Origin of the sequence: Brevundimonas sp. (assembly GCF_046295595.1) — a bacterium.
Classification (GTDB): domain Bacteria; phylum Pseudomonadota; class Alphaproteobacteria; order Caulobacterales; family Caulobacteraceae; genus Brevundimonas.
In genome coordinates this window covers 67,980-123,841 of sequence record NZ_JBKBMX010000004.1, presented here as the reverse complement: position 1 = coordinate 123,841, position 55,862 = coordinate 67,980, and the positions used below count along the sequence as shown (strand labels likewise).

The 55,862-nt window shown below is 69.9% G+C and carries 52 protein-coding genes and 2 tRNA genes (1 of these 54 only partly in view); 18 read left to right on the top strand and 36 right to left on the bottom strand.

Features of this window, described 5'->3' with window-relative positions; translation table 11 throughout:
• Positions 1-728, bottom strand: the 5' portion of a protein-coding gene (locus tag ACK4JY_RS04295; protein WP_409603148.1) for a phytase. 364 nt of this gene lie to the left of the window's left edge; the window shows 728 of its 1,092 coding nt (coding positions 1-728); its start codon is at positions 726-728; the stop codon falls past the left edge of the window.
• Between the two features lie 250 nt (positions 729-978).
• Here ACK4JY_RS04295 and ACK4JY_RS04290 point away from each other — a divergent pair, with 250 nt between their 5' ends.
• Entirely contained in the window at positions 979-3,225 is a 2,247-nt protein-coding gene (locus ACK4JY_RS04290; RefSeq protein ID WP_409603146.1) for a TonB-dependent receptor plug domain-containing protein, read from the top strand.
• A 34-nt stretch (positions 3,226-3,259) separates the two neighbouring features.
• Here the strand turns inward: ACK4JY_RS04290 and gspM are convergent, their stop codons facing one another.
• From gspM to ACK4JY_RS04225, 13 genes are all read right to left on the bottom strand, one after another.
• Complete coding sequence (gene gspM / locus ACK4JY_RS04285) at positions 3,260-3,736, bottom strand: type II secretion system protein GspM (RefSeq protein WP_409603144.1); 477 nt, start codon at positions 3,734-3,736, stop codon at positions 3,260-3,262.
• On the bottom strand, positions 3,733-4,839 hold the full coding sequence (gene gspL, locus ACK4JY_RS04280; RefSeq protein ID WP_409603143.1) for a type II secretion system protein GspL: 1,107 nt from the start codon (positions 4,837-4,839) through the stop codon (positions 3,733-3,735). The genes gspM and gspL overlap by 4 nt, the downstream gene beginning before the upstream one ends.
• Positions 4,836-5,810 carry a type II secretion system minor pseudopilin GspK gene (gene gspK / locus ACK4JY_RS04275; protein WP_409603141.1) on the bottom strand — a complete coding sequence of 325 codons (975 nt, stop codon included), beginning with the start codon at positions 5,808-5,810 and terminating at the stop codon, positions 4,836-4,838. The genes gspL and gspK overlap by 4 nt, the downstream gene beginning before the upstream one ends.
• Before the next feature lie 11 nt (positions 5,811-5,821).
• The gene (gene gspJ / locus ACK4JY_RS04270) at positions 5,822-6,421 is read right to left on the bottom strand and encodes a type II secretion system minor pseudopilin GspJ (RefSeq protein ID WP_409603139.1); all 600 of its coding nucleotides are present in this window, start codon (positions 6,419-6,421) and stop codon (positions 5,822-5,824) included.
• Between the two features lie 2 nt (positions 6,422-6,423).
• On the bottom strand, positions 6,424-6,786 hold the full coding sequence (gene gspI, locus ACK4JY_RS04265; protein ID WP_409603138.1) for a type II secretion system minor pseudopilin GspI: 363 nt from the start codon (positions 6,784-6,786) through the stop codon (positions 6,424-6,426).
• On the bottom strand, positions 6,779-7,249 hold the full coding sequence (locus tag ACK4JY_RS04260; RefSeq protein WP_409603136.1) for a GspH/FimT family pseudopilin: 471 nt from the start codon (positions 7,247-7,249) through the stop codon (positions 6,779-6,781). The genes gspI and ACK4JY_RS04260 overlap by 8 nt, the downstream gene beginning before the upstream one ends.
• Positions 7,218-7,685, bottom strand: coding sequence for a type II secretion system major pseudopilin GspG (gspG, locus tag ACK4JY_RS04255; RefSeq protein WP_409603296.1), 468 nt, complete (start codon positions 7,683-7,685; stop codon positions 7,218-7,220). Before gspG ends, ACK4JY_RS04260 begins: the two co-directional genes overlap by 32 nt.
• A gap of 62 nt (positions 7,686-7,747) precedes the next feature.
• Positions 7,748-8,965 carry a type II secretion system inner membrane protein GspF gene (gspF, locus tag ACK4JY_RS04250; protein ID WP_409603135.1) on the bottom strand — a complete coding sequence of 406 codons (1,218 nt, stop codon included), beginning with the start codon at positions 8,963-8,965 and terminating at the stop codon, positions 7,748-7,750.
• Complete coding sequence (gene gspE / locus ACK4JY_RS04245; protein WP_409603133.1) at positions 8,965-10,482, bottom strand: type II secretion system ATPase GspE; 1,518 nt, start codon at positions 10,480-10,482, stop codon at positions 8,965-8,967. Before gspE ends, gspF begins: the two co-directional genes overlap by 1 nt.
• A gap of 7 nt (positions 10,483-10,489) precedes the next feature.
• Positions 10,490-12,583, bottom strand: a complete 2,094-nt coding sequence (gene gspD / locus ACK4JY_RS04240) for a type II secretion system secretin GspD (RefSeq protein WP_409603131.1) — start codon at positions 12,581-12,583, stop codon at positions 10,490-10,492.
• The gene (locus ACK4JY_RS04235) at positions 12,580-13,422 is read right to left on the bottom strand and encodes a type II secretion system protein N (RefSeq protein WP_409603129.1); all 843 of its coding nucleotides are present in this window, start codon (positions 13,420-13,422) and stop codon (positions 12,580-12,582) included. Before ACK4JY_RS04235 ends, gspD begins: the two co-directional genes overlap by 4 nt.
• A 187-nt stretch (positions 13,423-13,609) precedes the next feature.
• Entirely contained in the window at positions 13,610-16,279 is a 2,670-nt protein-coding gene (locus tag ACK4JY_RS04230) for a TonB-dependent receptor domain-containing protein (RefSeq protein ID WP_409603127.1), read from the bottom strand.
• A 79-nt stretch (positions 16,280-16,358) separates the two neighbouring features.
• Positions 16,359-17,921 (bottom strand): hypothetical protein, encoded by a 1,563-nt coding sequence (locus tag ACK4JY_RS04225; protein ID WP_409603125.1) that lies wholly within the window; start codon positions 17,919-17,921, stop codon positions 16,359-16,361.
• Between the two features lie 297 nt (positions 17,922-18,218).
• Here ACK4JY_RS04225 and ACK4JY_RS04220 point away from each other — a divergent pair, with 297 nt between their 5' ends.
• Positions 18,219-18,989, top strand: a complete 771-nt coding sequence (locus ACK4JY_RS04220; protein WP_409603123.1) for a prepilin peptidase — start codon at positions 18,219-18,221, stop codon at positions 18,987-18,989.
• Positions 18,990-19,077: 88 nt separating this feature from the next.
• Positions 19,078-19,449: a helix-turn-helix domain-containing protein gene (locus tag ACK4JY_RS04215; protein WP_409603121.1), complete on the top strand. Its 372-nt coding sequence runs from the start codon at positions 19,078-19,080 to the stop codon at positions 19,447-19,449.
• Positions 19,450-19,576: 127 nt separating this feature from the next.
• Here the strand turns inward: ACK4JY_RS04215 and ACK4JY_RS04210 are convergent, their stop codons facing one another.
• The 9 genes from ACK4JY_RS04210 to ACK4JY_RS04170 form a co-directional block, all read right to left on the bottom strand.
• The gene (locus tag ACK4JY_RS04210) at positions 19,577-19,915 is read right to left on the bottom strand and encodes an iron chaperone (RefSeq protein ID WP_409603119.1); all 339 of its coding nucleotides are present in this window, start codon (positions 19,913-19,915) and stop codon (positions 19,577-19,579) included.
• A 26-nt stretch (positions 19,916-19,941) separates the two neighbouring features.
• Positions 19,942-20,256 carry a VOC family protein gene (locus ACK4JY_RS04205; protein ID WP_409603117.1) on the bottom strand — a complete coding sequence of 105 codons (315 nt, stop codon included), beginning with the start codon at positions 20,254-20,256 and terminating at the stop codon, positions 19,942-19,944.
• On the bottom strand, positions 20,244-20,366 hold the full coding sequence (locus tag ACK4JY_RS04200) for a VOC family protein (RefSeq protein WP_409603115.1): 123 nt from the start codon (positions 20,364-20,366) through the stop codon (positions 20,244-20,246). The genes ACK4JY_RS04205 and ACK4JY_RS04200 overlap by 13 nt, the downstream gene beginning before the upstream one ends.
• A gap of 3 nt (positions 20,367-20,369) precedes the next feature.
• Positions 20,370-20,795, bottom strand: a complete 426-nt coding sequence (locus tag ACK4JY_RS04195; RefSeq protein ID WP_409603113.1) for a DUF1579 family protein — start codon at positions 20,793-20,795, stop codon at positions 20,370-20,372.
• Positions 20,792-21,334, bottom strand: a complete 543-nt coding sequence (locus tag ACK4JY_RS04190; RefSeq protein WP_409603111.1) for an SRPBCC family protein — start codon at positions 21,332-21,334, stop codon at positions 20,792-20,794. The genes ACK4JY_RS04195 and ACK4JY_RS04190 overlap by 4 nt, the downstream gene beginning before the upstream one ends.
• Complete coding sequence (locus ACK4JY_RS04185) at positions 21,331-21,642, bottom strand: ArsR/SmtB family transcription factor (protein WP_409603109.1); 312 nt, start codon at positions 21,640-21,642, stop codon at positions 21,331-21,333. The genes ACK4JY_RS04190 and ACK4JY_RS04185 overlap by 4 nt, the downstream gene beginning before the upstream one ends.
• A 404-nt stretch (positions 21,643-22,046) precedes the next feature.
• Positions 22,047-22,121: transfer RNA gene (locus tag ACK4JY_RS04180), tRNA-Val, on the bottom strand.
• 64 nt (positions 22,122-22,185) lie between these two features.
• Positions 22,186-23,475: a dicarboxylate/amino acid:cation symporter gene (locus ACK4JY_RS04175; RefSeq protein ID WP_409603107.1), complete on the bottom strand. Its 1,290-nt coding sequence runs from the start codon at positions 23,473-23,475 to the stop codon at positions 22,186-22,188.
• 92 nt (positions 23,476-23,567) lie between these two features.
• Positions 23,568-24,302, bottom strand: a complete 735-nt coding sequence (locus ACK4JY_RS04170) for an SDR family oxidoreductase (RefSeq protein WP_409603105.1) — start codon at positions 24,300-24,302, stop codon at positions 23,568-23,570.
• Between the two features lie 105 nt (positions 24,303-24,407).
• On the opposite strand from ACK4JY_RS04170, the gene ACK4JY_RS04165 reads away from it, so the two are divergent.
• The 6 genes from ACK4JY_RS04165 to ACK4JY_RS04140 all read left to right on the top strand — a co-directional run bounded on the left by ACK4JY_RS04165 (position 24,408) and on the right by ACK4JY_RS04140 (position 31,991).
• Entirely contained in the window at positions 24,408-24,812 is a 405-nt protein-coding gene (locus tag ACK4JY_RS04165) for a winged helix-turn-helix transcriptional regulator (protein ID WP_409603104.1), read from the top strand.
• 75 nt (positions 24,813-24,887) lie between these two features.
• Positions 24,888-26,258, top strand: a complete 1,371-nt coding sequence (gene glmU / locus ACK4JY_RS04160) for a bifunctional UDP-N-acetylglucosamine diphosphorylase/glucosamine-1-phosphate N-acetyltransferase GlmU (RefSeq protein ID WP_409603102.1) — start codon at positions 24,888-24,890, stop codon at positions 26,256-26,258.
• Complete coding sequence (rpiA, locus tag ACK4JY_RS04155; RefSeq protein WP_409603100.1) at positions 26,255-26,941, top strand: ribose-5-phosphate isomerase RpiA; 687 nt, start codon at positions 26,255-26,257, stop codon at positions 26,939-26,941. The genes glmU and rpiA overlap by 4 nt, the downstream gene beginning before the upstream one ends.
• Positions 26,942-26,966: 25 nt before the next feature.
• Positions 26,967-28,367 carry a glutathione-disulfide reductase gene (gor, locus tag ACK4JY_RS04150; RefSeq protein ID WP_409603099.1) on the top strand — a complete coding sequence of 467 codons (1,401 nt, stop codon included), beginning with the start codon at positions 26,967-26,969 and terminating at the stop codon, positions 28,365-28,367.
• A gap of 749 nt (positions 28,368-29,116) precedes the next feature.
• Positions 29,117-30,928: an aminopeptidase P family protein gene (locus ACK4JY_RS04145; RefSeq protein WP_409603097.1), complete on the top strand. Its 1,812-nt coding sequence runs from the start codon at positions 29,117-29,119 to the stop codon at positions 30,926-30,928.
• Between the two features lie 73 nt (positions 30,929-31,001).
• The gene (locus tag ACK4JY_RS04140; RefSeq protein WP_409603095.1) at positions 31,002-31,991 is read left to right on the top strand and encodes an aldo/keto reductase; all 990 of its coding nucleotides are present in this window, start codon (positions 31,002-31,004) and stop codon (positions 31,989-31,991) included.
• Here ACK4JY_RS04140 and ligA read toward each other — a convergent pair.
• A complete protein-coding gene (ligA, locus tag ACK4JY_RS04135) occupies positions 31,988-34,327 on the bottom strand; it encodes an NAD-dependent DNA ligase LigA (protein WP_409603093.1) in 2,340 nt (779 codons plus the stop codon). The genes ACK4JY_RS04140 and ligA overlap by 4 nt on opposite strands.
• Before the next feature lie 150 nt (positions 34,328-34,477).
• On the opposite strand from ligA, the gene ACK4JY_RS04130 reads away from it, so the two are divergent.
• Complete coding sequence (locus ACK4JY_RS04130) at positions 34,478-35,437, top strand: M28 family peptidase (protein WP_409603091.1); 960 nt, start codon at positions 34,478-34,480, stop codon at positions 35,435-35,437.
• A 110-nt stretch (positions 35,438-35,547) separates the two neighbouring features.
• Positions 35,548-35,961 (top strand): hypothetical protein, encoded by a 414-nt coding sequence (locus ACK4JY_RS04125; protein ID WP_409603089.1) that lies wholly within the window; start codon positions 35,548-35,550, stop codon positions 35,959-35,961.
• A 3-nt stretch (positions 35,962-35,964) separates the two neighbouring features.
• On the opposite strand, the gene ACK4JY_RS04120 is transcribed toward ACK4JY_RS04125, so the two are convergent.
• From ACK4JY_RS04120 to ACK4JY_RS04105, 4 genes are all read right to left on the bottom strand, one after another.
• Positions 35,965-37,473, bottom strand: a complete 1,509-nt coding sequence (locus ACK4JY_RS04120; RefSeq protein ID WP_409603087.1) for a Ppx/GppA family phosphatase — start codon at positions 37,471-37,473, stop codon at positions 35,965-35,967.
• Positions 37,473-39,695, bottom strand: coding sequence for an RNA degradosome polyphosphate kinase (locus ACK4JY_RS04115; protein ID WP_409603085.1), 2,223 nt, complete (start codon positions 39,693-39,695; stop codon positions 37,473-37,475). The genes ACK4JY_RS04120 and ACK4JY_RS04115 overlap by 1 nt, the downstream gene beginning before the upstream one ends.
• Positions 39,696-39,798: 103 nt before the next feature.
• On the bottom strand, positions 39,799-40,701 hold the full coding sequence (locus ACK4JY_RS04110; protein WP_409603083.1) for an RcnB family protein: 903 nt from the start codon (positions 40,699-40,701) through the stop codon (positions 39,799-39,801).
• A 157-nt stretch (positions 40,702-40,858) separates the two neighbouring features.
• Positions 40,859-41,467, bottom strand: coding sequence for an RcnB family protein (locus ACK4JY_RS04105; protein WP_409603081.1), 609 nt, complete (start codon positions 41,465-41,467; stop codon positions 40,859-40,861).
• A 172-nt stretch (positions 41,468-41,639) separates the two neighbouring features.
• On the opposite strand from ACK4JY_RS04105, the gene ACK4JY_RS04100 reads away from it, so the two are divergent.
• Positions 41,640-42,359 carry a glutathione S-transferase family protein gene (locus ACK4JY_RS04100; RefSeq protein ID WP_409603079.1) on the top strand — a complete coding sequence of 240 codons (720 nt, stop codon included), beginning with the start codon at positions 41,640-41,642 and terminating at the stop codon, positions 42,357-42,359.
• A 212-nt stretch (positions 42,360-42,571) separates the two neighbouring features.
• Complete coding sequence (locus ACK4JY_RS04095; RefSeq protein ID WP_409603078.1) at positions 42,572-42,874, top strand: sel1 repeat family protein; 303 nt, start codon at positions 42,572-42,574, stop codon at positions 42,872-42,874.
• Between the two features lie 97 nt (positions 42,875-42,971).
• Here the strand turns inward: ACK4JY_RS04095 and ACK4JY_RS04090 are convergent, their stop codons facing one another.
• Together ACK4JY_RS04090 and ACK4JY_RS04085 are read right to left on the bottom strand one after the other, a co-directional pair.
• Positions 42,972-43,355: a four helix bundle protein gene (locus ACK4JY_RS04090; RefSeq protein WP_409603076.1), complete on the bottom strand. Its 384-nt coding sequence runs from the start codon at positions 43,353-43,355 to the stop codon at positions 42,972-42,974.
• A gap of 146 nt (positions 43,356-43,501) precedes the next feature.
• Positions 43,502-44,248: a polysaccharide biosynthesis/export family protein gene (locus tag ACK4JY_RS04085; protein WP_409603074.1), complete on the bottom strand. Its 747-nt coding sequence runs from the start codon at positions 44,246-44,248 to the stop codon at positions 43,502-43,504.
• 121 nt (positions 44,249-44,369) lie between these two features.
• On the opposite strand from ACK4JY_RS04085, the gene ACK4JY_RS04080 reads away from it, so the two are divergent.
• Entirely contained in the window at positions 44,370-45,812 is a 1,443-nt protein-coding gene (locus ACK4JY_RS04080) for a GumC family protein (protein ID WP_409603073.1), read from the top strand.
• A 55-nt stretch (positions 45,813-45,867) separates the two neighbouring features.
• Positions 45,868-46,569 (top strand): hfsB, encoded by a 702-nt coding sequence (locus ACK4JY_RS04075; protein WP_409603071.1) that lies wholly within the window; start codon positions 45,868-45,870, stop codon positions 46,567-46,569.
• 109 nt (positions 46,570-46,678) lie between these two features.
• On the opposite strand, the gene ACK4JY_RS04070 is transcribed toward ACK4JY_RS04075, so the two are convergent.
• The 5 genes from ACK4JY_RS04070 to ACK4JY_RS04050 form a co-directional block, all read right to left on the bottom strand.
• Entirely contained in the window at positions 46,679-47,353 is a 675-nt protein-coding gene (locus ACK4JY_RS04070; protein ID WP_409603069.1) for an imm11 family protein, read from the bottom strand.
• Between the two features lie 179 nt (positions 47,354-47,532).
• Positions 47,533-48,477, bottom strand: a complete 945-nt coding sequence (locus ACK4JY_RS04065; protein WP_409603067.1) for a glycosyltransferase family 2 protein — start codon at positions 48,475-48,477, stop codon at positions 47,533-47,535.
• Positions 48,477-49,418, bottom strand: a complete 942-nt coding sequence (locus tag ACK4JY_RS04060; protein ID WP_409603065.1) for a glycosyltransferase family 2 protein — start codon at positions 49,416-49,418, stop codon at positions 48,477-48,479. Before ACK4JY_RS04060 ends, ACK4JY_RS04065 begins: the two co-directional genes overlap by 1 nt.
• Positions 49,415-50,866: a polysaccharide biosynthesis C-terminal domain-containing protein gene (locus ACK4JY_RS04055; protein WP_409603063.1), complete on the bottom strand. Its 1,452-nt coding sequence runs from the start codon at positions 50,864-50,866 to the stop codon at positions 49,415-49,417. The genes ACK4JY_RS04060 and ACK4JY_RS04055 overlap by 4 nt, the downstream gene beginning before the upstream one ends.
• A gap of 4 nt (positions 50,867-50,870) precedes the next feature.
• Positions 50,871-52,451 carry an exopolysaccharide biosynthesis polyprenyl glycosylphosphotransferase gene (locus ACK4JY_RS04050; protein ID WP_409603062.1) on the bottom strand — a complete coding sequence of 527 codons (1,581 nt, stop codon included), beginning with the start codon at positions 52,449-52,451 and terminating at the stop codon, positions 50,871-50,873.
• Between the two features lie 121 nt (positions 52,452-52,572).
• On the opposite strand from ACK4JY_RS04050, the gene ACK4JY_RS04045 reads away from it, so the two are divergent.
• Positions 52,573-52,664 (top strand) — tRNA-Ser (locus ACK4JY_RS04045).
• Positions 52,665-52,676: 12 nt separating this feature from the next.
• On the opposite strand, the gene ACK4JY_RS04040 is transcribed toward ACK4JY_RS04045, so the two are convergent.
• Positions 52,677-53,903 carry a hypothetical protein gene (locus tag ACK4JY_RS04040; protein WP_409603060.1) on the bottom strand — a complete coding sequence of 409 codons (1,227 nt, stop codon included), beginning with the start codon at positions 53,901-53,903 and terminating at the stop codon, positions 52,677-52,679.
• 191 nt (positions 53,904-54,094) lie between these two features.
• Here ACK4JY_RS04040 and ACK4JY_RS04035 point away from each other — a divergent pair, with 191 nt between their 5' ends.
• Together ACK4JY_RS04035 and ACK4JY_RS04030 are read left to right on the top strand one after the other, a co-directional pair.
• Positions 54,095-54,865 carry a hypothetical protein gene (locus ACK4JY_RS04035; RefSeq protein ID WP_409603058.1) on the top strand — a complete coding sequence of 257 codons (771 nt, stop codon included), beginning with the start codon at positions 54,095-54,097 and terminating at the stop codon, positions 54,863-54,865.
• A 630-nt stretch (positions 54,866-55,495) separates the two neighbouring features.
• Positions 55,496-55,801, top strand: a complete 306-nt coding sequence (locus ACK4JY_RS04030; RefSeq protein ID WP_409603056.1) for an SCP2 sterol-binding domain-containing protein — start codon at positions 55,496-55,498, stop codon at positions 55,799-55,801.
• Positions 55,802-55,862: the final 61 nt, after the last annotated feature.

Sequence of the window (55,862 nt, the reverse complement as noted above, 5' to 3'; positions counted from 1 at the left end):
GCGGGGTCGAGGTCGTAGCGCCAGACGCCGACGTTCTCCTCGGCGATGTAGAGGGCGTTGGTCGCCTCGTCGGCGGTGCAGCCTTCCGAGATCGTGCCGATGTCGAAGCGGCGCGCCTCGCGCGTCACCGGCCGGCCGGCGGCATCGACGGTGAGGATGAACTGGCGGAATTCGCCCTCGTGGCCGACCAGAATGGCGTGCAGCTCCGAACCGCGTCGGGCGAAGCAGAAGCCGTAGGGCTCGACCACATCGGTGGTGATCGCGCCCCAGTGACGGACGCCGGCGTCGCTGGTCGGATCGAACAGATACAGCGCCACGCCGGTCTTGCCCGGGGTGCGGTCGCTGGCGCCCAACACCACCTGTGACCGGCCGTTGACCGTCAGGCCCTCGGCGATGTCGACATTGTTCAGCAGACCCTCAGGCAGGAACTGCAGCACCGCCCCGTCCAGCCCGTAGATGTAGAGTCCCGCCTTCTTGTCGGTGCCGGCGACAAAGCCGGGCGTCGATACGCCGCCGATCCGCACCGGCGTCGCCGAACTCCAGATGGCGGGGTCGTCGGCGGCGTCCTGGCCGGCGGTGCCGACCGACGGGGTTTCCAGCCGCGCGGAAACCGGGGACCCGGCGCCGATGAAACCCTCGCCTTCGCCCTGGTAGTCGACCTCGCCGGTGGCGCAGCCGCACAGAATGGCCGTCGAAGCGGCGATCAGGGTCAGGGTCCGGAAGGTCATTTGGGCGGCCTGTGAAGGTTGGCGATCGCCGTGCGGAGACCACGGGGCCGCGCCGAGGTCAAGCAAGGCCCGGTGACGGTGCGGTGGCGATTGCGTGAATCTCGCTCCGTACCGGGAGCAAGCGTCACGCCGTCGTCCGGAAAACGCCAACTCCGGTTCGCGAAATCGTCGCGGAGGCGTCGCCGGTACAGCCTAGCTGGGCCGGGAGAACCGGCGACCGCGGGGGCGCCGGGCCACAGGAATGCCTGACATGAAATACGCCCTTCTTCTCGGCGCCGCCTTCGCGCCGCTTCTTCTGGCCGGCGGCGCCCTGGCCCAGGACGCTGGTCCCCAGGACGTGACCGCCGTCGAGGACGTCCTCGTCAACGGCGAGATCGTGTTCCGCAACCGGACCACGGACGAGAACCCGATCCTCTCCTACGACCTCGAATATTTCCAGCGCTTCGAGCCGGTGTCGGTGGGCGAGATGCTGAAGCGCGTGCCCGGCGTCACCTTCACCTCGGACGTGCTCGAGTTTGACGGCGTGTCGATGCGCGGCCTGCCGCCCGGCTACACCAACATCCTGATCAACGGCCGGCGCGCGCCGGGTGGCGAGGACGACGGCGCCTTCATGGTCGATCGCATCCCGGCCGAACTGGTCGAGCGTATCGAGATCATCCGCAGCCCGCGCGCCGACCAGCCGTCCGACGGCGTCGCCGGCGCGATCAATGTCGTGCTCAAGGAAGGGGCGCAGCTCGAGGGCGGCGCCCTCCGCGCCGGCGTGCTCGTCAATGCTGACGGGGAGGCCCGCGGGGCCGGCTCCATCTCCTGGGCCGGCAACACCGAGAACACCTCCCTGTGGGCCGCTCTCAACTACCAGGGCCGGCGCAACCCGAAGGAAAAGCGTTCGGAGCGTTATGACGACCTGCCCGCCGATGGCGGCGTGCTCGACAATATCGAACTGCAGGACGACACCCGCGACGGCGAGGACCTGTCCGCCAACGCCGAGCTGACCGTGCGCTTCGACCGCGGCCGCCTGCGCTTCAACGGCCTGGCGGTCGACACCGATCGCGACGAGGACGAGACTTCGCTGACCTATGTCGACAACGGCTCGGGCGTGTTCGACGAACTGGACGGCACCGAAGTCCAGGCCGAGCGCATCAGTCAGCAGAGCTACGCCCTCGGCGTCGACGGCGAGTTCGAGGTCGGCCCCGGCGAGCTGGACCTCAAGGCCGGCTGGTCGGGCTTCCGCGACGAGACCACGGCCCGCCTCGACGTCGCCGATCCGGGCGACCCGCTCGAACTCGACGAATACGTCGAAACCGAGATCACCGACGACGAGTATGAGTTCGGCGCCGCATACACCTTCGGCCCCGACTCCCTGCGCCTCAAGCTCGGCGCCGACTACCTGACGAAAGAACGCGACGCCGCGGTTGTCGAGTTCGATATCGACAACGGCGCGGTCGGCGACCCCGATCCCGAGCCCGGCGCCCTCTACACCATCGAGGAAACCCGCTTCGAGCCCTTCGCCCGCCTGACCTGGCAGCCGAGCGACGCCCTGACCGTCGACGCCGGCGTGCGCTATGAGTCGATGGAGCGCGACGTCACCAGCGACCTCGGCGTCGTCTCGTCCGAGGCGGAAGAGTTCTTCCCGTCGGTGCACCTGACCTGGTCGCCGAACCAGCGCGACCAGTTCCGCGCCTCCTGGGCCCGCACCCAGCGCCGTCCCGACTACAGCTTCCTCGCCCCCTACCTCGCCAGCGAGGAGCCGGCCGACGAGGACGCCCTGCAGGGCAATCCGCTGCTGGAAAGCGAATTCGCCACCGGCTTCGACGTCGGCTACGAGCGCCGCCTCGGCGCCCGCGGCATCTTCGGCGTCAACGTCTTCTATCGCGAGATCGAGAACCTGATCGAGCTGACCGACACCGGCACGGAAGTCGACGAGGACGGCGGCCCGGTCGATCCGGGCGACGACGCCTACAACCTGGTCGAGCCGCGCAACATCGGCGACGGCACGACATGGGGCGTGGAGGTCGATCTGTCGACGCCGCTCACCATGGTCGGCCTGCCCGAGACCGGCGTCTTCTTCAACTACACCTGGCTGGACAGCGAGGTGACCGACCCGTGGACCGGCGTCGAACGCCAGTTCCGCAACCAGCCGCAGAACGTCTGGAACGTCGGCTTCATCCACAACCTGCCGACCTGGGGCGCCAGCTTCGGGGCCAGCCTGTACGGCCGCGACGAGGGCTACGAGTCGGGCCTCGATGAGCTGGTCAAGGTCGAGTACGACCAGGACCTCGAGGCCTTCGTCGAGAAGCGTTTCGGCGAGCGCGTCGTGGTCCGCCTGTCGGCGCAGAACCTGCTCGACAAGGAGAAGCGCGAGACCTTCATGAAGTACGACGGCGACTCGATCGAGGAGATCCTCGACAACCGCGCCAACGGCGACCTGGACGAATACGAGCTGGAAAGCGAGCGCTCGGGCGTCCTGTATCAGCTCACCGTGCGCGCCGCCTTCTGACCACGCGCCGACGACGAAAAGGGGAGGGGGCGGCTCAGAACGCCCCCTCCACCTGCAGCGAAGCGTCGGCGTTCTCGATCACCCCGAGGCTGGCGGGCTGGAGGCCATGGGTCGTCTCCAGCGCGGCCAGCCAGCCGAACACCTCGGCGCTTGTCGCCCGGGCGATGCGGAAGCCCAGCCGGCCGGACGCGTCCATGCCGGTGGTGAGCTCCAGTCCCGCCGCCGTCGCCGTCTGCTGCAGCACCGGCTCCAGACCCTGAACATCGGCCCCGCGCGCCTTGCCGCCGGTCGCCGGCGCCAACCGGCCCAGGGCGTTCTGCACCTCCACCTGATCCGCTTCCGCCCGGGCCCGGTCGCGCCCGGCCTCGTCGCGCCAGGCGTTGAGCGGCCGGATCACACCCAGCCACAACACCACCGCCGTCGCCAGCAGGGCCATGCCGATCAGCATCTGCTGCTCGCGCCGCGTACGGCCGTCCCACGCCTGTTGCAGCTGGGCGATGATCCGGTTCATGGGCGGGCTCCGATGCTGATGTCGCTGACCACCCGGCCGTTGTCCTCGAGGGTGGCGGTCTCGGTCACGGTCATGCCGGCCTCGCCCATCCGCTGGTCGATCGCCTTCATGTCCGACCAGGTCGGGTGGCTGAGCGTCGCCCTGACCCCTTCATCCGCGCCGGCCGACAGCATGTCGAGCTCGGCGCCCTCGACGCCTTCCACGGCGGTGAACAGGGCGGCAGCGGCGCCGGTGACTCCGCCCGGCGGCGGTGCGACGGCGGCTCTCGCGCGCAGGGCGGCGACCGGGTCCGGCTGCTGCGCCAGCTCGGGGTCGGCGACGGCGATCGCGGCGACGGTCCCGGCGTCCAGCCGGCGGACCACGCCGTCGTCGCGCACCGCCGCGGCGGCGATCAATACCAGCGGCGAGACGACCAGCGCCGCGGCGAGGCCCATGGCCCTGCGCCAGCGGCCGCGCAGCACCGTCCGCTCGCGCGCGCCGTTGTCGAACAGATTGATGGCCGGGAACCGCGCCGCCGTGGCCAGCGCCCGCTCGACCGCCGCGGGGTCCTGCACCGCGACCACGCGCCGGTCGGCGGCGACCAGCTCGACGAGATCCGGCTGGACCGTGGCGGCGAACTGACGTCCGCGCAGCGCCACCGCCTCGCCGAAGGTCACCGCCAGCAGGACGTCGGCCTCCTCCGGCTCTGGCAGGGTCAGCATGTCCGGCACGAGGGCGTCGGCGCGCACGCCCAGCGCCTCCAGATAGTCCGACCAGGCCTGCAGCAGGCCGTGGCTGACCACCGCCACCAGCCGCGGCTGGTCCAGCCCCGGCGGCGGTCCGACCACGGTCGCCACCCGGTCCGGGGTGACGGCCAAGTCCTCGCGCAGCCGCCAGGCCGCCGCCGCGCGCAGCTGGGCCGCCCCGCCGGCCGGCAGCTCCAGCCAGCGGATGCTGACGTCGGCGCCCGGGCAGACCGCCACGGTGCGCATCGCTTCGGGCCGCTCGGGCGGGTCCAGCTCCAGCACGCCGCGCTGCAGCACGCCGCCGTCGGCGGCGACGATCATATAGGGCGCGGCCTGGCCGGGCAGGGTGGGGATCAGGATCAGGCGGATCGGTTTCATTCTTCGGGTGTCCAGCGCTGGATGACGGTGCGGACGGCGCCGCCGGGCTGTGCGTGAAGGAGGGCGGTGCGAACGGCGCGGCCGCCGCCATAGTCGACCTCGACGCGGAGATTGAAGTAGCGGGTCAGGACGGTGACCTGGTCGCGAACTTCCTCGGGAACCGTCACGCCGGCCATGGTCGGCTCGGCCCAGAAGGCGGCGGCGTCGGTCCATCCCGTCTGCGGCCGGCGGGCGATCACCGCCCGGGCGCTGTCGGGACCGAGGGCGTTGTCGCTCAGCATCATCAACAGCGGCGCCTGTTCCGGGGTCAGGGTGTTGACGTTCAGCGGCGACAGCTGGCTGGTCGGCAGGGCGCAGACGAACGGCCGCAGCCGGCGGTACAGGTCGGCGTCGACGCCCTTGATCGCGCGCAGCTCGCTGACCTCGGCCAGCATGACGCCGCCGGTGCGGTACGGCGTCGCCAGCCCGGCATAGGCCCCGTCCTCGGCCCCCAGCGGCCGCGCGGTTCCGTCCGCGTCCAGCCAGTCGGTCAGGGCGTCGGCGACGGCGCGCATGCGGCTGTCCGGCGCGCCGACGGCCCGGCCCAGGGCTAGGAACTGCGCCGTCCCAAGCGGCCGCGCCAGCAAATCCTCGCCGAAGCCCTCGACCATGCTGTTCAGGTTGAAACAGGCCTGGCCGTCGGTGACCACGGCGCTGATCGCGCCCGTCTCGATCGGGAAGCTAAGCCGCCGTCCGTTCCATTCGGGCTCCAGCGGCGTCCGCGCCGGGCCCGACGTCAGCAGCGCCGCGACCTGCCGCCGGGCCAGGGCCTCGGCGCCCGAGGCGTACCACTGGGCCTGGGCCTGGGTCTCGGCATTGGTCGCGCGGCGCACCGAGAAGCGCACGTCGTCCAGCACGGCGACGGCGACCACCGACATCACCGCCACCAGCAGCAGCACGGTCAGCAGGGCCATGCCCTCGCGCTTGTTCACGCCGCCCCGCATTAGCCGCCGCCTACGAGGAATAGCTGCTCGACCGGCCCATAGCCGTCCAGCGTCATCCGCATGCGCACCGCGTCCGGCAGCGGCCGTTCGGCCGTGACCAGATAGGCCGGCGTCTCCTGTCCGTCCCGGACGAAGGCCACGGTCACGTCCCTCACCCCGCGGTAGAGCACCTGCGGCGGCCCCGGCCGCGCCCCGTCCAGATGGCTGGCGACGCGCCGCTCCAGCCGGTCCTCGACCAGCCGGTATTCGACCCGCTGCAGCGACGGCCGCGGCTGTTCGCCGGGATTGGTCCAGCCCGCCCGCGTCAGCACCAGCACCGGGTCGCCGGGCGCCGTCGGGCCGCTCATCGGCTGGGGCATCGGCCGCCCCGTCGGGCCGCGCGAACGCCGGCCGCTGGCCTGACCGAGATCGGCCTTCAGCAGGCTGCGCATCCGCTGCAGGTCGCCGGTGCGGTCGGTCGCCTCTTTGATGGCGAAGCGGTTGTCGATCGACAGGCTCAGCACCGCCGCCCCCGCCGCCGCGATCAGGGCGAAGATCAGCAGCGAGATCAGCACCTCGACGAGGGTGAATCCCGATCTTCCGCGAGCGTTCGGGGCCACTTTCAAGATTCCCGCGCCCGGAACAGCACGCGGTCCGCCGCCTGGCCCTCGTCCGTCGCGACGGCGATGTCGATGCGCAGCATGCCGGCCTCGACGCCCTCCACGGACCGGGTCCAGGTCCATTGACGTCCCGCCAGCGCAACCACGCCCGAAGTCTGCCCCTCGCCAAGCCCGGACGCGATCATCGCCTCGACCGCCAGGTTCTCGGCCACCAGCCCGCCCAGCGTCCGAGTCTCGACCCGCGCCGCCGAGCGGGTGTTCTCGCCCGACAGATTCAGCAAGGCCATGGCCGCGAGGCTGAACACCGCCATGGCGACCAGCAGTTCGATCAGGGTGAAGCCGCCTCTCGCGGTTCGATCAACCATTGATCGTCACCTCGCCGGCACCGTCGATCTCGATGCGGGCGGCGCGCCCGTCGCGGCTCAGCGTCAGGCTCGCCGGCTCGGCCACGCCGGTCGGATCGATCACCACCCGGACCGGCTCCGTCGGCGACACCGACACGCCCTTGCTCCACGGCTCCCGTCCGAACGGCCCGTCCGACAGCGGTGACCATTCCGCTCCGTCAAAAACCGAAAAGCCATAGCCCGCCGTCGTCGCCTCGACCGCCACCGGCCGGTTGGTCAGCACGGCCTCCTCTCGCGCCCGCGACAGGCGCGCGGCGAAGCGCTCGGCGTCCTGCGCCACCGACGGCCGGGGATCGGGCACGGCCAGCACCACGGCGCCGGCGGCGAGTCCGATGATGGCCACGGTCATCAGCAGTTCGACGAGCGTAAACCCTGCCCGCCCGAGCCGGCGATCAGGCCTGCCAGTTTCCGAGGTCGGCGTCATTGCCCTCGCCCCCTTCGCGACCGTCGGCTCCGAGGGAGAAGACGTCGAACTGGCCGCCGTGCGCGCTGGGCCGGCGGTACTGATAGGGATTGCCCCAAGGATCCTCCGGCAGGCGACGGACATAGCCGCCTTCGCGGTAGCGCTCGGGTCGGGCCAGGCCGGCCGGCGCGGCGACCAGCGCCTGCAGGTCGTCGGGGAAGGTCAGATTGTCCAGACGATAGGTCTCGATCGCCTGCTCCAGCACCGAGATGTCGGCCTGCGCCTTGCCGACCATGGCCCGGTCCTGGCTCGGCAGGACGTTGATCGCCACCACCGTCGCCAGCAGACCGATGATGACGATCACCACCATCAGCTCGACCAGCGTAAAGCCGGCCCTGTTGGGGACGCTAACGCGTCGCGCGCGGCGCGCCGCTGCTTGAGCGCAGACGCGCCCCATCGTCCTCAAGAAGTGAGCCGCCGCGCGGCGAACGTTAGGACCAGACATCATGTTCACGTTCCTCACCCCATGGCCAGGGTGTTGATCTGCAGAATGGGAAGAAGGATCGCCAGCACGATCATCGCCACGACGCCGCCCATGACGACGATGATGGCCGGCTCGAGCAGGCTCAGCATCACCGCCGTGAAGGTCGAGAACTCGCGTTCCAGATAGTCGGCGGCGCGCTCCAGCATCGGCTCCAGCCGGCCGCTGCTCTCGCCCGAGGCGGTCATATAGACGAGGATCGGCGGGAAGACGTCGGCCCGGCGCATGGCGGCCGACAGGCCGCCGCCCTCGCGCACCGCGTCGGCCATGGCCTCGGTCGCCAGACGCAGGCGGCGGTTGGAGACGGTGCGGCCGGTGATGGTCAGCCCCTCCAGCACCGGCAGTCCCGCGGCGATCATGGTCGACAGGGTCCGCGCCATCTTGGCCCCGTGCAGGTCGCGGGTCAGCCGGCCGATCAGCGGCAGCCGCAGCAGGGCCGTATCGGCCTGCAGCCGGAACGCCGGATTGCGCAACGCCACCGCGCCTGCCAGCCCCGCCAGCAGCAGGAGCAGGGCCGCCAGCCAGCCCCAGTCACGCATCAGGTCGGACACGCCAATCACCAGCCGCGTCAGCAGCGGCAGGGTCTGGTTCATGCTGTCGAACTGGTCGACCACCTTGGGCACGACGAAGGTCATCAGCGCCCCGATGACGCCCAGCGCTACCACCGCCAGCACGGCCGGATAGACCAGGGCCGTGATCACCTTGCCGCGCACCGTCTGGTCCCGCTCCAGCCCGTCGGCCAGCCGCTCCAGAATGGGCTCCAGCGCCCCGGAGGTCTCGCCGGCCGAAACCATGGCCCGGTACAGCGGCGGAAACGCCTGCCCCTGCAGCGCCATGGCGTCCGACAGCCGCCGGCCTTCCATGACGCCGCCATGGACGCCCTCCAGCACCCGCCGCACGGCCGGCCGGTCGGCCTGCAGGGCGATGGTCCGCAGCGCCTCCTCGATCGGCGCGACCGACACCAGGGTCGAAAGCTGACGCGTCGTCAGGGCCAGGGTCTTGGCGTTCAGCTTGCCGCCCTTCGCCTGTTTGACGCGGTCGACCTTCTGCATCGCGCCGCGCCCGGCGGTGATCTCCAGTGGCATCAGCTTGCGCCGCTCCAGCAGGCCCCGCGCCGCGCCTTCGTCGGCGGCGGTCAGCGCCCCGGTCACCGTGCGCCCGCCGGCGTCCACCGCCACATAGTCGAACGCCGCCATCAGGCCGCCGCCTCGGTCGCCGGCGCGGCCTCGTCCCGCAGCGCCCCGACGTCCTGACGCGTGACGCGCACCGCCTCCTCGACCGAGGTCAGTCCGCCCAGCACGAAGGCGCGGGCCCGCTTGGCGAGGGTGTCCGTGTGTTCGAAGGCCAGGGCGTTGATCGCGTCCTCGTCGGCCTCGGCCGCGATCAGGCGGCGCAGCCGGTCGTCGACGGCGATGGCTTCATACAGGCCGACGCGGCCGACGTAGCCGGTCTGGTGGCAGTGGGCGCAGCCGTGCGCCCGCCACACCGGCTGGCCGGTCTTGCAGCCGATCAGGCGCGCCGTCGCCTTGTCCGCCGGCTCGGACTGGCGGCAGGCCGGGCACAGCCGCCGCACCAGCCGCTGGGCCACGATCAGCCGCAGGGTCGAGGCCAGCAGGAAGGGCTCGATGCCCATATCCCGCAGCCGGGTGATGGCCCCGGCCGCGTCATTCGTGTGCACCGTCGACAGCACCAGATGGCCGGTCAGCGAGGCCTGGACCGCGATCTGGGCCGTCTCGACGTCGCGGATTTCGCCGACCATGACCACGTCCGGGTCCTGGCGCAGGATGGCCCGCAGTCCGGCGGCGAAGGTCATGCCGACCTTCGTGTTGACCTGGGTCTGCCCCACGCCGTCGATGGCGTATTCGACCGGGTCCTCGACCGTCAGGATGTTGCGCGTCGCATCGTTGAGCAGCGACAGTCCGGCGTACAGCGAGGTGGTCTTGCCCGACCCCGTCGGCCCGGTGACGAGGATGATGCCGTTGGGCTCGCGCAGGGCGGCGCGGAAGGCGTCCAGCGTCTCGCCGGTCATGCCCAGCTGGTCCAGCTTCAGGTCCGCCTGGTCCTTGTCGAGGATGCGCAGCACCACCCGCTCGCCAGCCCGCGACGGCAGGGTCGAGACGCGTACGTCCAGCGTCTTCCCACCCAGCGTCAGCGGGATGCGCCCGTCCTGCGGCACGCGCTTCTCGGCGATGTCCAGCCGCGCCATGACCTTGATCCGCGACACCAGCAGCGGCGTGATCCGCGGGCTCAGCGACAGCGCCTCGCGCAGCACGCCATCGACCCGCATCCGCACCGTCAGGGCCGTCTCGAACGGCTCCAGATGGATGTCCGAGGCGCCGGCCCGCACCGCCTCGGCGATGATCCCGTTGATCAGCCGGATGACCGGGGCGTCGTCGGCGGTGTCCAGCAGGTCGGCGGCGGCGGGGATGTCGTCGATCAGGCTGTCCAGCCCCGACGGCATGTCCAGATCCTCGCCGTCGGCGGCGTTCAGATGGTCGCCGGCATAGACCTGCGACAGCCGCCGGTCGAAATCGGCCTGGCTAAGCCGTTCGATGCGCAGCGGCCGGCCCAGCGCCCGGCGCGTCTCGACCAGGGCCGCCGGATCGGCTCCCTCGCGCAGGCCGACCAGGGCGATCTCTCCCGCGTCCAGCAGGATCACGCCGTGCCGCTTGGCGAAGCCGTAGGGCAGGGTCGGATTGACGAGGGTGATCATGCCGCCGTCACTCCTGCGGCGTCGACTGGGCGGGCGGCAGCGGCGCATAGGTCACCTCGCCGACCGGCGCCGTCACCGTATAGGCCGGCGCGACCGGAGCCTGGGTGCGCATGTATTCGCGCAGCATCTCGTCGAGGCCCGGCTCGACCGTCGGGTCGTTGTTCAGCTGCTGCTGGCGCATATAGCCCCAGCGGTCGGCGGCCAGGGTCTGGGCGTCGGCCGGGCTGCGGATGATGGTCGGGCGGATGAATACCATCAGATTGGTCCGCCCGCGCTGGCGGCTGGTCGAGCGGAACATGGCGCCGATGCCGGGGATGTCGCCCAGTCCCGGCACCTTGTCGACCGACAGCCGGTCGTTCTGGTCCAGCAGGCCGCCGGCCACGGCGATGTCGCCGTCGTCGACCACCAGGGTCGTCTCCAGCTCGCGCTTGTTCAGCACCAGATCGCTGGCTGAGCTCGTCAGCACGCCGTTGATGCTCGACACCTCCTGACGCAGGAACAGGGTGATCGAACCGCCGGCGTTGATCTGCGGCCGCACGATCAGCTTGACCCCGATGTCCTGCCGCTCGGTCGTACGGAACGGGTTTGAGTTGCCGTCCAGCAGGGTCTCGCCGGTCGTGATCGGCACCTCCTGGCCGACGAGGATGGTCGCCTCCTCATTGTCCAGCGTCATCAGCGAGGGGGTCTGCAGAAGGTTCGAGCCGTCGTCGGTCTTGGCCGCATTGATGATGAAGCCGAACAGGCCGTCGCCGAGGCTGCCGCCGCCGCCGCCGACGAAACCGTTGGCCCCCAGCAGGGAGTTCACCGCCAAATTCCGCAGCTGTTCGCGCAGCGGGTCGTCCTCGTCCAGCTGGCCCGACGCCAGGCCGCCGGCGATCGGCAGCAGCGGCGTGGCGCTGTCGGAATAGTTGGTCATGCCGATCGGCACGCCGTCCTCCCCGGCCAGCAGCCACTGCACGCCCAGTTCCTTGACCGCGGTGTCCGACAGCTCGACGACGATGGCCTCGATCAGCACCTGCTGGCGGCGCTGGTCGAGCTGGCGGATCACCTCGGACAGCATCCGCTGGGTGTCGCCCGAGGCCGAGATGACCAAGGCGTTGGCGCCGGGGAAGCGCGCGATGGTGGCGCGCTGGCCGGGGACGGGCGCGGCGACCGAAGCGGGCAGGGCGGGCGCGGCGTCCGCCTCCACGCCGCCGCCGACACCGCCGAGTCCGACCGGGGTGGCGTTGGCGTTCGCCGCCGTCACCGGCTGGCCGACGATCTGCTGCAGCACCGGCAGCAGGGCCTCGGCGTTGGCGTGCTGCAGGAACACCACCTTGACGTCGTCGGCGGACTCGGCGCGGCGGTCCAGATCCTCGACCAGCGGGCGGATGCGGGCCATGGCGGCCGGATCGCCGCGCAGGACGATGGAATTCGAACTCTCGACCGGCGTCACCGTGACCATGCCCTGGCCCGGCTGTCCCCCCGGCGGCGTCAGCACCGATTGCAGCACGGCCGCGATCTCGCGTGCCGACGAGTTCTGCAGCGTCACCACCTCGAAGCCGGTGCGGTCGACGTCGATGCGGCCGATCAGGGCGCGGATGCGCGCCAGATTGTCGGCGAAGTCGGCGACCACCACGCTGTTCGCGCCCGCATTCGGCAGAACCTGTCCCTGCGGCCCGACCAGCGGCCGGATGGTTTCGGCGGCCGAGGCGGCGTCGATGTTGCGCAGCTGGAACACCTCGGTGGCGAACCGCTCCGAGCCGACCGTCGCCGGGCCCTGGGCCGCGCCCTGGGCCGGGCTGATGCGATAGGCGCCCGAGCCGGTCGGCGTCACCACCAGGCCGTTGGCGCGCAGGGTCGAGAGGAAGACCTCGAACAGCTGGGCGCGCGACAGCGGCCGGTCGCTGGTGACGGTCACCGTCCCGGTCACCGCCGGATCTACGATGAAGGTGCGGCCGGTCGAACGGGCCACATCCTGGATGAAGGCGCGGATGTCGGCGCCCTGGACGTTCAGGGTCTGGCCGGCCTGGGCCAGAACCGGCGTGGCCGCGAGCGGCCCCTGGGCCAGCAGGACGGCGGCGAGAACGCCGGCGAGGGCGCGGTGGCGGGTCGGTTTCAACGGCCTGTCCTTATGGTGGTGGTCTGCGACGCGCCGTCCCGCTCGAAGCGGATCTCGGCGCTGGTCGCGTTGGCCAGCTCGCCGCGAAGGCCGGCGATGCGGGCGGGGCTGTCCAGCGCGACGCCATTGACGGCGAGGATGACGTCGCCGGCCTGCAGGCCCGCGGCGCTCAGCAGCCCCGCGTCGGCCCCATCGGCGATGGTGAAGCCGTTCAACCGCACGCCCTGCATCCGCGGCCGCAGCGCGTTCGGGGTCATCAGTTTCGCGGGATCGACGGTTGGGGCGGCGGCGGCCGGGGTTGGGTTGGGCGTCACGGTCTGGGGGACCGGCGGCGGGGGAGGCGGGGTCGCCGCCCCGGCCGGCAGCTCGCCGAAGATCAGCCGGCTCAGCGAGCCGCCCCGCGCCACGACGACATGATCGAGGCCGACGGATTGCAGGACCAGGCCGGGCTCGATGGTCTCGCCGACGGCGACCGAGACCTGCCGGCCGTCGGCCAGGCCGATGATCGCCGAGCCGCCACCAGCGCCGTTCGAGCGCACGCCGAACAGCCGCAGCTGGTCGCTGCCGGCGGCGTTCTCTCCGGCCAGGCTGCTCTGCGCCCCGGTGCGGAAAAAGGCGTCGAAACGCTGAAAGACGGAATAGTCGACGGGTCCGGCCTGGGGTCTCGTCGCGGCGGCGACGGGAGGCTCGACCGGCTCGACCGCGATCCAGACCAGCCGGCCCAGCTGCACGATCAGCGCCAGCGCCAGCGCCGCCTCGAGGGCCGTGCGCACCCGGTCCGGGCGGGCGGAGAGGCGCTCGCGGACCCCCGTGCTCCAGTTGCGAATGACGGCGATCAAGATCACAGGCCCCGGCGGGCCCCGACGGCCCGCGGATTTCGTAGACCAGTCGTCCGTGCCCGGGCTTCACGGAGCCATGACGGACCGGAGAACTTGCCGTGACGGTTACGACGGGTACGGAGTAACTGTCGCAAAACTGAAACGGGGAGGCCGCGACCAGGCGACCTCCCCGCACAGGCAGGCGGTATCAGAAGCGGGCGGTCAGGCTGACCGTGGCTCCCGAGCCGAGCTTGTAGTTGTTGACCCGGATCTTGTTGCCCAGTTCCTGGTACTCGTCGTACTCGGTGCCGAGCAGGTTGCGCAGTTCCAGGGCGAAGCCGAGGTCGCGGCCGGCGTACTCGAAATCCTTGCGATAGACGAAGTCGAGGAAGACGCCGGGATCCTGCAGATAGTCGGGCTCGCGGCTGGCGGCGTTGCCGGCGCCGCGGGCGGTGATCCGCTCGCTGACATAGTTGACGATGATCGTCGCCTGCGACCGGGCCGTGTCGTCCTCCCAACCCATCTGCAGGTTGGCGACGTGCTCGGAATGGCCCTGCAGGCGGCTGCCGTCGGCGATGAAGAAGCTGGCGTCCTGGTCGGCGCCGGCCGGCGAGCTCACCCGGTCATCGGCGTCCACCTGAACCTCGGAGTCCGACCAGGTGTAGTTGGCCTGGAGCAGCCAGCGCTTGTCAGCGACGAACGACGAACCGCTGTCCGGGAACTCGAAGTACTTCTTCGCCTCGAACTCGGCCCCGTAGATCGTGGCCTGGGGGGCATTGATGAAGGACTGCTGACGCGAGCCCGTGCCGGAGGCGGAGATCACCGACTCCACCGGGTTCTCCAGATCCTTGTAGAAGACGCCGGCGGTCACATACTGCTGACGGGCGAAATACCACTCGTACCGCGCGTCCAGGTTCAACAGTTCGGTGTCGACCAGGAACGGGTTGCCGGTGAATTCGCGATCGGTTTCCGGGTCCGTATAGGACTGGGGCGCCAGTTCGCGGAACTGGGGCCGGCCGATGGTCTGCGAGGCGCTGAGGCGCAGTTGCTGGTCCTCGGCGAAGTTCCAGGTCGCGGTGAACGAGGGCAGCCAATACTGCTCCGTCAGCACCGTGGTCGGGAAGGGCGGCGCGCCGCCGAACAGGTCGGCGCTGGTGACCGACTGCTCGCCATCCTCATAGCGGACGCCGAAGGTGGTGCGGACCAGTGGCAGGAACTCGGCGTCGACCTGGACATAGCCCGCCAGGACTTCGAGGTTGGCCTCGTAGGCCGCCGCGCCCGAGCCGGGGCCGCCGGTGATTTCCTGCAACACGATGCCGTTCGGACCAATGTTGAAGTCCGAATAGAGATAATCGACCCGCGAGCGACGCTGGTCTTCGGTCAGGGAGGCGGTCGGGACAAACTGGAAGTCGCGCCGTTCGGCGTCGCGGGTGTTGTCGCTGTAGGCGACCCCGGCCGAGAAGACCGCATCGCGGTAGTCGGACAGCGGCAGCTTGTAGCTGAAGTCGACGCCGCCCGACAGGACGTCGTCGTCCAGCTCGCTGAACGAGATGCGGTTGCCGCCCGTCCGGTGCAGGAATTCGCCGTTGGCGTCGGCGTCATAGTTGAAGCGGGTCTCATAAGGCGAGTCCCGCGTCGTCATGGCATAGGCCGCGCGCCAGGAGATGTTGACCCGCTGGTCCATCAGGTCGTGCTCGCCGGCCAGCTGGGTCGAGAACAGCTGGCGCTCGAACCATTCGGTGAAGTCGGAGCGCAGCACCGCGCCGGCGAAACCGTCGAACCCGGCCTCGCTGCGCGCTTCCTTGGTGACGCTGCGGACGTAGAAATTCGTCCACTTCAGCTCGTTGTTCTCGTTGATCAGCGACAGGCCGCCCAGCAGGTTCAGCTGAATGTCGTTCTGGTTCGACTCGAAATCCCGGGTGACATAGGGCACCAGGACGTCGCCCGAGAAAGTGCCTTCCTCGCGGCGGCCGCTGCGGTAGGTCCAGTCGTTGCTGTAGCCGGCGACGGCGATCACCCCGAGGGTGCCGAGGCTGCTCTCGCTGGACAGACCGCCGGCCAGGTCGAAGCCGAAGTCGACCGGGTTCTGTTCACGCTGCAGCAGACGCAGCGGCGCGTTGACCAGCGAATGACCGATGCGTTGCAGCACATCGTCGTCGAAATTCGAGCCGTTGATCGCCTTGCCGGTGCCGATGGCGGCCCGCAGCTCGCCCGGCATGTCGCGGGTGCCGTCGTCGAAGCCGGTGAAATCGGTGCGCGAGCCGTAGTAGACCAGGCCCTCTTCGCCGGTCGATTCCGTATCGCCGCCGATCGAGGCGGACATGCTGAAGAACGGCTCGGTGGGCGCATCAATGGTCCGCAGGTCGATCACGCCGCCGCCGAACTCGCCGGGGAAGTTGACCGAATAGCTCTTCTGGACGGTGACGCTTTCCAGAATGTTCGACGGGAACAGGTCCAGCGGCACGACGCGTTGCAGCGGCTCCGGGCTGGGCAGGGGCGATCCGTTGAGCAGGGCCGAGGAATAGCGCTCGCCCAGACCGCGGACGTAGACGAAGCGACCCTCGACGACCGTCAAGCCGGTGACGCGGGCCAGGGCCGAGGCGGCGCTGCTGTCGCCGGTGCGTTCCAGGTCTTCCGACGTCAGGAAGGCGGCGACCTCGGCGCTTTCGCGGTTCGGCTCGGGAATGAAGCGGCCCAGCACGACGACTTCACCCAGTTCGGCGGCCTGTTCGGGCTCGGCCTGCTGGGCGGGGGTCTGCTGGGTGGGGGACGCCGGCGCCGTCTGCGCCGCGGGAGTCTGGGCGAATGCCAGGCTGGGCGCGATCAGCGCGCTGGTGCCGAGCAGGACCCCTGTCAGGGTCAGGGTAACTGTCTTCATGATCTGCGCCTTGAAGGGGTTTAACGGAATACGCGAAAGCCGGCGGCGACCCGTTCGGGCCGCCGCCGCGCATCCGTCATCAGCAGGCCCGGTCGGCCGTCAGGCCGCAGGTCCAGCCCTGCCACCAGGTGTCCGAGGCGTTCTGCACCGCGCCGATGTAGGTCACGGGGGTGAAGAAGGAATAGACCGCCGGCGCGGGCGTCACGACGTTGGTCGCGGCGTTTTCGTTGGCGCCGTTGATGAAGGTCAGGACCTGGTTCGTCAGGGTCGTGCCGGCCGGCGCCGTGAGGGTCGAGCCGCCCGCCGCGGTGTTGTTCGTTCCGGCGGTGAAGACCGCGGCCGAGTTGGCCGCCGAGCCGCCCGGACGGTACGAGGTGCCGCAGGACATATAGACCGAGCGGAAGTTCGGTCCGGTCTGACCCGGCGCGAGGGTGGTCATGCTGGTGAAGGTGTCGGCGTCGGCGACGTCGAAGCAGGCCGCGGCCGAACCCGCCACGTTGGTGAACACCGAGTTGATCACGGTGGCGTCGTTGCCCGTGTCGAAGTGGGCGACGGTGTGGGCGTTGATCGTGGCGTTGCGGCCGACCAGGGTCCAGTTCGAGACGAACGGACGCGAGACGTAGCGGGTCGCCAGCGCCTCACTGCCGGGGAAGGACGAGAACTCGAAGCCGGCGGAGCGGCTGCCGGTGTTGGCCGGGCGCTGGGTGACGATGCCGAACTGGGCCCCGCCGCGCCAGCCTTCATCGGTGTCCAGGCCATCGTCGTCGGCGCCGTTGATGACGATGTGGCGCAGGTTGACCGTGCCGCCGAAGATTTCGATGCCGTCGTCCGAGCTGTTGTAGACCTGGATGTGGTCGATGGTGGTGCCGTTGCCGACGCCGCCGAGGGTCAGACCCTGCAGTTCGTTGTTGTTGCCGACAACGAAGCCCGAGTATTTGATCTGGATATATCGCAGACGCCCGGAATTGTCGGACGGCACATTGCCGCCGTAGTTCGCAGCCGTGCCCTCGATGGTCTTGCCGCAGGTAACCGGGGTCGTCAGAACGCCGCCCACCTGGTTGCAGCTCGACTGCGGCGCGCGGCCGGCGAGAACGACGCCGCCCCACTGACCCTCGGAGTCGAGGGTGGTGGCGCCTTCGATGTTCGGACGGCTGGTGAAGACGATCGGATTGGTCGCGGTGCCCTCGGCGAACAGCTGCGAGCCGCGGTTGACCAGCAGATAGGTGGCGCCGGCCTCGGCCATGATGCGCACGCCCGCTTCGATGGTCAGCACGCCTTGCACGCTGCCGGCGATCGGGTTGGTCGGATCGACGCCCTGGTCGGTGCCGACGGCGGTGCGGCCGTTGATGGAATAGATGGTGCCGGCGCGCAGCGGCACCGTCAGATTGCCGGTGATCTGCTGCGGCAGCTGGCAGACCCGCAGGGTTCCGTTAGCGGTCAGACCGACGTTCGAGAACTGGGTCGGGCAATCCGTCGCCGGGGTGCCCGGGGGCGGGGTCACCACGCCGCCGCCGCCGTTGCCGCCGCCGCCGGGGGGGAAGACGCCTTCGCCGGGCGAAGCCACCTCGGCGGAGCCGCAGGCCGCGAGAGTCAGGGCGCTGGCGGAAGCCGCGAGCAGGGTTGTCAGTCGAAAGCCGGTCATCGTTTCCACCGTGTCAGGTCCAAAAGGATCGTTCGGCAGGAGACCGGACACACGTCCGGCCGCGACGATGCATCGCCCCCTGCCCGGGCTCTGGCTAGACGCCGGATGTGACAGGGGCGGCGCCGAACTGTGACGGTTGCGGCGCGCCTGTGTGAACTTGTTTTGGCCGTTCGGTGAAAACCGGTCTCCGTACGGCGGGATCGTCACAAAACCTTGGTTCGACCCGCTGGCGGACCGGGCCGTCGTGGCCTAGATCGCGTCCTGGCCAGCGTTGGCGGGGACCGCTTCAGACAGGCAATGACCATCGATTCCGCGACTGTCATACTGGCCGTCCTGCTCGCCGGCGCCGGACTGCTGGCCGGCAGCTTTCTCGGTCTTGTCAGCCTGCGCCTGCCGGCCGGCGAACGGATCGTGGCGGGCCGCTCCCGTTGCGGCGGGTGCGGGCGGCCGATCGCGCCGTGGCGGCTGATTCCCCTGGCCAGCTACCTGCTGTCGCGGGGCCGCTGCGCCCTGTGCGGGGCCGTCATCCCGGTCCGCTATCCGCTGATGGAGGCGGCCTGCGCAGCGATCGGCGTCGTCGCCGCCCTGACCCAGCCGACCGTCCCGGCCGCGGCGCTGACCGCCCTGCTGGGCTGGCAACTGCTGCTCCTCGCCGTCGTCGACGGCGAGCATTTCTGGCTGCCCGACGTCCTGACCCTGCCGCTTCTGGCGACGGGCGTGGCGGCGGCGGGCCTGCTCGGACAGACGACGCTGATCGATTCGCTCGTCGGCGCGGCGGTCGGCTTCGCCGGCCTGTGGTCGCTGGCGTGGCTCTACCGGCTCGTGCGGGCGCGCGAGGGTCTCGGGGGTGGCGATCCCTTCCTGCTCGCCGCCGGCGGGGCCTGGGTCGGATGGATCGGCCTGCCCAGCGTCCTGCTCTGGGCGTCGGCCGCCGGTCTCAGCCTCGTCGCCGCCCGTCGCCTGACCGGGCGCGCCGTTTCCGGCTCGGATCGCCTGCCGTTCGGCGTCTTCCTCGGCATCGGCATCGCCCTGACCTGGCTCCTCGGCCCCCTCGGCCTGACCCGCTAGCCTCACCGCCCCGTCGGCAAAGCTTCGGCGAAGCGACACAAAACTGCGTTGCCGGTGAGCTAGGGCCGGGGAAGGGACGCGGCCGACCATGACCACCAGGCGAAAATCCGACGGCGCGGCCGAGGCCCGCAACAACCGTCTGCTCGGCCAGCGCCTCGCCCTGTCCCGCTCCGCCAAAGGCCTGACCCTCGCCGAGCTGGCCGCGATCGTCGGCGGCGGCCATCAGCTGATCCAGCGCTATGAAAGCGGCGAGATGGCGGTGCCGTTCGGCCGGCTGGTGCAGATCGCCCAGGCCCTCGACACGCCGCTGAAGACCCTGATCGGCGACGCCTTCGACGCCGATGCGCACGAGGAACCCGAGAGCCGGGCCGTGCTGCAGATCGCCCGCCTCGCCGGTCGTCTGCCCGCGTCCAAGCGCGCCGTCCTCGTCGCCGTCGCCCGCGAGCTGGGCCGGCCCTGACGGCGTGCTGGCCCTGGCTGCCGTGCGGTGCGGCGGTAAGGGGGGAAAGAAGGGGGCCCGCGGATCGCGACCCGGAATGGTGGATGCGACGCCCGGCAAGCGGCCCTCACGTCTGCCTCACAGCTTGTCAGTCCAGACCCTGGACGCCCTTCTTGTGGCGCGATGCAACGGCCAGCGTTTTGACCAGCGCGTCCGTAATGGGCCTGGCGGCCGAGAAGGTGACGCCGGTCTTGGTCGCCTTGAGATTCAAGGCAGAAATCGCTTCGGCATTGTCGGCGATCGCGCCGGGGTCGATATACAGGCCGCACTGCTTGCTGAACGCCGCATAGCCGGCGACGAGCGCTCCATCGATCCGAAAGCCGGGCATGCCGTACATCATGACTTCCTCGGCGTCCGGCAGGGCCTGCGACAGCTGGACGCGGAGCCGGGTCAGCAAGGCGCGCAATGGCTCGGGCGCGGCCGCCACATAGGCTTCAGGGTCTGAAATCCTTGTCATGCCGGCGCCGGGACCGGTCGATCTGCAGTGTCCCGTTCGGAATAGAGCATGATCAGGTTTCCGCAGGTGTCGTCGAGCGTGGCGGCGCGAACCGGACCCATGTCGTGCGGCGGGCCCCGGAAGGCGACGCCGAGCGCCGTCAGCCGGGCGTGATCGGCATCGATGTCGTCGACGGCGAAGGCCGTCCAGGGGATGCCCTGTTCGACCATCCAGGCCTGAAACCGGGCGAAGTCCGGATTCTGACCGCCGGGCTCGATCGAGAGCTCCACTCCGTCGGGATCGGCGGGTGACACCACGGTCAGATAGCGCACGGGCCCATCGGGATGTTCTGTTTGACCTGAAATCCCAACTTCTCGACATAGAACCGTTCGGCCTTGTCCTGATCGTCCACCGCGATGCTGGTCAGTTTGATCCGGATCATGGGCTAGGCGCCTTTGCGGCGGTAGGTGGTGCGGCTGAAGTCCTGCCATGTCCCGTCGGCCGCCCTGATCCGTCCGACGGAGCGCCGCTCGTTCGGTGAAAGAATCTCGAAAACGTCGTCGTACTCCGCCTCGGATCCCTCGCCCTGCATGTCGGGCCCACGGCTGCGCAGATGCAGGCGGCCGTCCGCCTCGACCGCGCCGTCGTAGGTCCACAACAGTGGGTGTTCCCAGTGGACGAAGTCGCCCGTCACCCGTCCGGTGGCGGGATCCATCGCGAGCTGGAACCGGTAACCGTCGCCGTCGATGGTGATCCATGCGTCCTGCCGGGTGATGCGTTCGACGCCCATTCGAACCTGGTCGGCGTCTTCCGGGACCGAGCGCCCCTCATACGTCCATTCCCCGACCATCTGATCCAGCCAATCGGTCATGCGCTTGTCTCCATCTGTTCCGCATAGGCGACGCGCAGCGCCGTCCAGCGCGGCCAACTCCAGGGATGGCGCGTGCCGCGCGCCGCGTCGTCGAGCCCCTCCATATGATGGTGCCATCCCGACAGGGTGCGCGACAGATCGCACTCCCAGGCCTGGGGCACGCGATGGATCAGGGTGAGGTGAGTGCCGTCACCATCGGGCTCCAGGCGCCAGCTGACGATCGATTCCGGATGGCCGAAGGTGTGCTCGAAGCGGGTGAAGGGGCGGTGGACCAGCACCTCGTTGGACTGACTCCTGCACTCGGGGGTGTCGGGGAAGTCGTCGGTGGCGGGTTGGCGGAAGTTCAGGTCCATGCGGCCGCCAGCCACGGGCTCGATCACCGCCTCGGCCAGCCAGCAGGCGAGGCCTTCGGGCGTGGTCAGGGCGTTCCACACACGCTCGGGCGAGTGGCGCAGGCGGCGTTCGAAGCGCAGCTCCCAGCCGCCGTCGATACGGCGCCAGGCGCCGGCGTCGGTGATCCGGTCCATCGTCCCGGTCATTGCGGAAACTCCTTGTCCAGATGGCGTTCGAGGGCGTCCAGCCGGTCCGTCCAGACCCGGCGATAGGGCTCAAGCCAGGCGTCCAGCTCCGCCAGCGGTTTGGGGTTCAGGCTGTAGAGGCGGCGCTGGGCATCCTTGCGTACCGTGACAAGACCGGCCGCCCGCAGGACCCCGAGGTGTTTGGACACCGCCGGCTGACTGATCGGCAGGGCGTCCACCAGATCGCCCGCCGGGCGTTCGCCGTTCTGCAGCAGGGCCACGATGGCCAGGCGATGGGGTTCAGCGAGCGCTTGGAGGACCGTGTGCACAAATATGCACTATCAGCTATATAGCCAGAACGCAATATAACTGACTGCGACACCGCAGGTCACATCTCCCCCGGGGTCCGGGCAGCAGCGAGCCGAGAGCGCCAGGCGAATGCCCGTCGTCCTGTGGGGAAGGGATGCCGGTCGGCAGCGCGAAGCAGGCGCCCCTGATCGCCTCGTTTGTGAAGGGCGCACACGCCTTTCGCCAAGCTACCGCTAGACCTCCGCAATGGTGCGGAAGCTCAGGAGCTGATTTCCGCGGCTGGCGCTGAGCGGTCGCGCGCGTCCAGGCCCGACGGCGACCTGCCGGCCTCGCTATTCCTGCAGCGGCGGCCAGGACCTCGAAGGCGTTTCCGGGTATATCAGGGGAGCTGACCCCGGACGGTTCGCCAGAGCCCTGAAGGAAATGGTGGATGCGACAGGGATTGAACCTGTGACCCCCTCGGTGTGAACGAGGTGCTCTCCCGCTGAGCTACGCATCCATCAAATCGGCCCCCGTGACGGGGAGGCGCGGACATAGCCCGCTCGCCCCGGACTGGCAAGACGTCAGATGCCCGCCGCCCGCACCGCGTCCGGGGTCTCCGCGTCCGGGTCGCCGGGCAGCCAGGCGACGTGACCGTCGTAGACGTCCTGGTCGAGGACGCCTTCCTCCCTCGCCACCAGCACCGGGACCAGCATCTGGCCGGTGACGTTGGTGGCGGTGCGCATCATGTCGATGATCCGGTCGATGGCGACGATGTAGCCGATGCCTTCCAGCGGCAGGCCGGCGGTCGACAGGGTCAGGGTCAGCATGACGATCGAGGTCCCGGGCACGCCCGCCGTGCCCAGCGAGCCCAGCACCGCCGTCAGCCCGATGAGGACATACTGGGTCAGGGTCAGGTCGATGCTGAAATACTGGGCGATGAAGATCGCCGCGATGGCGGGGTAGATGGCCCCGCACCCGTCCATCTTGACGTTCGCCCCCAGCGGCACGGCGAAGGCCGCATAGGCCTGGGGCACGCCCAGCCGCTCGACCGTCTGGCGCAGGGTGATCGGCAGGGTGCCCAGCGACGACGAGGTGGCGAAGGCCGTCTGCTGCGCCGCGAAGGCGCCGCGGAAGAAGCTGGTCGCCTTCAGCCCGTGCAGCTTCAACAGGCCGGAATAGACCACCAGAATGTGGAACAGGCAGGCGGCGTAGATGGCGAAGATGAATTTGCCCAGCGGCAGCAGCGCCTCCCAGCCGTAGCCGCCGACCACCGAGCCGATCAGGCCGAACACCCCGAACGGGGTCAATTGGATCACCCAGCGGGTGATGCGGAAGACCACGGCCGCGCCTTCGTCGACCAGCCGCCGCACGCCCTGGGCCCGGTCGCCCAGCGCCACCAGCGCCCCGCCGACCAGGGCCGAGAAGAAAATGATCTGCAGCACCTTGCCTTCGCTGAGGGCGGCGAAGGGATTGGTCGGGACGATGCCGATCAGCACGTCCAGCGGCGTCGGGATCTCGCGCGCGCGCACCTCGCCCAGCGGCAGGTTTTCGAGGCCCAGGCCCGGATTGACGAGATGGCCGAAGGCGAAGCCGACGAGCACCGCCAGCAGGGAGGTGATGGCGAACCAGACCAGCGTCCGCAGACCCAGCCGCACCGCCCCGACGCCTTCCCCCAGCCTGGCGATCGATGATGCGATGGTGAACAGCACCAGCGGCGCCACCACCATGCGGATCAGGTTCAGATAGACGTCCCCGATCGGCTGCAGCCAGACGACCGCCTGTTCGCGCAGGATCAGGCCCGCGATGATGCCCAGCACGAAGCCGGCGGCGGTGCGCTGCCAGAGGGGAATGGCGAAGAAGCGACGGATCATGGCGGGGCCGGGACGGGGAGGGCGGCCCGCTCACATGTTGGCTCCGGACCCGAACCGCAACCGACCCGGCTGCGTTTCGGGTCCGGTCCCTGTCAGCGCGGCCCGTTCAGCGCCGCGAAAACGCTGTCGTACTCGCCCCGCGCCTCGGCTCCGCTGAGGAATTTCACCCGTTCGACCAGCACCTCGTCGGCGCCGGCCTCGAACAGGCCCAGGCTCTCGGCGATGAAGTCGGCCAACGGCATGGAGTCGGGGTTGTCCGCATGGCCCGGCATCAGGTTCGTCGCCACCGCCGGCGGGGCCCATTCGATGACCTCGACCGGGGTCTCCGCCAACTGATGACGCAGCGACTGGCTCCATGACCGCAGCGCCGCCTTGGTCGCCGAATAGGTCGGCGTCGCCGCCAGCGGCACAAAGGCCAGGCCCGAGGTGACATTGACCACCGTCGCCGCCGCCTTGGTTTTCAGATGCGGGAGCAGGGCCGCCGTCAGCCGGATCGGCCCCAGCAGGTTGATCGCCACGGTCTGTTCGGCGATGGCCAGATCGATCCCGTCCTCGACCACCATGATCCCGGCGTTGTTGATGACCCCGTTCAGCGCCGGATGCGCCGCGACGATCCGCGCCGCGAAGCTCCGGATGTCGGCCGCGTCGGCCACATCCAGCGTCTCGAAGGCCATGCCGGGGTTGGCCGCCGCCACCGCCTCCAGCGCCTCGGGCCGCCGTCCGGCGATGATCACCTTCGCCCCGCGGGCATGCAGGGCCTCGGCGAAGGCCCGGCCGATGCCGCTGCCGCCGCCGGTGATCAGGATCGTGTCTTTACGGGTGTCCATGTCTGTCCTCCATCGGGTGGATTTCCGATGGGCGACGATCTATACCTGACACTTACGATCAGAAAGTAGGCACCGAAACGTGCTGTAGTTACCCGGGAGAGAGTTATGGCTGACACTGCCCTTCAGGATGAGATTTCTTCGGGTGAGCCGCCCCTCGACCCCCGCGTCGAGGCCCTGGTCAACGAGGTCATCGGCCGCGTCGCCGACAAATGGACCATGATCGTGCTCGAGGTGCTGGAAGAGCACGGCGAGCTTCGCTTCACCCGCATCGGTGAACTGGCCGGCGGCATCAGCCAGAAGATGCTGACCCAGACCCTGCGCCAGATGGAGCGCGACGGCCTGGTCATCCGCACCATCCACCCGGTCATCCCGCCGAAGGTCGAATACCGCCTCACCGACATGGGCCACAGCCTGTCCGCGGCCTTCTGCGGCGTCTGGACCTGGGCCGAGGCCCATCTCGACCGCATCGAGACGGCCCGTCAGGCGTTCGACGCCCGCCGGTCCGGCTGAGCCGCGATCCGGCGCCTCCCGTCCGCCGCGCCGATGGGCTAGACCGCCCCAACGCCTGACCGTCCGGACCGATTCATGACCCACACACAGCACCCCCAGTCTGCGCAACGAAGGGCCGCCATCATCCTCGCCGCCGGCCAGGGCACGCGGATGAAATCCCCCCTGCCCAAGGTGCTGCATCCGGTCGGCGGCCGGGCCATGCTGGACCACGCCATCGACGCCGCCGAGGCGCTCGGCTGCGAACGCATCGTCGTCGTCGTCGGGGCCCATTCGCCCGAGGTCCGCGACCATGTGGTCGGCCGTCTCGGCGAGGACGCCATCGCCGTCCAGGACCCGCCGCTCGGCACCGGCCACGCCGTCCGCGCCGCCGAGGCCGTGCTCGGCGACTTCGTCGGCCAGGTAGTCATCACCTATGGCGACGTGCCCCTGCTGACCGCCGCCGACATCGAGCCGGTCTTCGCCGCCCAGGACGGCGTCACCGTCATCGGTTTCGAGGCCGCCGACCCCGGCGCCTACGGCCGCCTCGTCATGGACGGCGACCAGCTCGCCGCCATCACCGAGGCCAAGGAGGCCTCGCCCGAGGTGCTGGCGATAACCACCTGTAATTCCGGCGTCATGGCCGCCCCCGTCGGCCTGCTGTTCGACCTGCTGCGAGAGGTCCGCAACGACAACGCCAAGGGCGAATACTATCTGACCGACGTGGTCGAACTGGCGCGCAAACACGGCGCCCCGACCCGCGCCGTCATCGCCGCCGAGGACGCCGTCATGGGGGTCAATTCCCAGGCCGAACTGGCCGTCGCCGAGGCCCTGTTCCAGACCGCCCGTCGCGCGACCTTCCTCGCCGCCGGGGTCACCATGCCGGCCCCCGACACCGTCCATTTCGCCTTCGACACCGAGGTCGGCGGCGGAACCCTGATCGAGCCCTATGTCGTCTTCGGCCCCGGCGCGAAGATCGCCTCCGGCGCCCGCATCCGCGCCTTCAGCCACGTGGAGGGCGCGACCGTCGCCGCCGGCGCCGAGGTCGGCCCCTACGCCCGCCTGCGCCCCGGTACGGAGCTGGGCGAGGGGGCCAAGATCGGCAACTTCGTCGAGGCCAAGAACGTGACCATGGGCAAGGGCGCCAAGGCCAACCACCTGACCTATCTCGGCGACGGCGACGTGGGCGCCCGGGTCAACATCGGCGCCGGGACGATCTTCTGCAATTACGACGGCTTCTTCAAACATCGGACGACGGTGGGCGAGGGCGCCTTCATCGGCTCGAACAGCGCCCTGGTCGCCCCGGTGACCATCGGCGCCGGGGCCATGGTCGGCTCGGGCTCGGTGATCACCAGGGACGTCGCGGCCGGCGACCTGGCCCTGGGGCGGGGCGAACAGACGATCAAACCCGGCTGGGCGACGCGGTTCATGGACGCGATGCGGGCGAAGAAGGCGGCGAAGGCGAAATGAGCGCGGACACCCAGAAAAAACTCGCCGGCGAAGCCGCCGCCCTGCGCGTCGAGGCCGGCATGGTCGTCGGCCTCGGCACCGGCTCGACCGCCGCCTGGTTCGTCCGCGCCCTGGCCGCCCGCGACCTGCCCGGCCTGCGCTGCGTCCCGACCTCCGAGGCCACCGCCGAACTGGCCCGCGAGCTGGGCCTGCCGCTGTCCACCCTCGAGGACACCCCCCGCATCGACCTGACCGTCGACGGCGCCGACGAGGTCGGGCCCGGCCTGGCCCTGATCAAGGGCGGCGGCGCGGCCCTGCTGCGCGAGAAGCTGGTGTGGGAGGCCTCGACCCGCTGCCTCGTCATCGCCGACGCCGCCAAGGTGGTGAAGACCCTCGGCGCCTTCGCCCTGCCGATCGAGGTCGTCGCCTTCGGCCACAAGACCACCGCCAACCGCATCGCCGACGTCCTGACCGACCACGACATCGCCATGCCGGCCCGCGTCCGCATGGCCGAGCGCGGCCTCGTCCGCACCGACGGCGGCAATCTGATCTACGACGCCCGCTGCGGCGCCATCCACGACCCCGTCCGCCTCGCCGACGACCTCAAGCTGATCACCGGCGTGGTCGAACACGGCCTGTTCCTCGATCTCGCCGACGAGGCGATCATCGGCTTGGATTCCGGGGTGGACGTCCTAACTCCGTAACCTCCGCGGTTTCCGAAAGCAGACTATGCCCGACTACGACTACGACCTCTTCGTCATCGGCGCCGGCTCCGGCGGCGTTCGCGCCGCCCGGCTGACCGCCCTCGGCGGCAAGCGCGTCGCCATCGCCGAGGAGTATCGGGTCGGCGGCACCTGCGTCGTGCGCGGCTGCGTGCCCAAGAAATTCATGGTCATGGCCTCCGAGGTCAGCCACGCCCTTGAGATCGCCCAAGGCTATGGCTGGTCGTTCGACAACGCGAAATTCGACTGGCCGACCTTCCTCGAGGCCAAGGACGTCGAGATCGCCCGCCTGTCCGGCATCTACGCCGCCAACCTCGGCAAGGCCGGCGTCGACCTGGTCCACGGCCGCGCCGTGCTCCGCGACGCCCACACCGTGGAGATCGCCGGCAAGGGCGAGGGCGGCGGACCCCTCGTCATCACCGCCGAAAACATCCTCATCGCCACCGGCGGCCGCCCGTGGAAGCCCGAGAACCTGCCGGGCGTCGAACACGCCATCACCTCGGAAGAGGCCTTCCACCTGCCGCAACTGCCGAAGCGCATCCTGATCGCCGGCGGCGGCTATATCGCCGTCGAGTTCGCCGGCATCTTCGCCGGCCTCGGCGTCGAGACCACCCTGATCTACCGCGGCCCCAACATCCTGCGCGGCTTCGACGACGACGTCCGCGCCCATCTCGCCGGCGAGATCGAGAAGCGCGGCATCAAGGTCATCCTCGGCTCGCAGCACACCTCGCTGGAGAAGACGGCGACGGGCGTCGTCAACCACCTCGACAACGGCATGAGCCTCGAGACCGATGTGGTCATGTTCGCCACCGGCCGCGTGCCGCACGTCGTCGGCCTCGGGCTGGAGACCGCCGGCGTCGAGCTGACCGACAAGGGGGCGATCAAGGTCGATACGCTGTCGAAGACCACGGCCGACAATATCTGGGCCATCGGCGACGTCACCGACCGGATGAACCTGACGCCGGTGGCGATCCGCGAGGCCGTCGCCTTCCACCAGACCGTCTACCGCGATAACCCGCAGCATTTCGACTATGAGGCCGTCGCCACGGCCGTCTTCAGCCAGCCGCCGGTCGGGGTCGTCGGCCTGTCCGAGAGCGAGGCGCGCCACGCCTGCCCGGGCGAGGTCGACGTCTATCTGACGCGGTTCCGGCCGATGAAATACGCCTTCACCGGCTCGGACGAGCGGGTGCTGATGAAGCTGGTGGTCGACGCCGAGAGCCAGAAGGTCGTCGGCGTCCACATCGTCGGACCCGAGGCGCCGGAGATGATCCAGCTCGCCGCCATCGCCGTGAAGGCCGGCCTGACCAAGGCCCAGTGGGACGCCACCTGCGCCGTCCATCCGACCATGGCCGAGGAGCTGGTGACGCTGAAGGAGAAACAGTCGCCGGGGAATATGTCGGCGGGGTAGGGGGTGGCACAAATCCCTTCTCCCCTCCGGGGGAGAAGGTGGCCCGGAGGGCCGGATGAGGGGGAGGCCGGCTCTGGACCGGCTGACAGACGACCTGCCCCAACCATCCCCCTCATCCGAGCCGCTTCGCGGCCCACCTTCTCCCCCGGAGGGGAGAAGGAAGCTCATGACGCTGTGCTTACAATCCGCGAATCTATAGTCGGGTTATCAAAATATTCCTTGGTTGATTCAACGCACTAGCCTTTTCTCAAACCGTTTTGTCTGTCCTAGGGCCGGCCTCCCTTACAATGCCCTTCGTCCCGTCGCGGGGGGAGGGCGTCTGGCGCCAGGGCCAACCACGTGCGGCGGGGTGCGATCGAGCGGGACTGCCCGGGGGGTGCGAAACCCCGGGGTCCGGAGGGCCTGGAAGCCCTTCGCCCGTCGTGGGCTGAGATGGACAGGGTTGAATGCGGCGAAAAGGTCGGGGTGGGACAAACCACAAGCCCCGCGGGCCGCCTCGAAACCCGCCCCCGTCGGCTTGCGTGAACCGGTCGCGGCGGAGCGCGGACGTTCAGCCGAAAACTCAATCAGGCTCCCGTAACGCGAAAGCAGGGGGCCACATCGGTTCCGGGCCGAACGCCCGCGCTCCGCCGACCTCCCCAACCGCTTTTCCCGAAGCGGCGCAGACGCATGCCCGCTTCTGCCTCCCCGAACGGGGAGGGAGAACGCCAGACCTCCCCAATCGCCCCCGCAACCTCTATCTACCCCCCATGCGCCAGTCTTTCGACGAAACCACCCATCCGTGCTTCGGGTCCAAACACCTGCCCCGCGTCCGCGCGAAGATGGCCGAGCAGGGCCTCGACGGCCTGCTGGTCCCGCACGAGGACGAGCACCAGAATGAATACCTGCCCGAGGCCAACGACCGCCTCGCCTGGCTGACCGGCTTCACCGGCTCGGCCGGGGCCGGCGCCGTGCTGACCGACCGCGCCGCGGTCTTCGCCGACGGCCGCTACACCGTCCAGGTCCGGGCCCAGGTCGATGCGGCGCTGTTCGACATCCTGTCGCTCGAGAACAACGGCCTCGCCGCCTGGCTGGAGACGGCGCCGAAGGGCTCGACCATCGGCTACGACCCGCGCCTGCACAGCCCCGACGCCCTGGCCGCCCTGCAGCGCGCGGCCCGGAAGGCCGGCGCCGTCCTCAAGCCGGTCGAGGCCAATCCGGTCGACCTCGCCTGGGGCGACGAACGTCCGCCCCAACCGACCGCTCCCGTGGTCCCGCATGACGACCGTTACGCCGGCGAGACCAGCGCCGCCAAACGCGCCCGCATCGGCCGGGCCATCGCTGTCGCCGGCGCCGAGGCCGCGGTCCTGACCGCGCCGGCATCGATCGCCTGGCTGTTCAACATCCGCGGCGGCGACGTCATCCGCACCCCCCTGCCGCTGTCCCAGGCCATTGTCCGCGCCGACGGCACGGCGAGCCTTTTCCTCGATCCGCGCAAGGTGACCAACCAACTCCCCGCATGGCTCGGCGACGCCGTGACGCTTGAAGCGCCCGAGGCCCTGCCAGCCGCCCTCGACGATCTGTCGGGGCAGGGCGTGCTGATCGATCCGGGCCAGTCTTCAGCCTGGTATTTCGACCGGCTGGAGGCCGCCGGCGCCACGGTCGTGCGCGGCATGGATCCCTGCACCCTGCCGCGCGCCTGCAAGAATCCGGTCGAGATCGAGGGCAGCCGTCAGGCCCACATTCGCGACGGCGCGGCCCTGAGCCGCTTCCTCCACTGGGTCGATACGACGGCGCAGCAGACCCTGCCGACCGAGCGCGAGATCGCCGAAAAACTGGAGTCCTTCCGCGAGGCCACCGGCGCCCTGCAGGACCTGTCGTTCGACACCATCGCCGGGGCCGGCCCCAACGGCGCCCTGCCGCACTACAAGCCGGTCGGCGACAAGATCCGCCGCATCGAGAACGGCTCCCTGCTGCTGGTCGACGGCGGCGGCCAGTATCTGGACGGCACCACCGACGTGACCCGCACCATGGCGGTCGGCGAACCGACGGCCGACCAGCGCCGCATGTTCACCCTCGTGCTCAAGGGCCACATCGCCATGGCCGTGGTCCGCTTCCCGGAGGGCGTGACCGGCCACCAGCTCGACGCCCTGGCGCGCCTGCCCATGTGGATGGCCGGCCTCGACTATGACCACGGCACCGGCCACGGCGTCGGCTCCTATCTCGGCGTCCACGAGGGGCCGCAACGCATCGCCAAGGCCCCCAACAGCCAGCCGCTACTGACCGGCATGATCCTGTCCAACGAGCCCGGCTACTACCGCGAGGGCCACTGGGGCATCCGCATCGAGACCCTGCAGGTGGTGACGGAGCCGACCGCCATTCCCGGCGGCGAGCGGCCGATGCACGGTTTCGAACAGCTGACCTTCGCCCCGCTGGACCGCAAGCTGATCGACGTCGCCCTGCTGACCCCGGACGAGCGCGCCTATGTCGACGCCTATCACGCCGAGACGCTCGCCAAGGTCGGGCCCCTGCTGGACGGGGAGGCGAAGGCATGGCTGCAAGCGGCCTGCGCGCCGCTCTGACCTTGCGCAGCCGGGCCTTGCGAAACCGGGGCCTCGCCCCGACCTCAGGCGTCCCCCTCGAAGGAGCCCTCCCATGAAAACCCGTCGTCTCGGCAAGGCCGGCCCCGAAGTGTCCGCCATCGGTCTCGGCTGCATGGGTATGGCGGCCTTCTACGGCCAGCCGTCCGACGAGGGGCAGGCGACGGCGGTGATTCACCGCGCCCTCGACCTCGGCGTCACCCTGTTCGACACCGCCGAGATGTACGGCCCGCACACCAACGAGATCCAAGTGGGCAAGGCCCTTGCGGGCCGGCGTGAAGAGGCCTTCATCGCCACGAAATTCGGCATCGGCTACAACGCCGACCGCTCGGCCCTGACCGTCGACGGCTCGCCCGCCAACGTCCGCCGCGCCATCGAGGGCAGCCTGAAGCGCCTCAACGTCGACCACGTCGACCTCTACTACCTCCACCGCGTCGACCCCGACACGCCGATCGAGGAGACGGTCGGGGCGATGGGCGAACTGGTGACCGAGGGCAAGGTCCGCTTTCTCGGCCTGTCGGAGGCCGCGCCCGAGACCCTGCGCCGCGGCCACGCCACCCACCCGATCACCGCCCTGCAGACCGAATACTCGCTGTGGAGCCGCGACCCCGAGGACGAACTGCTCGCCGTCTGCGAGGAACTCGGAATCGGCTTCGTGCCCTACAGCCCGCTCGGCCGCGGCTTCCTCTCGGGCGAGATCAAATCGGTCGACGACCTCGCCGAGGACGATTTCCGCCGCGCCAACCCGCGCTTCATGGGCGAGAATTTCCAGAAGAACCTCGATCTCGTCGAGGCGGTCAAAGGCATCGCCGCCGACAAGGGCGTGACCGCCGCCCAGCTGGCCCTCGCCTGGGTGCTGGCGCAAGGGTCGCACCTCGTGCCCATCCCGGGCACGCGCCGCATCCGCACCCTCGAGGAGAACGCCGCCGCCGTCGACCTGACCCTGACCGCCGAAGACCTCGCCCGCATCGACGCGGTCTTCCCCAAGGGCGCCGCCTCAGGCCACCGCTACGCCGAGGCGGCCCGCTCCGCGCTGAACCGCTAGCCGCCGATCAGGGTCAGCCACTCGTCCTCTGTCAGGACCTGGACGCCGTGTTTGAGCGCCTCAACCATCTTGGACCCGGCGCCGGGGCCGGCGACGAGATAGTCGGTCTTCTTCGACACCGACCCCGACACCTTGGCCCCGAGGCTCTCGGCCCGGGCCTTGGCCTCGTCGCGGGTGAAGCGTTCGAGGGCGCCGGTGAAGACCACCGTCTTGCCCGCCACGGCGGTGTCGGACTTCGGCTTCTCGGCGTCCTCGATCCGCTCCAGTTCGGCGACCAACGCCTCGACCATGGCGCGATTGTGGGTCTCGCGGAAGAACAGCGCCAGCGCCCGCGCCGCAACCGGACCCACGCCCGCGACCCCGGCGATCTGGCCGAGCCCCTCGGACGGTCCCTCGGTACGGGCCACCTCGGCCAGCCTCACCAGCCCGGCCCAGTCCTCGGCCAGCGTCGCCAGCCCGCGCCGCGCCGGGGCGGCGAGGCCGGGGAAGGCGAGGGCGATCTTCTGGTCGATCGGCGCCTCGGGCCACGGATCGGCGGCCGGCGGCGACGCCCCGGCGAGAACGGCGACCACGCGAGGCGACACCGCATGCGCCTCGTTCAGCCGCACCCAGTCCTCGCTCGGAATGCCCTCCGCCGCCGCCAGACAGGCGGCCTCGAACGCCGACCAGCTCCCGAACGCCCGGGCCAGCACGATCGAGGTCTGCTCGCCGATGTCGCGCACCCCGAGGCCGTAGATGAAGCGGTCCAGGGCGATGACGCGCCGGGCGTCGATCCCCGCCACCAGATTGCGCACGCTGGTCTCGCCATAGCCGTCCTCGGCGCGCAGGGCGTCCAGCTTCTCCGCGTCCCGCGCCAGCCGGAAGATGTCCGCCGGCTGGTTGATCCAGCCCCGCTCGTGGAACGCCACCAGCTGCTTCTCGCCCAGCCCCTCGATGTCGAAGGCTCGCCGGCTGCAGAAATGCTTGAGGTGTTCGATCCGCTGGAACGGGCAGGCCAGCTCGCCGGTGCAGCGCCGCACCACGGACTCCACGCCCGAGGCGTTGGTCTCCTTCACCAGCGCCGTCTTCAGCGGGCAGATGCATTGGTGCGGAAACGCCCACGCATCGCCGCGCCCGGGGCGGTCGGGGTCGACCACGCCGAGGATCTGCGGGATCACATCGCCGGCGCGCTGCAGGGTGACGGTGTCGCCGAGGCGCACGTCCAGCCGGGCGATCTCGTCGGCGTTGTGCAGGGTGGCGTTGCGAACCACCACCCCGCCGACCGTCACAGGGTGCAGCCGCGCCACCGGGGTGTGCGACCCCGTCCGCCCGACCTGGATGTCGATCCCCTCCAGCACCGTCTGGGCCTGTTGCGCCGGGAACTTGTGGGCGATGGCCCAGCGCGGGGTGCGGGCGACGAAGCCCAGCCGGTCCTGCCAGTCCAGCCGGTCGACCTTGTAGACCACCCCGTCGATGTCATAGCCCAGCGTCGCCCGATCGCGCTGCAGCCCGTCGTACAGCGCCATCAGCCCGTCCGCGTCCTCGACCCGCTGCGAGCGGTCATTGACCGGGAAACCCCACGACCGCAGCGCCTGCAGCGCCTCCCATTGCGTCTTCGCGAACGACGCCGAGACCTCGCCCCAGGCGTAGGCGAAGAAGCGCAGCGGCCGCTTGGCCGTGATCGTCGCGTCCTTCTGGCGCAGCGACCCGGCGGCGAAATTGCGCGGATTGGCGTAGGTCCGCGTTCCCGCCGCTTCTGCCGCGGCGTTGAAGGCGTCGAAGGCCTCATTGGGGGCGTAGACCTCGCCGCGCACCTCGATCACCGCCGGCCAGCCCTTGCCGGACAGGCGTTCGGGAATGTCGTCGAGCGTGCGAAGATTGGCGGTGACGTCCTCGCCCGTCCGGCCATCCCCCCGGGTCGCGCCGCGCACCAGCACCCCGTCCTCATAGCGCAGGCTGGCCGACAGGCCGTCGATCTTGGGCTCGGCGACGAAGGCGATGTGTTCGTCGGCGGGCAACTTCAGAAAGCGCCGGATGCGCGCCTCGAAATCCGCCACCTCGCCGGGGTCGAAGGCGTTGTCCAGCGACAGCATCGGCACGCCGTGGCGCACCTCGCTGAACTGGGCCGAGACCGCCGCCCCGACCACCTGCGACGGCGAATCGGCCATGGTCAGTTCGGGAAAACGGCTCTCGATCTCCAGCGCCCGTCGCTTCAGCGCGTCATAGTCGGCGTCCGAAATCTCCGGCGCGTCATGGCGGTGATACAGGGCGTCGTGATGCGCCAGGGCGGCGGTCAGCCGGGTGAATTCCTCCCGGGCCGCGGCTTCGGTCAGCTGATCGACGGCGGTGTCGGTCATGGGAATCGCATCCGCTCCATACTCTTCAACCGCCTTCTACCACCCGGGACGAACGCCGCGAGGCCGGGGTCGTTTCCGATCCCATGACAGGACGTTAATCTGACGCCGCCGCCCCGGCCTGCTAGCGTCGACCGATCTCAGGGAGTCTCCATGCGCCATCTTCGCCTCGCCGCCCTTTCGCCGCTGGCCGCGGTCCTGCTGCTCGGCGCCTGCCAGACCGCCGCGACGCCCGAGGCGCCGCTCGCGCCGCAGCCCTCCGCCATGCACGCCCAGCTGCTGGAGGACGTCCGCATCCTCGCCGCCGACGAGATGCAGGGCCGCGACACCGGCGCCCCCGGCGGCGCCCTGGCCCGGGCCTATATCGTCGGCCGGCTGGAGGCGCTCGGCGTCGCCGCCCCGGCCATGGGCCGGGAGCAGCCGTGGGAGATGCAGGGCCGCACGCGCGAGGGTCCGAAGACCTTCAACGGCGTCAACGTCCTCGGCGTCATCCCGGGCACGCGCGTCACCGACCGCTACATCGTCGTCACCGCCCACTATGACCACGTCGGGGTGTCCGACGGGCAGGTCTACAATGGCGCCGACGACAACGCCTCGGGCGTCGCCACCATGCTGGCGCTGGCCGCCGACCTGAAGCGCCAGGCCCCGGAGCACAGCGTGCTGATCGTGGCGCTGGACGGCGAGGAGCGCGGCCTGCTGGGAGCGAAGCATTTCGTCGAGGCCCCGCCCGTGCCGCTGGCCTCGATCGCCCTGAACCTGAATTTCGACATGACCGCCCGCGCCGAGACGGACGGCAAGCTGTGGGTCACCGGCACCCACCAGCACCCGACCTTCCGTCCCCTGCTCGAGACCATTCCGGCCAATGGCGCGGTCGCCCTGGCCTTCGGCAAGGACAGCCCGCAGGACGCCGGCGACAACAACTGGGTCAACTCGTCCGACCACGCCGCCTTCCATCGCGCCCAGGTGCCGTTCCTGTATTTCGGCGTCGACTTCCACCCCGACTATCACCGCCCGTCGGATGATTTCGCGACCATCACCCCCTCGGTCTTCATCAGCGCCACCGAGCTGTCGATCGCCGGCTTCCGCGCCCTCGACCGGGGGCTGAACCGCTGAGGTCTCTCGCCGGCGCCGCGATCCTGACCGCGCTGGCCGTCGCGGCCTGCGACCGGGCGTCCTCGCCCGCGCCGGTTCCCACCGCCTCCAGCTACGCCGCGACCGCCGACTTGTCGGGCTACTACCGGCCCGTCGCGCCGGTGCGGATCGGCGACTGGTCTCTCGATCACGTCTTCCTCGCCCAGCCCGCCGATTTCGAACGCCGGGCGGCCGGACCCCAGGACGGCGCCTCCAGCCCCGTGACGATCCGGTTCGCGCGGGCCGGAGCGGCGAGTGGGACCGGCGAGCCGGGCGGCGTCTCCCGCATCCTCGCGACGACCTGGTCAGTGGCCGACAGCACGGTCCGCTTCGAGGGCCGGTCGCCGGAGCTCGGCCGGGTCGTCTTCGACGGCCGCCTCGATCAGGGCGCCCTGGCCACCGCGCGCCGCAATCTGGGCGGCGACGGCGTCGTCCTGACCGGCGCGCTCACCGCCGGCGGACAGACAGCGCGTGACGTCCGCCTGACATGGTGGATGGGCGACTGAGGTTCAGCCGCCGTTGCGGATGTCCAGCTTCAGCCCCATCGCCTCGGCAAGGGCCTTGCCGCGTCGCCGGGTCTGCTCGCCCAGCAAGACGTCGGCGTAACCGTCGGAGGCGCTGAGCACCAGCGCGCCATCGGCGACCGCCACATGGGCGTTGACCAGCAACTGCGGCGCCCGCCCGGACAGGTCGCAGGCCAGCCGGATGGCGAGACCGAGGGCGCGGGCGCCGGTGCGCTGGTCTTCCGTCAACAGCCGCTCGACCGTATCCGGCTCGGGCGTTCCCGTTGCGCCGCCATAGCGGGCGTTGACCGCCGTCGCCAGCCAGGCCCGCTCGGCATGGGTCTGACCCGCGATCGGCGCGCGCAACACCTGGTCGAAGGCCAGTTCGACCCGGTGGTCCGGATGCAGCCGCGCGCCCAGATCGGCCAGCCGGCAGACGGCGTCCGCCAGCGTCAGGTCGCGCTCGGGGCCGAAGGCCTCGGGCAGGGCGGCGATAATCGGCTGGATCCAGCCGAACAGCGCGCCGGGCAGCCCCGGCGAAATGCCCTGCCGCGCGCCCAAGGCGGTGCAGCCGGCCAGCAGGGGGTCGGCGCCCACGGCCTCCTCGTCGAGGGCCTCATACAGCAGGCCTTCCCGGACGCCCCAGGCCGACAGGACGATCCGCTCGAGTCCGAGGCGGTCGATCAGCCCTTCCAGCACCAGCGCCGCCTGGGGCAGGGTTTCGGCCCGCTTTTTCGACAGCCCCTTCCAGCTTTCCAGCGAGGCGCGAGACGACCGGGCGACCAGCCGCGCGATGTCGCGGGCCTCGCCGGCCTCCATCACATACTGGTGCACGATATGCAGCGGATAGCGGGTGTGGCCCATATGGACCTGCGCCAGCGTCCGCCAGGCCCCGCCGACGGCATAGAGGGTGTCCGTCCTGAAATCGTCAGCGGCCTTGAGTCGGCGGGCTATGGTTTCCCGCAATTTGACGGCGTCGAACGGGCCCTCGTTGGAGAGCGAAAACGGACCCAGCGGCAGGGTGACGCCGCGCCCGAGGCCGTCATCGCCGATCCGCATCAACTCCAGGCTGGCTCCGCCGAGGTCGCCGACGACGCCCCGCGCCGTGGGCATCCCCGCGATCACGCCGAGGGCGGCGTAGCGCGCCTCTTCCTCGCCCGACAGCACGCGAATGACCAGGCCGGTCTCCGCCGCCACCCGCTCGCAGAAGGTCTGTCCGTCGGCCGCTTCTCGCACCGCCGCCGTGGCGGCGACGAAGGTTCGGGCCGGGCGGACCCCGTCGATCACCGCCGCGAACCGCTTCAGCGCCGTCATCGCCAGGGCCGCGCCTTCCTCGGACAGGCGTCCTGTTGTGCCGAGATCGCGGCCGAGACCGGCCAGCACCTTCTCGTTGAACACCGTCCAGATGGCGCGGCCTTCCAGCCGGTACAGCACCAGACGAACCGAGTTGGAGCCGATGTCGATGGCGGCGAACTCGCGCGGCGCGCCGAACGCCGCGGCCAGGGCCTCGGCCATCAGCGCTTCTTCCGTGAAGGCTCGTAGCTGAGCTGACCCGGCAGGGTCTTCACCTTGCGACCGCGGCCCGACAGGCTGGGATTGGTCATGAAGTATTTGTGCGCCGAGAACGGCCGCTCGGGGTCGGCCGGCGTCACCCGGCGGTAGTCGCCATCGGCGTCAAGCACCCAGCTCTGGGCGTCGTCCTTGAGGTTGGCGACCATGATCTGGTCCAGCACCTGGTCATGGACCGTCGCATTCAGGACAGGGGTCATCAGCTCCACGCGGCGATTGAGGTTGCGCGACATCCAGTCGGCGGAGGAGATGAACAGCTTGGCCTTGTCGTGCGGCAGGTCGCGGCCGTTGGCGAAGGCGACGATGCGGCTGTGCTCGAGGAACCGGCCGACGATGGATTTGACCCGGATGTTCTCAGACAGGCCGACGACGCCGGGTCGCAGGCAGCAGATGCCGCGGATGACCAGTTCGATCCGCACGCCCCACTGGCTGGCGCGATACAGGGCGTCGATGACTTCCGGATCGACCAACGAGTTCATCTTGGCCCAGATGGCGGCCGGCTTGCCCTTGGCCGCCGCGGCCATCTCGGCGCCGATCAGGTCGATCAGCGTCGACTTCATGTTCAGCGGCGAGACGACCAGCGCCTCCAGTTCGTCCGGGGTGGCGTAGCCGGTGATGTAGTTGAACACCCGCGAGGCGTCGCGCGCGAGCACCGGATTGCAGGTGAACAGGCTCAGATCGGTGTAAACCCGCGCCGTCACCGGATGGTAGTTGCCGGTGCCGACATGGCAGTAGGTCTTCAGCCCTTCGCCCTCGCGCCGCACGACGACGCTCAGCTTGCAGTGGGTCTTGTACTCGACGAAGCCGAAAACGACGTGGACCCCGGCCCGCTCCATGGCGCGGGCCCATTTCAGATTGGCCTCCTCGTCGAACCGGGCCTTCAGCTCGACCAGGGCGGTGACGTTCTTGCCGTTCTCGGCCGCCTCGATCAGGGCGGCGACGATCGGACTGTCCCGCGAGGTCCGGTACAGCGTCTGCTTGATGGCGATGACGTTGGGATCGCGGGCCGCCTGGCGCAGGAACTGGACCACCACGTCGAAGCTCTCGAACGGGTGGTGGATCAGCATGTCCTTCTCGCGCACCGCGGCGAAGATATCGCCGCCGTGATCGCGCACCCGCTCCGGATAGCGGGGCTCATAGCCGGGGAATTTCAGATCGGGGTGCCCGCTCGGGATGATGTCCGAGACCTGGGCCAGACCCAGCATGCCGTCGACCAGAACGATGTCCTGCGGCGCGGCGGCCAGCTCGTTGGTGATGAAGGTCCGCAGGTCTTCAGGCATCGACGCCTCGACCTTGATGCGGACCACCGACCCGAGACGACGCTGTTTCAGCGCTTCCTCGAACTCCATGACCAGGTCTTCGGCCTCTTCCTCGATCTCGATGTCCGAGTCCCGGATCAGGCGGAAGACGCCGTGCTCCAGCACATCGCACCCGGGAAACAGATGGTCGATGAAGAGCATCAGCAGGCCTTCCAGCGCCAGATAGCGCTTGCGGCCCGGCTTGGATCGCCCGTCGGTGGCCAGCGGCCAGAACCGCTTCACCTGCGTCGGCACCGGCACGAGGGCGTAAAGCATCCGGTTGTCGGAGCGCCGCCGCAGCTTCAGCGCCAGCGAGAATCCGAGGTTCGGCAGGAAGGGGAAGGGGTGCGCCGGGTCGATCGCCATCGGCGTCAGGATGGCGAACAGCTGGTTCAGGAACTCGGGCTCCAGCCGCTCGCGCTCGGTTCTGTTGATCTTGTCAGGATCGACCACCTCGATGCCGGCGGCGGCCAGCTCTTTGCGCAGCCTGCGCCAGCGGCGCTGCTGCTCGTCCATCAGCCGCCCGGCGGCGACGCTGACGTTCTCCAGCTGTTCGGCGGCGGTCAGTCCGTCGGCCGACAGCACCCGGACCCGCTCGCGCACCTGACCCTTGAGGCCGGCGACGCGGGTCATGAAGAATTCGTCCAGATTGTTGGCTGATATCGACAGGAAGCGCAGCCGCTCCAGCAGCGGGTGGGCCGGATTGGCCGCCTCCTCGAGCACCCGTCCGTTAAACTTCAGCCACGAAATCTCGCGGTTGAAGAAACGGGTCGGCGAGGCCATCAGGGCCTCCGACAGCTCCAGCTGGGGCGCGCGGGAGGAGGGGACCTCTTCCCCTGTGGTCGTGTCGCTGATCGCCGTATCGGTCATGCGCCGGTTCTGACGCGACGCGGGGACGGCTGCAACCTCGCAGTCAAACGGAAACGCCGGCCGATCGCCTGACCGGCCGGCGCTTCATCCGGGCGCCGCGCGCTTACCAGCGCCAGGCGTCGTAGACGGCGTCGATGATGTAGCCGTCGTATCGGTCGATCAGATAGATGTGATTGTCGACCAGCACCCAGCGGGCGCCTTCGGGCGGATAGCCGAGGCCATAGGTCCGCCAGTCGTCGAGGCTGTACCGCCAGAAGATGGACGGCAGATACTGGCCGGCATGGTAGCGCTGGCCCCAGTGGCTGCGCGGCACGCTGTAGTAGCCGTGGCCGGGGGCGAAATAGAAGCCGATGCGGACGCCGCTGTAACCGCGGAAGCGCCGGTCGCTGCGCCACCAGTCGTGACCATGACGCCGGTTCCAGTCGCGCCGCCAGACGTCGGCGTTGAAGCGCTGGCGGAACTCGCGATAATCGCGCCGGTCCTGGCGGCGTTCCTGCCGGTCCTCCCGCCGTTCCTGCCGATATTCGCGGCGATCGTCGCGGTTGTCGGGACGGTCGGGGCGGTTCGGTCGATCGTTGCGGCGCTCCTGCCGATCGTCGCGCCGCTCCTGCCGGTTGTCGCGTCGATCCTCGCGGTTGCCCGGGCGGCCGGATCGATTGTCACGACGCTCCTGCCGGCGCTCCGGCGTGGCCTGCGGCCGGTCGGGGCGCGCCTGACCGGCATCCCGCGTCGGCCGATCAGGTGTCTCAGGTCGGCCCGGCCGTTCGGGCCGGTCCGGACGATCCGGCCGCTGAGCCCTTGCCGGTCGTTCCTGGTTTGACGGGCGGGCCTCCGCGGGAGGACTCGATGGACGCTCGGCCGGACGCCGCTGGTCCCGGAGAGCGCGGTCCCGCTGACGCACCTCGCTACGTTCGTCTGGCGGGTCCTGGGCGAGCACGGCCAGCGGCGTCGCCAAGGGGACGAGGAAGGCCGCAATCGCGCCGGCGACCATCAATGAGCGTTTCATTCTCGTTTCTTCCTGCACGCCCCTGTCCGGCGGCTTGTCGCTAAGGTCGCGTTCGCTCGATGAACCGTGACTGAACAAGGCGCGTCTTCGATCGAATGCGGAAATGAAAACGCCCCGCCCAGATGGGGCGGGGCGATTCCTGTGGCGTCCTCGTCGTCTAGAATACGCCGCTCAGCACGCTGGCGATCAGTCCTGTGGCGACGGCGATCAACACGATGTCGTTGCCTGCGTGAACATAGCGGTACCCATGGGGCGCCGGGCGCAGTCCGTACACATGAGGGTCCCGCACATAGTAGCTCCGGTAGGACCGGGGCAGATAGGATCCCCGCTGCCAGCGGTAGCCGTAGTACCGCGGCTCGACCCGGTAATAGCCATAGCTCGGCGCGTACCAGTAGCCGCTCCGGGCGCCGCGGTAGTCGCGGAAGTCGTCGCGGCCGCGCCACCAGTTGCGATTGCTGCGATCCCAGCGGCGATCCTGACGGAATTCGCGCCGATCCTCACGGCGTTCCTCGCGGAAGTCGCGCCGGTCGCCGCGCCGGTCCTGACGGTAGTCGCGGCGGCTGTCGTAGTCGCCCTGGCGCCAGTCCCGGCGATCACCCCGTCGCTCCTGCCGGAATTCCCGGCGATCTTCACGGCGGTCGTGACGATACTCGCGGCGGTCGTCCCGGCGTTCCTGGCGGTCGCCGCGGCTCTGGGCCTCGGCCGCGAGCGGCGCGGTGGTCGCCAACGCGACGCCGATGACTGCGGCCCTGGTCAAGCGGTTCATGTTCATCTCCATCACTGGGCGGGACGGAAAAACGCTACCGGCCCGTTAATCATGCGCCCACGCTCGCCTGAGGCCGATGAACTGCGCCTGAACGCCTCTGTCAGGTTGGCCGCGACATTGCGGGCGCGGAGCCAGGCGCCCACCTGCGAAGCCCCGCCGAAGGAGTGCTCACGTGACCCGTCCGATCGAACTCTGGTACTGGCCCACCCCGAACGGCTGGAAGGTCTCCATCGCCCTCGAGGAGATGGGCCTGCCGTATGAGCTGAAACCGGTGAACATCGGCGCCGGTGAACAGTTCGCCGCGCCGTTCCTGGCGATCAGCCCCAATGGCCGCATGCCGGCCATCGTCGACCCCGACGGCCCTGACGGCCAGCCGCTGGCGATCTTCGAATCCGGGGCCATCCTGCAATACCTCGCGGTGAGGTCCGGCCGCTTCTATCCGCAGGATCCCCGCGGCAAGGCCGAGGTCGACCAGTGGCTGTTCTGGCAGGTCGGCGGCTTGGGACCGATGGCCGGCCAGACGCATCATTTCCGCCAGTACGCCCCGGCCATGATCCGGGACCAGCGCCAGATCGCCTATGGCGTGCGCCGCTATACCGACGAGACGCACCGGCTCTATGGCGTGCTGGACCGCCGCCTCGCCGACCGGGACTTCGTCGCCGGCGACTATTCGATCGCGGACATGGCCATCTGGCCGTGGATACTGCCGAAACTCCAGGGTCAGACGCTGGAGGACTTTCCGCGCCTCAAGGCCTGGATGGCCCGTGTCGGTGAGCGGCCGGCGGTGATCGCGGGCCGGGCCCTTGGCGACGACCTCCTCCGCAGCCTCGCCGCTTCGGGGAAGGCTGCGGAGGAGGCGCGCAAGATCCTGTTCGGGCAACGCGCGCGGTAACCTTCCGTAAGTCCGCCGGTCACTCTTCGTCAGGGATGATGACCGGATGATTTCCAACAGATTTCAGAGGTGTTTACGGCGGATGACATTTGTACCGACTTCGCCGAAAAGGCCCGTTCGACCCCGTCGTTGTTAACTTTAACTTCAAACCACGGGTATTCAGTCGTGTCTCAGGGCGGGGCCAGAAAGGCTCCGGTTCGGGAGATACGGTGATGATCGCGCAAGAAACAGCGCCTACGACCACTGAAGAGCAGGGCCTGCCCCTGCCGAGCGCGGACATGAGCGGGGACGACCTGTTCCGTCTGGGCATGATGTATTCGAGCGGCCAGGGCGGATGCCCGATGGATCGCGTCTCGGCCCATATGATCTTCAACCTGGCGGCCATGAAGGGCTCGATCGAGGCGCGAGTCTATCGCCGCGAGATGAGCCAGGAGATGGAGCAGGACGAGATCGCCGAGGCCCAGAAGGCGGCCCGCCGCTGGATCGACGCGGGCGTGGTCCGGCTGGCCGCGTGAGGTGGGTGGTTAGTGGTTAGTGGTTAGTGGTTAGTGGTTGGCCGCCGCCTGTGCGACGTTGCCGACAGCGCCGCCCTTCCGCTGCCCGTGAAGCCAATCACTTTCGCCTATTCTTGCGCCGGACCAGCGAACTCGACAGCGACACCAGCATTCGGCTGATTTCTTCGGCCGCGAGCAGAAGCCTGCGCGCGTCGACCTCGGACAGGTAGCGTAGCTTTTCGGCCAGAAGCAGCTGTGTTTCGGCTTCGGCCAGAGAGCCGCGAGCCATGCCGACGAACTGGATGAACTCGCCGGTGCTCCGCCGCGCCGCGCCTTCCGCTATATTGGACGCGACAGACACTGCGGCGCGCCTGATCTGGCTGATCAGACCGAAGCGCTCCTCTTTCGGCCAATGGGCGGTGGCCTGGTAGATGGCCTCAGCCCAGTCCAGCGCTCGCCGCCAGACCTGAAGGTCGCGATAGTTAGTGACGCCGTCGGACATCAGGCAATGATGTTCCGTATTTGTTCTGGACGCAAGGTGAGGTCCGAAGGTCCCGCCGGCGGCTTGAGGGCGCGCGCCAGCCTGGGCGGCGCAATCACTAATCACTAATCACTAATCACTGACGACGGTGCCTGCCGGCCGGGCGCTCAGAAGTTCTGATACTGCCCGCCGATCGCATAGCTGAACCCGATCGGCAGGGCGTTGCGGAACAGGCTGACGAAATTCGCCACCTCGCCCAGCGTCGAGCGCGGCACGAAGATGATGTCGCCGCGTCTCAGGGCCACCACCTCGCCGCGGCGCGGCCGCAGGTCGACCGCCCGCATCATCCGCACCCCGCCCGGACCGCGCCGGATCAGCGCCACCTCCTGCTGCCGCGCGGTTGGCAGGAAGTCGCCGGCCTGGATGACGGCCTGATAGGCGTCCAGATCGCCGTTCATCTCGATCATGCCCGGCGTGCGCACCTCGCCGCCGACCCAGACCCGGATCGGACCCGCCGTCTTCAGGGTGATCTCGACGACCGGACGGCGCAGCTGGCTGGCGAAGGCCGCCGCCGCATCGGCCTCGACCTCGGCGATGGTCCGGTCCGCCGCCATGATCTGCCCGACCAGCGGCAGGGAGATGCGCCCGTCGGGGCCGATCCTCTGGGTCCGGGTCAGTTCGGTCGCCGTCGGCGTGGCGATCTCGATCTCGTCCCCGGGGTACAGCACATACTCCGGCTCGGCCTCGGTCCAGTCGGCGAAACCGATCTCGGGGAAGGATGACCGCTCGACCTCGCGCACCCGCTCGCCGCCCAGGGCGTCCGGCCCGGATACACGCGCGCCACGCCCGCCTCCGGCGCAGCCCGCCACGGCGCCGGCGAGGCCCAGAAGCAGCAGGCGGCGGTCGATCGGCATGGCGGCATGATTCTCCGGAGGCGTCTGAGGGCAAGGTCGTCGCTTATGGGTAACCATGGGTTAACGCCGCTGGCCCAAGGCTGGTCTCCGCCGACCCGGTAGATGGAATCAGTCCCCCCACATGCGTACGACGGCCTACACGACAGTTCGCCCGCGCTACGGCTTCCTTGACGTCGTCGGCCTGCTGTTCCGCGAACTGCTGCTGATGATCGTTATCTTCCTGCTGATCTTCGCCATCGGCACGGCGGCGGTCCTGACGCTGAAGAAATCCTACACCGCCACCGCCAGCGTCTACGCCGGCGTCGGTCAGGAATATGTCTATCAGCCCCGCGTCGGGACCAGCGAACGGGGCCAGCCGCTCGAGGCCGACGCCGTGGCCCAGTCCGAGGCCCAGATCCTCGGCAGCCTCGCGGTCAAGCAGAAGACCGTCCAGGTTCTCGGCGCCGACGCCATCCTCGGCCCGGGCGCGTCCGGCACGCCGGCGGAAAAGGCCTCGGCCGCCCTCAAGGCGCTCGACAGCGGCCTCGGCGTCGGGGTCACGCCCGGCAGCGCCATCATCTCGGCCTCCTACGCCGCCAACGATCCGGCGCGCGCCGCGACCATCCTGAACGCCATCATCGACCAGTATCTGGTCCAGCGCCGCGCCGTGTTCCGCGACCGCACCACCCCGGCCATCGCCGCCCAGCGCGAGGCCTTCGAGACCGAGCTGGCGCGGGCCGACGCGGCCTATGACGCCTTCATGACCTCGAACAACATCGGCGACTTCGCCACCGCCAAGGCGTCGCTCGCGGCCAGTTATCAAACCACCCAGGCCGAGGCCCTGTCGCTGCGCGCCCAGCTCAACCAGGCGACGCAGCGTCTCAACACCTTCGAGGCCCAGCTGGCGCAGCAACCGGCCGAGGTGGTGCTGCAACAGGACCTCAACGTCTCGGCCCAGAACCAGATTCTGGAGCTGCGCACCCAGCGCGAGGCCCTGCTGTCGCGCTACACGCCCGACGCCCAGCCGGTGCGCGACATCGAGCAGCAGATCTCCGATCTCCAGGCCTATGTCGCCACCGGCTCCACCGTCGGGGCCAAGGAGGTCCGCACCGGACCCAGCACCATCTTCACCGCCATCGAGACGGCCCGCATCACCGCCGCCGCCGATCGCGACGGCCTCGCCGCGCGGCTGGCCGTGGCCGAGGGCCAGCTGTCCCAGCTCCGCTCGCGCCTGGCCGACCTGACCCGGCTGGAATCGACCAACGCCAACCTCGCCGGCAACCGCGAGGTCCTGACCGCCAACATCCGCGAGTTCCAGCAGCGCGAGGTCCAGGCCCGCGCCGACAGCGCCCTGGTCGCCGCCGGCGCCGACAATGTCACGGTGATCGAGCGGGCCGAGGCCCCGACGCGCGGCTCCAGCCTCAAGGCGCCGCTGCTCGGCGCGGTCTTCCTGTTCGCCGGCTTCACCGCCCTGTGCGTCGGCCTGCTGCGGGTGTTCACCCGCCGCGGCTACACCACCCCGGCCTCGACCGGACGGACGCTGGAAATGCCGGTCCTCGCCGTCGCGCCGATGAAGGCGCGATGAAGCGCGTCCCCGTCATGGTAGCGTAGGGGCCTGTAGCCGGGCGCGTAGCGATTCGATGGTCGACCTGACAACCGAAATGGCCGCCCTCTGGGCGGCGCTGGGGCCGGCGCCCGGACACCGTGGACGCGTGATCCAGTTCGCCTCGGCCAATTCCGGCGAGGGCGTCTCGACCGTGGCCCGAGAATACGCCCGCCTCGCCGCCGTCCGCGCCCGCCGTCCCGTCTGGCTGATCGACGCCGATCTGGCGCAGCAGGGTCAGCTGGAGGCGGTGGGGGGCGAGCCGGACCGGTTCGGCGCCCTCGGCAAGGCCGCCATGGCCACCCCCGACGGCTCGATCTTCTTCGCCGTGACCCCGCGCATCACCGACAGGGCCGGCAAGCCGGTGCATCCGGCCCGGCTGCTGACGGCGCGGCCCTGCCTCGGCGGACGGCTGTGGGTGACGCGCTTCGCCGCCGAACACCTGCGCTCGGGCCAGCGGGCCGAGGCCCTCGCCGACCCGCGCTACTGGGACGCCCTGCGCCAACACGCCGACACGGTGGTGATCGACAGCCCCGCCGCCGACCGCAATTCCATGGCCATCACCCTCGCGCCCTTCGTCGATTCCACCGTGCTGGTCGTCGCCGCCGGCGGCGCCTCGGCCGGCGATCCGCTGATCCTGCGCGACGAAATCGAGGCCGCCGGCGGTAAGATCGCCGGCGTCGTGGTCAACCGCTCGACGTATCAGCCCCCGGCGTTTCTGAAGCGGCTGACGGGGTAGGGCGGGGGCTCATCGAGATCGCCGAAGCGATGGCTCGACTTACAAGCCTGGGTAAATGTGTGCTCACGACCCATTGCGAGCGGTAAGAGCCCGGCCCGCTCGTCAAGCTCTACATCTCGATAGTATCAGGCGACCGCGCGTAGGTAGTTCGCGCGGACACGCCTCTTATCCCGCCTGCCTTGCAGGCTTCGACCAAAGCCCGCGACCAGTATATTTTGGGTTCCGCCAGGTCCGCGAAGATGTGGACTCCGTCGTCGATGTCTGGGTTCAGTCTGAACGTGGTTGGCAGGATCACCTTGGCCACCGGCGCGCCGAACTCCACCCGTTTGGCGATGGAGATTTCGCTGACTTGGACGTCCGGGGCGACGAGCGTTCTGGCGGGCATGAAGGCGTTGAATCCGACTATACGGCCACCGGCCTTCAATGGCGCCGCGACGGCATCGACTCCGTCAGGGTCAAACGCCTTCAGAATGGCGAGAAGCCGATCCGATACGAAGCACACTGTGCCGGGATTGTAGAAATCGGCGAGTCTCGAAACGTCGCCAGTGAACTCAAGATCATAAGGGGCGCCGCTCGCGACCCCGCGCTTCGGCTGATTTATCGTTTGCCTTCTGGGCCGCGCCTGCAGCGGTGGGGGGTTCAGCCAGACTAGGTTTTGGTTCTCGTGCAGATACGTCGAGCGGATGTGATAAAACCCAGCGCGTTCCTCCCCCTCGGTTTGCCCGGAGTTAAAGGTCCGGGTCTCTCCCGGCGGGGTCTGGTCCACCATTTCTTCCAGCGTCATGGCAACGCACTCTTCTCCGGAGTCTCTACCTTCCCAAAGCCGCGATGGGCCGAAATGAGGAAGGTTACGAGGTGTTCCCACTGCCATCTTGGCACAACTGACGGATGTCCGCTCCCTGCCGGTTGCGGCGGTTCGGGGCTCCGGTGCCGGTAGGTCGCCTAACCTCCCCTATGAAGACATCACCCGGCCTTCGCCGCCTCCAGCCGCGCCAGCTCCCGAGCTCCGTAAAAATGCGGCTCGAACCCCTTGATCCACAACAGCTTGCCGACGCCCCGCGCCGTCCGGTCGTAGAACTCCGCCCGCCTCGGGCTCCCCGCCAGGGTCAGCGCCGCCGCCGCCGTCCCCCACACCACGGTCTGTCCGGCCCCGATCACCATCCAGCGCAACACGCCGGGCCAGTCGCGCGCCGCCGCCGCCGTCTGGCTCGGGCCCTGGCCATAGGCGAAGGCGCGGGCGAGGGCGTAGCCCAGCGTCGCCCGGTGCGCCGGCGCGAACTCCTCGACCCGGGCCTCGGCGGCCCAGCCAAAGCGGCCGCCGCGCGCCTTCAGGGCCGCGAACAGGGCGTCGTCCTCGCCGCCGGCCTGATCGGCGGCGCTGTCGAACGGCGCCGGGCCGGGCAGGGCGGTGGCCCGCGTCATCAGCGAGTTGCCGCAGCCGAACGGCGTCTCGATCAGTCCCGTGCGCTCCGGCCCCTCGCGGCCGAAGAACCGCTCCAGCCACGGCTTGAGCCACGGCTCCGCGTCCGGCGCGCGGCCGGTGATCGGCCCGAACACCGCATCGGCCCCCGTGACCGCGTGCGCCTCCAGCAAGGCGGCCAGCCAGCCGGGCGAGGCGGCCTCGTCGTCGTCGAGAAAGGCGATCAGCGGCGCCGCCGTCGCCGCCAGCCCGGCGTTGCGCGCCGTGGCCACGCCGGGGCGGGGGGCGTGCACATAGACGACCGGCCAGGGCGACAGCTTGCGCAGGGCCTCGACGCCGGCCCCGGCCGACCCCGACGGATCGTTGTCGACGACGACGATCTCCGCCACCCGCCCGGCGACGCCGGCCTGACCGAACAGCGAGCGCAGGGCCCGCTCCAGACTCTCCGGCCGGCGCAGGGTCGGGACGATGATCGCGACATCCGCCATCACACCGCGTCCGCATACAGGGCCGCCCGATACAGGCGCAGCGAGAAGGCCCGCGTCGCCACCGGAAGCCAGTCCGCCTCCGCCGCCTGACGCATCCGGCCGCGCAGCCACGGCAGGCCCGGCAGCCGCTTCAGCAGCTGCGCCGCCCTGTAGCTCGGATAGACCGCGACAATCTCCGGATGGCGGTCGACCATGCGGGCGAAATTCGGCGCCGACTGTTCGTATTTGCGCGCCAGGGCCGCCACCGTATCCAGCCCCATGTGCGTCGCGGCGTTGTCGAGGTGCACGACCCGGAACCGCCGCGACACCCGCATGGCCCACTCGACGTCCTCCCAGCCCCAGCCGGTGAAGCCGGGATCGAAGGCCTCGGCCTCGAACACGTCGCGGCGCACCAGCAGGTTGGAGGTGTAGACGTATTTCTCGGGCTGTTTCGCCCGCTCCATATACGGCACGCACTCCGACTTCGCCGCCATCGCCCGGTGCACGGCGAACCGTGCGTCGGTCGGCGCCTGCAGCAGCGAAAAGCCGCCGAAGGCCACGGCCGGGTCCTCGCGCGCCACCAGATCGGCCCAGTCGCGCAGAAAACGCCGATGATCCGGCCGCATGTCGCTGTCGAGGAACAGCAGGCTGCCCCCCCGCGCCGCCGCCGCCAGCCGGTTGCGCCCGATCGACCGGCCCTCGTTGGCCGGCAGGGTGATCAGCTGGGCGGGCAGGGCCATCGACCTGATCCGTTCGGTCAGCCGCGCCGTCAGCGCCGCGTCGCCGGTGCCGTCGTCCAGCACGATCACCTCGACCGCCCCGTCGACCGAGGCCGCCTCCTCGTCCAGCAGGGCCAGCAGCGCCTCCGGATCGTCGCGCAGGAACGGCGTCAGCACTGACAGGGCCGGCCGGGCGCCCTTCCAGGCGGCGTTGTCGACGATCTTCGCCCGCGCCGTAGTCATGCCGCCGCCCTCCGCTCCCGCGCCCGCGTCAGCAGCCGCAACGCCACATCCCGCACCCCCGCCGCGTTCAGGGTCAGGGCCACCGCCGCATAGACGATCCCGCCGACCCCGGCGTCCAGCATCAGCTCCGCAAAGCCGCCGATCGCCGGCAGCCGCGCCACCACCAGCGCCATCGCCCCGGTGGCCACGCCGCAGCGGACCAGACTGTCCCACGGGATCGGCAGCGGCAGCACCCGCCGCCCGATCACCTGCGTCGCCAGCAGCCCCAGCGCGAAGCTCGCCGCCGTCGCCCACGCCGCCCCCATCAGGCCGTGACGCGGCACCAGGATCAGGTTCAGCACGACGTTCATCCCCGCCGGTATCGCCATGGCCACCAGCAGCAGTTTCGTCTTCTTGCCGAGGGTGAAGGCCTGTCCGAAATAATAGGCGGTCAGGCCGTACAGCAGGGCGGACAGGGCAATCCACGGCGTCACGCTGGCCGCCGCCACGCGCAGCTCCTCGCCGATCAGCACCTCGGCCAGCGGCCGGGCTGTCAGCGCCACCCCGGCCGCCGCCGGCAGGCCGATCAGCAGGAAGGTCGACAGCTGCTCCCGCGCCGCCGTCTTCAACTGGTCCGGTCCGCCGCGCTCCAGCGCCATGATCAGCGCCGGCTGGCCCGCCGACCCCAGCCACAGGAACAGCACGTCCAGGGTGCGGTTGGCGATCGAATAGCCGGCGTGATAGGCGCCCACCGCCGCCTCGTCGAGGAAGGCCGCCAGCAGGAAGCGGTCGGTCGACGACAGCACCACCGTCAGCGCCAGCGAGGCCGCGATAGGATAGCCGTACACGGCATAGCCGCGCACCCGGGCCGGCTCTAAGCCGCCGCCGCGCGCCTGCCTCAGCTCGCCCGGCAGAACGAAGGGCAGGGCGGCCAGCGGGGCCAGGCCGATGCCCAGCAGCGGCGCCGCGCCGCCCCATCCGGCGAGGGCGAAGCCGACGCCGATGGCGAGGCCGCCGATGGTCACCGCGATGTCCAGCCCCGCCGCCTTGCCGACCTCGCCGGCGGCGCGATACCGTTCCTGCGCCAGCTTGACCAGGCTGCGCGCCGGCACCCCTGCGAGGCCCGCCGCCAAGGCGATGCGGAACAGCGGGTCGCCGGGCCAGAGCCACATCGACAGGGCCGTAAGGCCGAGGAATCCGGCGCTCAGCACGAAGGCGGTGCGGTACAGGCTGGCGAAATGCCCCTGCGTCGCCGCCCCGGGCGCCTGCGCCGCCCAGAACCGCGCCATGGCCGCCTCCAGCCAGCTGAACACCGCCACATGGGCCAGCGTCATGACCGAGAAGGCGAGGGCGTAGCGGCCGAAATCCTCGGGGCTCAGCAGCCGGGTGAACAGCACGATGGCGAGGAAGCCGACCACCCCCTGAACGATGTTGGCGGGCAGATAGCCCCAGACGCCGCGCCAGAACATCGGCCTAGCGCACCGACGCCCGGTCGCCGAGCAGCACCGGCACGGTGACGGCCATGATGCACAGGTCCAGCCACAGCGACTGGCGCTCGACATATTCGATGTCCAGCCGCACCCGCGCCCGCACGTCCTGCGCCGTGTGCAGCGGCCCGCGCGAGCCGTTGACGGCGGCCCAGCCGGTCATGCCCGGCTTGATGCGGTGGCGATGGGCGTATTCCGCCACCAGCCGCGCGCTCTCGACATGGCCGGTCTTCATGCCGATGGCGTGGGGCCGGGGACCGACCAACGACATCTCGCCGGTGATCACGTTCAGCAGCTGCGGCAGTTCGTCGAGGCTGGTTTTCCGGATGAACCGGCCGACGCGGGTGACCCGGTCGTCGTCGTGCGTCACCTGCCGGCTGGCCGTCGCGTCGGCCGCCTCCTGCTTCATCGAGCGGAATTTCCACACCACGATCTCCTCGTGGTTGAAGCCGTGGCGGCGCTGGCGGAAGAAGATCGGCCCCGGGCTGTCCAGCCGGATGACGAGGGCGATCACCGCCATCGCCGGAGCCAGCAGCACCAGCGCGATCAGGCCGATGACCAGATCCTGCAGCCGCTTGTTGAAGGCCCGGCGGTCGTGATCGACCGGGCCCTGGACATCGGCCAGCGGCGCCGCGGCCAGCCGGTCCAGCGCCGACCGCGTCTCGGCCTCGCCATTCGGTTCGACCAGCAGCGTCACCTCATTGGGCAGGGCTCTCAGACGCGCCGTCAGTTCGCGCACCCGCGCCTCGGCCTTCGGATCGATGGCCAGCACCACCCGGTCGACATAGGGCGTCATCTTGTGGGTCAGCAGATCGTCGGCGGTGCCCAGCACCGGCACCCCCTCGATCGCCTCGGGCGAGCGGGCCAGCCGGTCGTCGAATATGCCCAGCACATTGAGGTCGCGGCGCTTCAGCGCCTCGCGGATCAGGCTCTCGGCCCGCCGGGTCGCCCCGACCAGCACGATGTTCGGCGTCAGCGCGCCCGACGCCCGCCAGCGCCCGACCATGTCGCTCCAGCCCATGTGCAGGGCGTACAGGCTGATCAGCACCAGCCCGCTCCACACCAGCCAGGCCGACCACTGCGCCCCGGCGCCCTGCAGCGCCCAGCCCGACAGCATCGCCGCCGCCGCGCCGACCACGACGATCCCCGCCACCGAGGCGAGATGCAGGCTGGCCCTTTGCCCCCGCGCGAAGCGATAGCGGCCCAACGACCGCATCAGGCCCAGCACCGTCAACGCCCCGAGGACGAAGGGCGCCAGCCGCGAGACCTCCGCGTGCAGTAACGGTCCGGGCGTCGAGGCCCAGGCGCACAGCAGCGTCACCGCCACGACGGCCAGCACGTCGAAGGCGCGGAAATAGTGCGCCGCCAGCCGCGAGGCGTGCCGCTGCCGCGCGTTCAGCCAGACCTCGGGCCGGAAGGGCCCGCGCCGCGCCGCGCCACCCGGCTTTCCGGCGGCGGTCGCGTCGAGACTGACCGAACCGGCGAGCGCCTGCAGCCCGGACACGTCGAGGTCCCCGGCCGGAGCCGGATCGGAATCGAACGAAAGGCGGCTCGCGGCGTGGGTCAATCTGGGCTCGCTCGGCGGGGTCGCCGTCACCTTGCACGGCCCCTCTCACTGGCGCGTTAACGGTGGCCTGCCCAAAGGCCGTTGCGCCCGCCCGCGCGCTCCGCTATCCACGCCGCCTGCCGGAGACGTGGCCGAGTGGCTGAAGGCAACGGTTTGCTAAATCGTCGTACCCTGTAAGGGGTACCGAGGGTTCGAATCCCTCCGTCTCCGCCAGATCTCCCGCGCTCAGGCCCGGGCTGCCAGCACCGCTAACGATTCGGCCTGATGGTCCTCGTCCCGGGCCGGAAGGTCGTCGAAGGCCCAGGCCGTTCCGCCGACGGGCTCCGCCCGCAGTCGGCACACCGCCGGACCGGTCAGGAACTGCACCCCCAGCTCCCGCGCCAGCAGAAGCTCCTTGCGGCTGCGGATATTGGTGGCGCCGGTCCGGATCTGCCGGCCCCTGAACTCTCCCGCCCGGACCCCGAAGCGGCGGAGCGCGGCGAGGCGGATCTCCTGCCGGGCGTCCGGAAGAACGAAGGTCACGCTCCGGACCGCCTGCGGGCTGAGGTGCAGCACCTCGAAACACGGATCGGCGGTCTGCAGATCGATCGCCGCGACGTGGTCCTCCAGCACGCCCTGAATCGTCCGCAGCGACTGGTAGGACATCACCCGCGGCACGTCGTAGACGGCGGCGGCCAGACCGGCCCGGGCGGAGGGCGGCAGGACCTGCAGCAGTTCCGCATAGCCTCCGCGGAGGGTGGGTCGCATCAGTTTCGAGAAGGATATGGGCAGGTAGAGCGGCGCCTTGAGACCGCCCTTGTTGATCAGGCTCAAGGCCGAGAGCAGACAGGCGTTGTCGAACTCGACCGCGTCCGCGGGCTGGTGTTCGCGCCCGTCGGCGACGCTCACATGCAAGTCGGAATCGCCTGGCGTACAGCTCACGACGTCGCCGACGAAGATTTGCCGGGCCGGGAAATAGATGCCCTGGAGGGCCTCGAGCGGCGGCGGGACGTCCTCGGTGAAGGGTGTGCGGCAGCCGGCTTCGGCCTCGGGCGGCATGCGGCTCAGACTGCCGTCGGCGGCGATCCGGCTCAGCCGCCCGCCGACGGGCAGGCTGCGGCTGCCGGTCATCAGCGCCGTCACTCCCTCGTCCGACAGGACCGAGAACTCCTGGATGGCCTCCTCGCTGCCTTCGAACAGAAGCAGGGTCAGGGCGTCGGCCGCGGCGGTCCCGAACAGCCGCAGCTCCAGTTCGTCGGACAGCCGCGCCAATTCGAAGGTGTCCAGCTCGTCGGTTCGCGGATCCGCCAGCCGGTAGCAATAATGGGTCAGCAGATCGAAGGTCCGCGGCCAGCACCACCGCACTTCGAGGAAGGCATTGGTGTATTTCGCGACGAGCGGCCCCAGGGACTCGACCGGAATGTCGGTCCTGTTGGCGTCCAGGGACACCCGTAAGCACGCTACTGCCGTCATTTATGCATCCGACGCCGGGGATCCGCGAGCAACAGACGCCGCTCCCCCCTTCCGGGTAACTGTCCAAATGCTTCCAAGTTATAAACTTCAGGCAGGGTGGCGCCGGCCGCATCGGCATCCGGCGACCCGCGTTCGTGAACCGGATAGCCGTTGAGGGATTGCATCCGGGAACCTTGATCCGGGCGCCTGCCATGACCTTGCCATCCTCCCTGTCCCGCTGCACCCAAGCCATCCGGCGGTTCGCCGGTCGCACCCGCCCCCGCCATGTCGTCGCCCTGTCCGCCGTCGCGGTGGCCGCCGTCGGCCTGGCGGGATTGCGCGCCGTCGAACTGCCTGGGCCGCGGCCGATCGCCGACGGCGACCGGATGAGGATCGAGGTGGTCCCGCCGGTCGAGCCTGAGCTGATCGCCGGGTCGACCATGGAAGTCGGCGAACTGGTCGACGGCTTCCAGGGCCTGCCGCCGCCTCGCCCGGCTCTGACGGATGTCAGCTGGTCGTCGGACGAGAGCCCCTGGGACGAGGCCGACGACGGCTGGGCGCCCCCTCCGCCGGAACGTCACCGGGCCGAGGTCCGCACCTATGACTCCCGGCCCGGGCCCGAGCGGGACTCCGCCGCGCGCGTCGTCCAGCGCTGGTTCGGCTTCGACGCGCCGCGTCGCGACTTCGAGGCCGAACGCGCCGCCCGCCGCGCGCGGCTGGAAGCGATGGAGCTGGACGCCCGCCGCCGCCAGGATTGGGAGCGCCGTCAGTACGAGCGCGCCGAACAGGATCGCTACGCCGCCGAACGGCACCGGGACGAGGCCTTGGCGCCGCGATGGCGGGAGGATCGTCGCCGATATCAGGAGCAACGCGAGCCGCCCGAGTGGCGTGACGAGGCCTGGCGCGACCGCGGGGTTCTGGTCCGCGACCCGCCCGTGGAGGCTGGCCCCCGGCCTTACCGGCCGGCGGATGAGGTCGGCTAGGCGGGGCGGCCAGGCCGGCGCGCGCCTCGCCTGCAGGCGCCGCGCGACGCTGTGCTTACAATCCGCGAAATTATAGTCGGGTTATCAAAATATTCCCCGGCACAATCAGCGACATAACCTTTTCTCGATCCGCTTTGTCTGTACGAGGGCGGGGCTCCCTTACAATGCGTCCGTTCCGTCGCACGGGGAGGCGCAGAGGCCTTGCGTCCTTTGGCGGCGGGATGTGGAGAAGCGGGGACCCGGTTCCGGCCTGCCATCTGAAGGCAGGCGAACGCCCGGGGTCTGTCCGGCTGAGGAAAAGGCCGGATGCGATGTCAGGGGCGAGGGGGATACTCGCCCGGTCCGGGGACCGTGTCGCAAGCACGGCCCGCCCGCCGGAGGCGCTGCGGTAAGGCGATAAGACCGCCACCCGACGCAAGCTTCCGTCCGCCTCCACGCGGAGCGTCTGTCTGCGTCGAAACGGTAACTCCAACGAACTCCGGGCGCAGGCCCGGCGCTCCGCACGCCTTCCCGCACCGCTTTCCCAAGCGGCCCGGAGTCATGCCGCAACGGGAACTTGACCCGGCGTGATCTTGGCACGCGGCCCGGCCGGGTCTAGGTCGGAGGTTCAACCTCTTCAGGAGACGCACCATGGCCGATCTGGCTCAAGTCACCGAACACATCCGCAGCCGCGTGGGCGACAACTCCGGCCTCGGCAAGACCGTCAAGCTGGACCTGGGCGACCAGGGCAAGATCTACATCGACGGCGCCTCGGTCCCCAACACGGTGACCAACGAAGACAAACCCGCCGACGCCACCGTCTCGATGGCGTGGGACGACTTCATGGCCCTCTCGGACGGCAAGCTCGACCCGATGATGGCCTTCATGCAGGGCAAGCTGAAGATCGCCGGCGACATGATGATCGCCCAGAAACTGGCCCCGCTGCTGAAGCGCTAGGCACAATCGAAATCTCCCTCCCCCTCCGGGGGAGGGTCGTGGGGGGGGGGGGCCCCACGGG

Coding starts and splice junctions, on each gene's coding strand:
- ACK4JY_RS04290 (WP_409603146.1), top strand. CDS start 979: ATGAAATACGCCCTTCTTCTCGGCGCCGCCTTCGCGCCGCTTCTTCTG.
- gspM (WP_409603144.1), bottom strand. CDS start 3,736: ATGAACCGGATCATCGCCCAGCTGCAACAGGCGTGGGACGGCCGTACG.
- gspL (WP_409603143.1), bottom strand. CDS start 4,839: ATGAAACCGATCCGCCTGATCCTGATCCCCACCCTGCCCGGCCAGGCC.
- gspI (WP_409603138.1), bottom strand. CDS start 6,786: ATGGTTGATCGAACCGCGAGAGGCGGCTTCACCCTGATCGAACTGCTG.
- ACK4JY_RS04260 (WP_409603136.1), bottom strand. CDS start 7,249: ATGACGCCGACCTCGGAAACTGGCAGGCCTGATCGCCGGCTCGGGCGG.
- gspG (WP_409603296.1), bottom strand. CDS start 7,685: ATGGGGCGCGTCTGCGCTCAAGCAGCGGCGCGCCGCGCGCGACGCGTT.
- gspF (WP_409603135.1), bottom strand. CDS start 8,965: ATGGCGGCGTTCGACTATGTGGCGGTGGACGCCGGCGGGCGCACGGTG.
- gspE (WP_409603133.1), bottom strand. CDS start 10,482: ATGATCACCCTCGTCAATCCGACCCTGCCCTACGGCTTCGCCAAGCGG.
- ACK4JY_RS04230 (WP_409603127.1), bottom strand. CDS start 16,279: ATGAAGACAGTTACCCTGACCCTGACAGGGGTCCTGCTCGGCACCAGC.
- ACK4JY_RS04225 (WP_409603125.1), bottom strand. CDS start 17,921: ATGACCGGCTTTCGACTGACAACCCTGCTCGCGGCTTCCGCCAGCGCC.
- ACK4JY_RS04220 (WP_409603123.1), top strand. CDS start 18,219: ATGACCATCGATTCCGCGACTGTCATACTGGCCGTCCTGCTCGCCGGC.
- ACK4JY_RS04215 (WP_409603121.1), top strand. CDS start 19,078: ATGACCACCAGGCGAAAATCCGACGGCGCGGCCGAGGCCCGCAACAAC.
- ACK4JY_RS04200 (WP_409603115.1), bottom strand. CDS start 20,366: ATGATCCGGATCAAACTGACCAGCATCGCGGTGGACGATCAGGACAAG.
- ACK4JY_RS04195 (WP_409603113.1), bottom strand. CDS start 20,795: ATGACCGATTGGCTGGATCAGATGGTCGGGGAATGGACGTATGAGGGG.
- ACK4JY_RS04190 (WP_409603111.1), bottom strand. CDS start 21,334: ATGACCGGGACGATGGACCGGATCACCGACGCCGGCGCCTGGCGCCGT.
- ACK4JY_RS04175 (WP_409603107.1), bottom strand. CDS start 23,475: ATGATCCGTCGCTTCTTCGCCATTCCCCTCTGGCAGCGCACCGCCGCC.
- ACK4JY_RS04170 (WP_409603105.1), bottom strand. CDS start 24,302: ATGGACACCCGTAAAGACACGATCCTGATCACCGGCGGCGGCAGCGGC.
- ACK4JY_RS04165 (WP_409603104.1), top strand. CDS start 24,408: ATGGCTGACACTGCCCTTCAGGATGAGATTTCTTCGGGTGAGCCGCCC.
- glmU (WP_409603102.1), top strand. CDS start 24,888: ATGACCCACACACAGCACCCCCAGTCTGCGCAACGAAGGGCCGCCATC.
- rpiA (WP_409603100.1), top strand. CDS start 26,255: ATGAGCGCGGACACCCAGAAAAAACTCGCCGGCGAAGCCGCCGCCCTG.
- gor (WP_409603099.1), top strand. CDS start 26,967: ATGCCCGACTACGACTACGACCTCTTCGTCATCGGCGCCGGCTCCGGC.
- ACK4JY_RS04145 (WP_409603097.1), top strand. CDS start 29,117: ATGCGCCAGTCTTTCGACGAAACCACCCATCCGTGCTTCGGGTCCAAA.
- ACK4JY_RS04140 (WP_409603095.1), top strand. CDS start 31,002: ATGAAAACCCGTCGTCTCGGCAAGGCCGGCCCCGAAGTGTCCGCCATC.
- ligA (WP_409603093.1), bottom strand. CDS start 34,327: ATGACCGACACCGCCGTCGATCAGCTGACCGAAGCCGCGGCCCGGGAG.
- ACK4JY_RS04130 (WP_409603091.1), top strand. CDS start 34,478: ATGCGCCATCTTCGCCTCGCCGCCCTTTCGCCGCTGGCCGCGGTCCTG.
- ACK4JY_RS04120 (WP_409603087.1), bottom strand. CDS start 37,473: ATGGCCGAGGCCCTGGCCGCGGCGTTCGGCGCGCCGCGCGAGTTCGCC.
- ACK4JY_RS04115 (WP_409603085.1), bottom strand. CDS start 39,695: ATGACCGATACGGCGATCAGCGACACGACCACAGGGGAAGAGGTCCCC.
- ACK4JY_RS04110 (WP_409603083.1), bottom strand. CDS start 40,701: ATGAAACGCTCATTGATGGTCGCCGGCGCGATTGCGGCCTTCCTCGTC.
- ACK4JY_RS04105 (WP_409603081.1), bottom strand. CDS start 41,467: ATGAACCGCTTGACCAGGGCCGCAGTCATCGGCGTCGCGTTGGCGACC.
- ACK4JY_RS04095 (WP_409603078.1), top strand. CDS start 42,572: ATGATCGCGCAAGAAACAGCGCCTACGACCACTGAAGAGCAGGGCCTG.
- ACK4JY_RS04090 (WP_409603076.1), bottom strand. CDS start 43,355: ATGTCCGACGGCGTCACTAACTATCGCGACCTTCAGGTCTGGCGGCGA.
- ACK4JY_RS04085 (WP_409603074.1), bottom strand. CDS start 44,248: ATGCCGATCGACCGCCGCCTGCTGCTTCTGGGCCTCGCCGGCGCCGTG.
- ACK4JY_RS04080 (WP_409603073.1), top strand. CDS start 44,370: ATGCGTACGACGGCCTACACGACAGTTCGCCCGCGCTACGGCTTCCTT.
- ACK4JY_RS04075 (WP_409603071.1), top strand. CDS start 45,868: ATGGTCGACCTGACAACCGAAATGGCCGCCCTCTGGGCGGCGCTGGGG.
- ACK4JY_RS04070 (WP_409603069.1), bottom strand. CDS start 47,353: ATGACGCTGGAAGAAATGGTGGACCAGACCCCGCCGGGAGAGACCCGG.
- ACK4JY_RS04065 (WP_409603067.1), bottom strand. CDS start 48,477: ATGGCGGATGTCGCGATCATCGTCCCGACCCTGCGCCGGCCGGAGAGT.
- ACK4JY_RS04060 (WP_409603065.1), bottom strand. CDS start 49,418: ATGACTACGGCGCGGGCGAAGATCGTCGACAACGCCGCCTGGAAGGGC.
- ACK4JY_RS04055 (WP_409603063.1), bottom strand. CDS start 50,866: ATGTTCTGGCGCGGCGTCTGGGGCTATCTGCCCGCCAACATCGTTCAG.
- ACK4JY_RS04040 (WP_409603060.1), bottom strand. CDS start 53,903: ATGACGGCAGTAGCGTGCTTACGGGTGTCCCTGGACGCCAACAGGACC.
- ACK4JY_RS04035 (WP_409603058.1), top strand. CDS start 54,095: ATGACCTTGCCATCCTCCCTGTCCCGCTGCACCCAAGCCATCCGGCGG.
- ACK4JY_RS04030 (WP_409603056.1), top strand. CDS start 55,496: ATGGCCGATCTGGCTCAAGTCACCGAACACATCCGCAGCCGCGTGGGC.